Raw genomic sequence first — 57,671 nt, 5'->3', positions numbered from 1 at the left:
AATGACAAATGTGTTTAATGACATTTTTTCTATAGAATGTGATGATGCGTTACGTTTTGATCTGAATACGCTTGAGGTTATTAATATAACTGAATTTAAGGAGTATCATGGTGTGAATGTATCTATTATGGGATATCTGGACAGAACCAAGGTCCCGGTATCAATAGATATTGGTTTTGGTGATGTGGTATATCCCGAAAGAATGAAAATGGAGTTTCCGGTTCTGCTGGACATGGAAGCTCCGGAGATATATGCTTATTCGATTTATTCTGTCATAGCAGAAAAATTTGAAGCATTTGTTTCACTTGGGCTTGCAAATGGCAGATATAAGGATTTCTATGATATTTATGTTTTGGCCGACAGCTATGATCTTGATGGTATGGAATTAATGAAGGCGATTGTAGAGACATTTACTCATCGAGGAACCAGTTTTGACGATATTGTAGCCTTTAATGATGATTTTACCAAGGATGAGATTAGGCAGGGGAGATGGAGAGCCTTTATCAAAAAGAAGAAAGCACTGGTGAAAGTGGAATTTGAAGAAACTATGCAACTATTAAAAGAATTATTATTGCCCATTGTGGATTCAATTCATAACAATAATTCCTTCGAGCAGACATGGAGCAAAGAAACAAAAAGCTGGATGTGAATACATAAAATTAGCAATAGAAATCATGCGAAAAAGTAACCCGTTTTTACATCTTTTGCGGATGATATTATGTGAAAATAAACCAGATTGTGCTAGAAAGCTAAAATTTACAAAGGCTTACAAAGTCTGAAATACCAAGTATGTGGAAGGAATAATGGACGTGCTTACCATGTATCTTCTGGAGATGCTGAAAGAGAAACAATTCTTCAATGACGTGTTTTATAAATAGATATAGTGCCAAAGTATTTTGAATCAATACAATCTGGAAAAGTTAAGGAGGAGAAACCATGGCATACAGCGAATTAATCAAAAATTTTAATAAGATACGTGATTACATGCGGGATTTTTATGTCTATGGTTTCAAGAGCCGGGATGATTATACGAAAAAAAGTGCCAGGTCTTATGATGACGAAAAACGCCGGATAGAGAGCTGGCTTGGTGACTATATGAAATTCCATCAGACTGCTGATGGCAAGAATGTATTTTTGTCAATTGATAGCAGAGTAACCAGACACAATCCACTTTATAAGGCATGGAAGACAAAGAGTTTTACAGATGGAGATATTACCCTTCATTTTATTGTTATGGATATTCTTTCTGAGGGACAAGAACTATCGCTTGGGGATATCGCATATCAGGTGGACGAATATCTGGCTGTTTTTGGACATGCAAGAGTATTTGATGCTTCTACGATTAGAAAAAAACTCAACGAATATGTAAAAGAAGGAGTGCTGCTAACAAGAAAGAACGGTAAGACAATGTTATACCGTCGCGCAGAAGAACTTGAAATACCAAGTAGGGATGTTTTGGATTTCTTTTCAGAAACCGCACCATGTGGTGTGCTTGGATCTTTTTTGGAAGATAAAACAAATGATATCGCTGATCATTTTGTATTCAAACATCATTATATAACCAGTGCAATGGACAGCGAAGTTTTGTGCACGATACTGGAAGCAATTCATGAAAAAAGAAATATAACAGTTGAGATGATTAATCGTAAAAAAGATCGTATTACGGAAACGAATGTTGTTCCTCTTCGAGTGATGATCAGTGTACAGAATGGGAGGCAGTATATGATGGCCTATACTCCATATTTTAAACGAATAACAGCGTATCGTCTTGATAATATTGTTACTGTTAAAAATGGTGAGGTTGCAGATCGGTTTGATGAATTAAGAGATAAACTGAGTAAAATGCAGCAACATATGTGGGGAGTCGCTACAGACAGTCGATCAGGAAATCGAATAGAACATATTGAATTTACAGTTCAATATGATGATGAAGAACAGCATATACCAAGGCGATTGGAGAGGGAGAAACGAATTGGTCAGTTGGAGTATATGGATGAGCATACATGTCGATTTTCTGCTGATGTTTATGATGCAAGCGAATTGATTCCATGGATACGTACGTTTATCTGCCGAATCACAGATATTTCAATTTCTAATAAGGCGTTGGAAACACAGTTTAAAGAAGACTTGCAGGTGATGTATGAAATGTATGGATTGAAAGGAGAGGAATGATTATGCTGTTTCATGAAATTTACAGCACATATTTTCAAACTGTTGCAAAAATTTTGGCAGAAGCGGTAGAGCATTCGCTTACGACTGAAGAAATCAGTGCAATCATTCAGGATTATGCATTTGAAGAAAGTATATTGAATATTCCGAAGTCTTTGGGAATGGCACATTGGCAATTGTTGAAAGAAGATGGAACAACCATTCTCAGAAAGAATCCAACGATGCCACTCACAATTTTGCAGAAACGCTGGATTAATGCAATCGCATTAGATCCGAGAATACGTTTGTTTACGGATCAGCCAGTTGTATTTTCGGATGTTGAACCGTTATTTCTTCCGGAAGATATTTATGTCTTTGATAAGTATTCAGATGGTGATCCGTATGAGAATCCAGAATATATTCAGAACTTTCGGTTGATATTGGATGCGATCAAGCATCAATATCCGATACAAATCAGCATTACAAATCGTCATGGAAAACGAATAACAACCAGAACGATTCCTGAATATCTGGAATATTCCGAGAAAGATGATAAATTCCGGTTAATTGGAACAGGAAGCAAACTGGGAAATACGATCAATCTTGGAAGAATCACTTCTTGTGAAAAGTGTGAGAATCAACAAGGCGGAAAAGTTGGGAAAAGAAATCAGCCGCGACCACGTAAAGTGATATTTGAACTGATTGATGAGCGTAATGCGTTGGAACGTGTTCTGATGCACTTCGCACATTTAGAAAAACAAGTCGAGAAAATAGATGAGCGAAAGTATCAGGTTACGTTGTACTATGACAAAGAGGACGAAACAGAGATTTTAATTCGTGTTCTTTCGTTTGGACCAATGCTTCATGTTGTAAAGCCTGTGGCATTTATTAATTTAATAAAGGGCAGATTGTCAGATCAAAAAAGTTGTGGGCTGTAAAAGTTCGCAACTTTTTTTCCATGATAAAAAGAATCAGAAGAGATAAACTTGGATTATGAGAAAGGATGTGAATGATATGTTTGAAATAAAGGGAAAAGTTACAACAGCGATTTGCTATGCAAAGGTGATTGAAGATGAAGCAATCGAGCAGATTAGAAGAATGTGTGATTATGATCTGACAAGGGGAAGTAAGGTGCGGATTATGCCGGATGTCCATGCCGGAAAAGGTTGTACAATTGGGACGACCATGACAATCACAGATAAGATTTGTCCTAATATTGTAGGAGTCGATATAGGCTGTGGAATGTATACTGTAAAGCTGCAGGATCAGGTAATAGATTTTGAAAAAATAGATGAAGCATGTCATTATATCCCTTCGGGAATGAATGTATGGGAAGGAAGAATGGAGCGTTTTGATTTAACGCAGCTTAAGTGTTATCGATCTTTGAAAGATGCAAAGAGATTGGAAAGATCACTTGGAACACTGGGAGGAGGAAACCACTTTATCGAGGTTGATCGGGCAAAGAATGGTACATATTATCTGGTCATTCATTCAGGAAGCAGGAATTTAGGAAAACAGGTAGCTGAGATTTACCAACAGCTGGCGATTGATTTACATACGGGAAAAGAAGAGTATTTTAAAAAACGAGATGAGATTATTCGTACTTACAAAGAGCAGGGGAGAAGGGCAGAAATCCAGGAGGCATTGAAGCACTTAAAAAAGAATTATGAAATCCAGGAGTTGGATGCTCCAAACGATATCTGCTGGCTTTACGGGTCATTTATGGATGATTATCTGCATGATGTTGAAATTTGCCAACGCTTTGCAAGAAGGAGCAGAGAGCGCATGGCGGAAATTATTATTGAAAGAACCAAAATGACGCGAACAGAAGCTTTTCACACCATTCATAATTATATAGATGTCAATGAGATGATTCTTAGAAAGGGTGCCATTGCCGCACATGCCGGTGAAAAAGTATTGATTCCGATTAATATGAGAGATGGTTCTGTTCTTGCTGTTGGCAAAGGAAATGTGGAATGGAATAATTCAGCACCACATGGAGCTGGTAGAATCATGTCCAGAACAAAAGCAAAACAGTCCATTGATTTGGAGGAATACAAAGCATCCATGCAAGGTATTTATTCTACCTCGGTGAATGCGGATACATTAGATGAGGCACCAATGGCATATAAATCGCTTGCGGATATCATTGATGTGATCAGAGATTCTGTAGAGATTATCGATATTATGAAACCAGTATATAATTTCAAAGCTTCTGATAGTGAGGTGCCTTGGAAAAAGAGAGGTGACACAAATGAGAGAAAAGATACAGGAGCAGCTTCGTAGAATTGAAGAAGCGGAAAATATAAAAATACTTTTAGCTGTTGAATCGGGAAGTCGAGCATGGGGATTTGCCTCTCCGGACAGTGACTATGATGTGCGATTTGTTTATATCAGAAGGCCAGAGGATTATCTGAGACTGGATGCAGTTCGAGATGTGATTGAACTGCCAATCGATGATGTTTTGGATATTAACGGATGGGATTTGCAAAAGACATTAAGATTATTGCATAAGTCAAATCCAACATTATTTGAGTGGTTTTCTTCACCAATTGTTTATCAGACAACAGAATTTGCCGACAAGTTTCGTGAGTTGATGATGCATTATTTTTCATCAAAGAAGACGTTGTATCATTATATTAGTATGGCAGAAGGAAATTATCGGGAATATCTGCAAGGTGAGATCGTCAGAGCAAAAAAATATTTCTATGTCTTACGTCCGGTACTGGCGTGCCGATGGATCTTGGACCGAGGTACGCCTCCGCCTATGTTGTTTTCGGAGTTGATAAAAGAAGAACTGCCGATAGAATTAATCAATCCAGTAAATCAATTGCTGGAATTAAAGATGAACTCATCCGAAGTAAAATTAATTAAAAGAATTACGGAAATAAATGAATATCTTGATACAAGTATTCCGAGTATCAAAAGTGCAGTGAGATTACTGGATGATAGTCATACACCAGATTGGAATGAGTTGAATCAATTGTTTTTGCGAGAACTAATGAAGTAGACGTAGTTTATAAAATGAAAGGAGTAGCATAGTCTCAAAATATCAGCAAAGAAAAAACGATTTTAGTTTTCACAAGATCAATTCTACGGTAAAAACATACAGTCTAGACAGCTGTTTTTAACTCTCTTATCTGAATACATATAAATATATAGGCTTAAATGGTGAATGTGCCCATTTGGGACTATTATTGTAGTGCGCCTTGTGCAACTGTCCATAAGTACATGAATACTGAGCTTCAGTTATTTTCAATTACAAGGAAACGCAAGCCAGACTATGAATATGGCGCTCTTCACAAAGTATTTGAAAATAAGCTCCGTCAGGATTTTAAGGCAGAATCCATAAACCAGAAATGGTGCACTGATTTTACCTATTTATTTTTAACGGATGGTAGCAAGCGTTATGACTGTACAATCATTGATCCGCATGATAGAAGTGTTATTGCCAGCATTACCGATAAACACATAACAGCAGAGAATGTGAAGTGATAACAGATTTTATCTGAGAATTGTAGAAAAATTAAAAATTGAGTAGTGACTTTTATGTAAAAATGCAGATGACCATGGTTTTTTGAAGGTTATCTGCATTTTTTGTGTCTCGACTCATTGCAATCAAGCCAGTTCTCGGTCGATAGGACATTAATTATATGTTTTGTAAGGGAAGGTATTAGTGACATGGATATAACTTTTGGCTACGGCTAATCCAAGTACCCCTCTAGCTACTTCAAAACTGTAGCCAAGTTTGTTTTGGAGAAACTCCATACATTGTGCAGATGTTCTTTGCATGGGTGTGCCGTCTATCTCCATGAAATGGTGTATAAATTCGTTCACACTAAACAACCTCCTTTCTGTAAGATGACTATATCATAAGATGAAACAGAAGTCAACAGAATACTAATAACTAGTTATAATGAATTTTATTGTTTACATTACGGTTAGATTGCTGTATAATGGTTTTAAGATTGAAAACGCATTATAGTATTTAAATTAGTGTGGTTCTTAGAAAAGGATTTTATTTAAACATGGAAAATTATACATTTGTTCTTACACCAGCTAACCGCAAAGTAACTCCTAATTATTGTAAATTAGAAGAAAAGTACCATATTTTTACTATTGCAGCACAAAACTGTAATAACGGTATTACGTTTTCGCGTTCAGGGAAAAAGATAACAATTCAGAAAATAGAGTCAAATCAAATTGAATTAATTCTATCTTCTGATTCCATATTACCTTCTCCTACCAGGAGTTTATCTGCTTTTAGTCGAGAATTAATTAGGCTTAATGAAGAAAGTCATTGCTTATCGGACGCTATTTACAACCATACTTTATTTCAAACTCAGTTAATAAATATGAAAAAAGATATAAATTCTACAAAGGAAATTACCGAAGCGGAATTAATAGTTGCTATTACAAATCTTCTATTTAAACCATCAAACTATAATTCTATTCACAGAAGTAATACTATCAATAAGCTAAAAGAATTGATGCTTCCATTTATTCGACAATAATGAGCTTTACTAAAGCGCATTCGGATGTTAGTTTGCTATAGAATGATTGAGGAGAAGCAGGTTTTATTATTAAAGAAGGAGGTGCGAGTTTATGACACGACCAGAAAAAGAATTTGGAGAACGAAGTAATGATGATATTATTCGTGAGATTTTGAGAGAATATGCAAGTAGAGAAGACCCAATAGGAAAAAAAGAGATTATCAAACATGTAATAGAGATGGGATATGTAGATGAAGAAAATGAACCTAAAATAAAGCGCGACGCAATTGATGGTTTTGCATATAGAATGGGTGCAAGAGTCTATGAAACGGAAGAAGAATGCGACGAAATTATAAGAGAATGTCAAGTGACTGAGCGAGAAATTATATTTATTAAAAAAGGTCAGGAAGGAAGGACAATCGGATACTGGATGATGGAAACACTATCTGAGACTGAATGGATGTTTCTGATGGATTCAGTACTTAATAGCAAAATTTTAACTAAGAAAGAGGCAGATAATCTTGCAAATAGGATTACATTTCTGGTTGGCAAGAGATTTTCTGATTTGACGAATTATCGTCAACGTATGGGAAATCAGCCGTATTTTGTTGGAGATGATGATATAGATGAAAAAGTCGGTTATATAGAAAGTCGCGTCTTACAGCAAGTCCGGTTAATCAGACAGGCGATTAAGCAGGGGAAAAAGATAAAATTTAATCTGTGCGTGTATGATTATGGAAACCAGAAGGTAAGGCTGGTACCATATGGAAGACATGGAAAAGTGCTGCCAGAGACACCGGAGAAGTATAAAGAGGATGTACATAGGATTTGTTCACCATTTGACATTATATTTTCTAATGGACGCTACTATATGTTGGGAGCTGATCTAGAAACGGAAAGACGTACAGACTTGAAATATAAGCTGTATCGAATTGATTTGATGACAGACGTTACAATTAATCGAGCGAAAGCTATTACAAAAGAGGAGGTTGGACTTTTAGAATTAAATGATTTATTTGAATATAGAATGGAAAATCCGTATATGTTCACAGGTAAGGTCGAGAGAGTAAGAATACGTATAGATGCAGATCAATTCACACAGGTTGTGGATTGGTTTTCAGATCGCTTTAAGGTTGTAGGATATGATGCGGACGAACGTAAGTATTATGACATTGAGCTAAAGGTAAACCTTAACAGCTTCACTTTCTGGGTGTTACAGTATTCTGGTTGCGTAGAAGTGCTTGATACAGAAAAGAAGGGTGATAAGTCTTATAGGAATCATATAAAAGAGATGCTAAGGAAGGCATTTGAAAAGTACGAGGAGGATTAGTAAATGAAGATAATGACATGGAATGTGGATTGGTTCAGAAATGGCAAACATTCAGGTAAACATGATGGAGCGTATTTAGAGACAGATATTCAAGACGATGTAAAACAGCAGATAGAAAAAAAAGTACAGGATTTTTTGCAAAAAGATGATTCAATTGTATTTTTGCAAGAGATACCAGATTTCAGGAAATGCTCTATGATTACTGGAGAGGGATTTAAGCCAATATGCAATATGAAAGATGCAAATATGCATACCGTGGCTATTTCAAAAGATAAATGGAAAGATAAAACATCTGATTTTTTTAACAAATCACGTGACTATACAAATCGGATAATAGTCGTAGAAAAAAATGACGTTATACTTGTTGGTGTACATATTCCGGATTTACATAGACAAGAAAAAAATTCAGATAAAGAAGATGTGACAAAACTATGGAATAGACTAATTGATTTTTGTGAAAAACATAATCCAGTTGCTATATGTGGAGATTTTAATACTGACAGTAAATATGACAAAGATGGGAAAGAGATAGAACAGTTTAGGAAACTTCAAGAGCTGATGAAGTTAGGATATTGTGAACCAGACGGAGATGCAAAGTCGAAACCAACTTTTAAGGACTTATCTCATATTGATTATATTTTAGTTAGAAATGATTTAAAAGATAGAGTCAAGAGTTATAAAATATTTGAAGAAGGAAAGGGATTATCAGATCATGAACCATTGATTATTGATATAGATATTTAAAGAGAGCCAGACGGCTCTCTTTTTTTCTGAAAACAGGAAGTTATGCAGGTTTATACACAATCAAATCATGTATAAATATAACATAGCGGACGGAAATCACCTAATTCAAGAGGTTGCTATCAAAGAGGAGAATTTGCCCTCCTTTTTCTCCTCCGCTGAAAGCTTATAAGTAGAATATAATAGAATCAAGATCAAGAAAGAGAGGATAACGAAATGGTAGTTTTTGACAATTGGAAATTCAGAGAGATATTGAAAAGCATAGTCGAGAAAAACGAACTTAATGGAGATAAAGATAGAGGAAGAAAAAACGGAGGATAAGAGAATGGATAAAGTAAGTGAATTTCAGAAACAGCAGATTATGGATATTTATGAAGCGTTAAAAAAATATGTGAGTGAGATGGATATAGAAAATGAAGATGCATACTACAGAATCAGAGCTGTGATAGAAAGAAAGAAACTGGTTCTTCCGGAGACAATATTTAATGCGATATTGCAGTTTATGGACAATGTCGTTGAGGAATATGTGTTTGAAGCGGAATATCCAGCTTTTACCGAAGAAGAAGCAGAATATGAGAATGGTGTGATGAACATAAAAACAGATGCAGCGTTTAATAAGCTGATGAGTCAGTTCTTAGAAAGACTTCAGGAGCTGGATGAAAAAATAGACCATTTTGCTGTAAACGAATTAAAAGCTTATCTTTTAGGATGATTTTTTCGAAAGAATCGATTTGTGCGGATTTAAAAGCTAATCAATATTGTAAAATCTCAACATAAAAGGCAGAAAGAGCTATTGGAGATGCATTCCTGACATCAGATAACGAAGCTTTGATCCGCCAGATATAGGAAAGTAGTAAATCAGAAACAATAAGGAGACAAGATGGGATTTAAACATTACAAATTTCAACCAAATGAGTATGTGCTTGTGATGAAGAATGGGAGAGTTATAAAGCAGGGAGTTGGATTATCATTTTTTTGTAACACGCTTAACACAGGAATGTCAGTGGTTCCTACAGTGTCATTTGACACATTCTTTGCTTTTGATGATGTGCTGACATCTGATTTTCAGGGAATCAATATACAGGGAGATATTTCCTATATTATTCGTGATTACGAAAAAGTGGCCGGAATGATTGATTTTTCGTACACAGGTGAAGCAGGATATGAAGAGAAAAAGTCGAAGCAAAGCAGGTGATGGGAAAGCGAATAACAAATCTGGCAAAGACATCTGCTTCTAAATTTGTAAACGCAAGAGATGTGAAGACGGTAATTCAGGCTCAAGAAGAATTAGCGGCATTTCTATCTGAAGAAATGACATCTAACGAAGCTATTAAAGAGTTAGGATTGGATGTAGTAACAGTATCAATTTTGGCTGTTTCTCCTTCATTGGAAACAAAAAGAGCCTTGGAATCGGCCACAAGAGAACAGATTCTTCAACAACAGGATGATGCGATTTATAAGAGAAGAAATGCAGCAATCGAGCAGGAACGAATTATTAAGGAAAATGAGCTGAATACAGAAATAAAGGTTGCGGAGAAAGAGCATGAAAGTAATATGCTAAAGCAAAAAAATGCATTGGAAGAAGTTGAACTTGAAAGTAAGGTTACAAAGGAGAAAGCGGACATCAGGGCATACGCCAATGAAGTCATGCTTAAAGCGATGGAATCAGTGGATAAGGATGTTCTTCTTTCCATTCTTTTATCCGGTATGGACAGCAAAACACTGATCGCAAAGGCGTTTAACAGTCTTGCAGAAAACACGGATAAAATCGGAAATCTGAATATCTCGCCCGATCTGCTGGAGACGTTGACATCTGTAGGTGTTACGACACGAAATTAAACACATAATCCTTGCGGTTTCAAACAGGAAACCGCAAGGTAATGGAGGAAGGGAAATGGATAGAAATGCAAACAAGATTGTACTTGTGACGCAGAAGAGCCGCCTTCAAGAGCTCTTGTACAAGTATAATACAAAAGCTCAGGCAAAGTTTTATATAGAGCATATGGGAGCAGACTTTTCCGATTATATATTGGAAGATGAGACGTATCAAAAGGCTCTTGCTGATGTGAAACAAATTGCTGATAAGTATGCAAAGCTTACAGTAGTTGACCGGGAATTTCTTCCCAATATGTTATTTGGAAAAGACGATATCGTTATTGCTGTCGGACGAGATGGTCTGGTATGCAATACAATGAAGTATTTGAGTGGACAAAAGTTAATCGGAGTTAATCCGGATCCTGCAAGATGGGATGGGGTGCTTCTTCCATTTGAAGAGGGAGAATTGGAGAAAATTATTCCTCAAACGATAATGGGTGACTGTGATGTGAGAAATGTTACCATGGCAAAAGCTGTAACCAATGATGGACAGGAAATGCTTGCTGTAAATGATTTCTTTATCGGTCCAAAATCTCATACATCGGCACGATATGACTTAACCACACGCCATACTTTGAGAGGAATCGTAACAGAATCCCAGTCTTCATCTGGTATTATAGTCTCTACAGGAATCGGACAGACCGGATGGTACAAGTCGGTGATGGCGCAGGCAAAGGCCGCATGTGGATTGTTTGGTTATGCTGGTAGTGATGATTATGAAAAAATTGGATGGGATGAGAAAAAGCTAAGTTTTGTTGTTAGAGAGCCATTTCCTTCAAATACAACAGAGGCCACTGTTGTATTCGGAACGATTAGTAAAGGAGATCCGTTTCGAGTATTATCTAAAATGTCTGAAAAAGGAGTGATCTTCTCTGATGGAATGGAGGAAGACGCAATTGAGTTTAATTCTGGAGTAGAAGTAAGTATTGGAATGTCGAAAACGGAAGGATGTCTGGTGATGTGATGGCAGACCGATCCTTAATCCAATATATGCAAGATGATGCATATGCATTATTAATTCAGTGTTTTATCAGAAATAGCGAGAGGAGTGGATATATATTGAATTCAGAAGTATATGATGCAACAAGTGATATTTTAGTTAAAGATTTGGTTTTTATAGCCATAAATAAGGAAAATGGGTTAACAATAGAGGTTCCTTTTTGTTGTTTGTATCCCTATGAAGGCGAAGTTGTGGATATTTGTCTGGAAAGGAGTGCATATCGTCGAGACGACAGCAAGAATTTACCTGTGGGGGTTCATGATGATAGATTCGTCTGGAGATTAAAGAGACCGGAAGAAAATTCCCCGGACATAAAACCAATCAAATTCATTTCAGCCTATCATACCAAGGAGTACTGCTTGGTGATAGAAACGACAGCAGACAGGAAAGAGTATGATTTTCATAGAGTACTTGAATATTACCCTGAGTGCAGTTTTGATAGTTTTACGATTAAAGAATATTCTATTATATTTGAACATGGACCAGAGATTAGTTATTTGGATTTTCATAAGTATATCCAGTATAAGTTTATCCAATTGATGGGATGATTGAATATGTTAGAAGGTGTTGAAAAAAACTATAAAGCAAAAAATAGAGGTACAAGATTTTTATAACTTGTTTATGTCTTGAGCGAAGCGAAAGGAATGATAAAAAATATGAATAAAAGAGATTACAAAAGTACTAATGATTATAAGAAGAGTATAGAAATTTTTAAAAATTTTGTGAGAGATATCTTAGATGGAGATATTGAGAAGTTAAGAGATTTTGATTTTACAGATTTAACAACATATGTTGGCGATATTATCGATCCAGATATGTATCTTATCACACAAGCTATATACATTATTCTTTGGGGCGATTTGTATGATTTGACTTTTGAAAAAATGGGTGTGTGGAATTGGAACAACGAACATGCTTTTAGAGGTGATACCATGAATTCTTTCGGTTCTTTATTCGGCAAAGAAGATAGAAAAAAGGATAGGAGTTTCGCCTTTCGAGCAAAGTTTTACCATGCAGAGGAAAATCCGCATCTATGGACAAAGATAAGAAAGTTCTCAAAATCTTATCATTGTATAGGAAATTTTATTCTAATTCCTAATAGAGGAGCTCTGAGAAACGGTATTAACGGAGCAAGAGCCGGATATTACAACAGAGAAGAATGCGAAGGAATGCGGGATTATTTTGATTGGTTCTTAATATCAATTGCAAAATACCAACAGAAAGTAGAGAGAGGAGATATTCACTTAAGTGGATTTGAGATGCAACTTCAGATGAATCCAGAATATAACCCAGCGTTTTTGCCTATTAAAGAATGGGAAGAACAGTTTTTTTTGAAACCGTATTTTAAAAATGGCGAACCAGTGTTACTGTTCAAAACACCATTAGAAGAAAGATTAAAAGTAACAGATCCTAATGGAACGGATCCGGAAATTTCATATTATGAAGCAGATGAATACCTTGAACTTTTAGAAGACTTTCTAGATAAATCAGAGGAGGTTATAAAATATAGAACAAATAAAATTATTGAGGCTTTAAAGAAAAAGTTGTAAAAAGAACCTTTGGAAAGCAAAATTACATTATGAGGGGGGAAATAACCATGATATATGCAGCTTATGCAGGAACAGGAAAGAGCTACTTTTGTCAAGAGCATCCGGAAACAATAGATTTGATCTGTATGCCTTTTAAATACACGAATCTTCCAGAAATATATGGGAGCATGGAATCCGACAGAAAAGGGGAACAGGTAAAAGCCAATCAGGAGCTGATCCTTAGAAGTCACTGGGTGTTGTATTATTATTGGGCGATAAAATATTTACTTTATGATTGTCCGGAAATACCTATTGTAATACCGACTATCGATTTGATATTGAATTTTTTAGAAGCAGATCAAATACCTTATACGCTTATATATCCGGAAAAAATTTAAAGGATGAGTATGAAAAGAGATATAGAAATCGCGGAAATACGGAAGGATTTCTGGACATATTTATTGGTCAATGGGAATTTAGAATAGAGGAATTGGAACAGAAAAACAGTCCTTTGGCAAAGCATATAGTACTTCAGGAAGGGCAGTATCTGTCAGATGTGATAAATTGTGTAAGTGGATGTGATGTGTACAAGGCGAAACAGATTGAGAAATTCAGGCAAAAATTGTACCAGTTGCAAAATAATACATTGAAAGGCATTACAGTTAAAGAGGAAAATTTGGATTCTCTGGATGATGAAGAGATTAGTGCGGTTTTTTGTTTGAAGCCTATCTGTGAGGATGATATTGTTACGGATTTTGTCTGGATTTCTTTGAAAAGACAATTATGTAAATTATTAAAACAATATAAGCATGATGATTTTCATACAATCCCAGAATTGCTATTTTTAAAATTAAGTTATACAGAGTCTGGTATCAGATGTATAGAGACAACAAGATAAGTTCCTGCTTTATTTTGGAGAAAATGACTACAATACAATGATAATATTTCCGAAAGAATCGATTTGTGCGGATTTATAAACTAATTAATATAATACAATCTCAACATAAAAGGAAGAAGGGGAACTGATTATGGAGCGTGAAAGAAAACAGGAAAAAATTTTGGTTGAAAACTTTATAGAACAACACAAGAAAAGAAAAAGTATCAAGATCATGTCAGAAGTCACCTCATATTTAAAACTGCATAACCTATGTTTTGAAACAGAGCAGATAGAAGGTATACCGAGAATAACGATGGTTTTTAAGAATTGTGACAGATGCCCTGATTATATCACAGAGGGGTGTATCTGGTTTTACGAGGATTTTATGGAAGTAAGAGTTTATTACTCGAAATTGGGTGCGGAGATCTGCCAAAAGTCGAAATACCTGCCTGAATTATACAGATTGATGAATTATATAAATGCCAGATTATGGGTAGGTGCTTCAGATGGTATGGATGGAGCATTATATCAATCTCAATATTTAATATCGCCAAGATTCTATATTACCGAAGATGAAATGCAAGATATTACAGCTACAATGCTTATTCCATATACGCATTTTGAGATGGATGTGTTGGAGCTAGAAGATTTTATTACAGCAGCGCTTCCTAGCTTATTGAATAGTTTAAGTGTGCCGGTATTTCTTTTGCTTGAAGGCAGGATAACCGTAGAAGAAGCTATAGATATGGTGGGATTAGAAATTCTAAGAGAAAAGAGGTAGGCGTGAAATATATTAAGAATAAAAATATACAGATAACTTTTACAATTAAGGAAGATTTGTATTTCCGATTCAAGACATTTTGTAAGGGAGAAAAGAAAAATCCTGCAACTGTTTTGAAAGAATTTATAAAAAAATATGTAGAGGAAAGAGAGGAAATGAATGATGGATGAAGTAGTTATGAAAAGAGGAGCTGTATATTACTTAAAAACTGAATACTATCAGAAAATGAAGCACAGACTCTGATACTGGAGATAGATGATCTGCATGCTGAGATTATTGACAGCAGTTCAATTTTAAAAGACGTTTCTGTTTTTAATTTTAGTTGGATTGGTGGCAGAGGAAGGTGAAAAGAATTGGAGCGAAAATTTAGTTCGGATTTAGAAATACCAAAATATCTCAAACGGAAAGAAAATGATATATCTAAAGCTAATAAGAAGTCAAAACACAAGCATCGATATGAAGAAGGTCTAATTAGATATAAATGGAATTGGGAAGAAAACAAAATTCATACATCACTTAACAGATATTGTACTATTTGTGGGAAGATCAATGATAAAATGAAAAATTCTATTGTAATAGATTATATGAAAAAAGTAGATACACCAGTGGGAAAACGTTATATACAGATTTCAGAAGATATATTATATGACACATATCATGGAAGATTACCAGTATTTTTTGTAGAAGACATATGTAAAGAGAAATGTGTAAATTTAGGATAAGTGTGGGATTATTTATGAATACAGGAAGAGAAATTGAAACAAAAAGATTAAAATTATTACCAGGAGTCAATAAACGGGACTCCAAACCATTTTTGAAAATGCTACGAGAAGATGGTAATTTTCAAGAATTTTGCGGAGTAGAATTTTCGGAGAGAAACCTATCTAAGTTTGCAACGTATTTTGAAAGGACTGGGCATGAAGAATGTATCTATTCCATTTTCCCAAAAGATTCTATAGAAGAATTTATCGGTTACGTAGGATTTCATCGTGAGCTGAATGGAGATTACGAAATAGAATTCTATATAGCTAAAAAATATAGGAGAAAAGGATATTGCGAAGAGGCTTGTAAAGCAGTGATAAAACAAGTATTTGAAGAAGGAGTGTCGACAGATCATAATCAGATCACGGTAGATAGATTGTATGCAACGACACTTATAGAGAATATACCTGCAATAGAATTGTTGAATAAGTTAGGTTTTCACAGAGATGATCCAAAAGATGGTCTGATTTTAGTAATGCAGGGATTTGTGGATGAAGATAAGGAAATTTACATATGTCCTGTTATTAAGATGATCTATGAAAAGGAATCAATGTGTACATAACATGAATAGCGTTAAAGGAGATAAAGAAAACATAGGGGTAAAAATGTATGAAATGTGGAAAATGTAAGTTTAAAATCAATATTGGTAACACAGAAGAAACAGGGGCTGCATTTTGCTCAAGAGTATCTTCGTATTTTCCTATTAATTGTAAAGACGACTGCCATTTTTTACCAAGGAAAAAAGAACTGTATTGCAAAGATTGCTCAAGATTGGGGCGTGATACTGCCTGTATGACAGCAAGAGAAAATGATAAGGTATATTACAATGGCCAGCGATGTGGAGGATTTATCGACAAAAAAGAAGATGAATTCACAGAGATTTTACAGTTTTGGGATAATTCGTTGAATCTGATTTAAGCTATATTAAAAATGATGGAGAAATAATTATGGATACAAATGAAGTAGTTGCTATATCAAATAAACCCGGAGAAGTAATGCTGAAAGGCTTTAATTATATAAAAGATAGGTTCCCTAATGATTTTGAGGTCTGCTTGATTGTTGAAAAGGATGGTCATCTTAGTGCTGGTTGCTGGGACGCAGGGTTATGGAGTACTGATCACGGGAAAATACCTGGAAGTTTCAGACAAAGTCGAGGAGGCGTTTTAGAATTTGATAGTGTGTTGGCATGGTTACCGATAGAGAAAACTGAGATAGATATAAAAGAATTATGGTGGAATCCTGAATATCGTCTCATATCTATTATTTATGACAGTATTATGGTATTTGCAAAGGATGCAGATGACTATTTAACAATGGAGTATTATGGTGGAGACAAAGGAAAAATCATTTTTTACATGGATGTACAAACTGGCAATATTTTAGAAAGCGATAAAAATGGAAAAGACGAAATATATTATCTCCAATCAACGTTGAGAGCCTGGTACAGCGATATGAGAGAAAAACTGTTGGAAGGCTATCAAAATGGTAGATTCACAATTTTGCCGGAATGGGATGAGTAGGGATAAAAAAGAAGAAAAGCAAAGTGTAAAAAGGTGGTCGAGATGATAAAAGAGATTATAGAAAGAAATCGTGAAGAGGTTGATGAAATCAAAAAGATATATAATGATTTCTATGAATCTGCAAAAGAAGATGCGGAAGGAAGAAGATTGTTTAAAAGCTTGTATCAAAAGGCAAATGATTACATCGAATGCAAAAGAAGGTGGGAATGTTTATCAGATATTGAGGCATGCAAAATAAATGGTGAAAGAAGCGGATTACATGAAATTCTTATCCAGGCATTTCAAGAGATGCTTGAATATACAGAAAAACAGGGGAAGAAGCATTCGAAAAATACATTTGACTGGAATAGAAATAATATTGCAGCTTTTGCAGATGAGTTGGTTTCCAGAAAGGAAGATCTTGGGGAGCGTATACATATTATTGAAGCACTCCAGTGGGCACAAAATCATTCTGAACAGATCATAGAAGTTATTGAGGGAGCAGAGGATTATTATGATGCGAGAGCGAAAGTAATGGAAACATTTGGTTTTGACCGTATTCAGGCCCAAAGTGTAACAGAGATGAGAGTTAGAACGTTCTGTGAAATAGAAAAAGAGAAACTATCCGGAGAGTTACAGAAATTTAGGGGGAAAATGGAATTGTTTCAAGAATGAAAGAAGGTTGAATTAGATGAAATATTATATCAGTGATTTGCATTTGTTTCATGAAAATGCAATTAAATTTGATCATCGTCCATTTGAATCTGTACAGGAAATGCATGAAGTGGTCCTGAAAAATTGGAATGATCGAGTGACGAATGGTGATTTTGTATATTTATTAGGTGATATGAGTTTGCGAGGAAAAAACGAAGATCTGATTGCTTTTGTGGCGCGTCTAAAAGGAAGAAAGGTGCTGATTAGAGGCAACCATGATGATGTGTCTGATTACAGGTATCAACAGCTATTTACAGAAATTTGTGATTATAAAGAAATTTATGATTCAGTTGGAAAAGAAAAATATGGATTGGTATTATCTCATTATCCGTTTTTTTCTTGGAAAAACATGGGACGTGGAAAAATTTTGCTGTATGGACATACACATGAAAGTGAAGAAGACCGGTTTTATCAAAACTGTCTGAGACAGATGCAGGAGAATGATTGTAGACACGTATATGACAAAAAGTTATGGGCATGTAATGTGGGATGTATGCTTCCCTATATGAATTATACACCGCGAACTTTAGCGGAAATTCTGGCAGGAGTAGAAGCGGAAACTTAGGGCAATGATGTACAATAGTTTTAATACTAAACGTTATATAAGAAACAGAAAAGGTTTTATCTTAAAAGCATAAGTAGAAAGTATTTGGCAGCTAATCGGATTTACTTCTTTGGGAGTTTGTTGTCGTGGGTTCGACTCCCACCAGAACTTTAAAAGTTCTGTAGCTCAGTTGGTAGAGCACAGATTTAATCCGATAATATCGCCAAAAGGATGCCGACAGCTATTGTTACTTACTTCAAATTAGGTGTATTTGAGTGGCAAGATCAGTTGGCGTTGATTAAAGTATAGTAGTAGAAAGAGGTGCGGCATGAAAGAAATATACAAAGACTATTTGTTTGAAAAGCATATTCTTGTCAGTGATGAAGAGACAGAAGAAAAGCATGTTTTTGAAACCTTGTTTGCAATGGCACATTTCTTTGGCGTAAAAATTACAAAGGGCAGGGAGCTTGTGCATTGCGGGATGGTAAAAGAACTTTCAAAGAGATTGGGTGAAAATGTTCCTGAACCATTTTATAGAGGATTTCCGCAGAGTGTCCGAGATCTTTCTACGGAAGAACTATTGTTTGATCAGCTTATACATTATTTTAATACATACGGGCTTGGAAATTTTGATAAGCCGGGGCATTCTATGTTTAAAAAAGATTTTGAACGTGCGGCTTTTCAGGAAGAGACAGAAGTACAGGAATTTGTGATACAAACGGAAGAAGAAGCAGAAGAAACGGTACGAGTGATTGTGAAAGATTTATTGTCAGGTTCGCGACCACTGAGCGAGAGGCAGTACAAGCTTGTGCTTACATTTATTCGTGACCATCTTGAAAATATTCCGGATATTGTATCAAAGAACACCTGTGTAAGACTTTTAATTGACACGAAAAATCTTTCACTGGCAGACAGTTTGAATCTGTCAGATGTTATGAAAATAGTAGATGAATTAAACTATCGGTATTATCACAATGATAATCCGAAAAAACTGAATTTAAAAAATCAGGATAGAAAATTCTTAACGACACTATTGGACAGAATGTTTCGAGGTGATAGGTGCGATATTTGTACATGTTATGAAAAGAAGCAGCTATGGAATGGGTTCTTACATCATATTCATTATCAGCCGAAAAGCGAAAAGGCGGAAATATTTGTGCATGCAATGAGAACGAAAGGTAATGAGTCTGTATACAGTGAGTTTGAACAACTGATGAAGGAGAATAGATATCGGGAAGCGGCAGAGTTGTTACAGAAAAAGAAAGGAACGTCTGCATTGCTTCGCAATATAGATTACATTCTCAGCCGTATGGATCGAGAAGATGAGCAAACATTCCTTTCGGAATTCCCAGAGGATTGCAGTACATTGATTTTGCTGCAATTATTGTTTAGATATGAAGGAGTGCAGAGAAAGGACGGACGTATTTTCAAGTTTACACAGCATAATCTCATGAAGGTTCATTATGAAACACCAGAGGAGAGTAAGAAATGTCAAAGCAGGCTTACGGAAGAGCAGGTAAAAGAAGTTGGGAAAATGATTCGTTCAAAACTTTCTGAGAAACTTAGAAATCGACTTGGAAAGGTATATATTGAACCTTCCATGAAAAATTATACACTTCCATTAGCAGAAAATACTTCGCAAGGAGGATTGGGTGTTCTTTCTAAAGGAAGCAGGATTCCAATAGACGAGGGAAAAAAGCTAAGGGCATTTACCTATTGGGAGAAGGTGAACGATATTGATCTTTCGGTGTTTGCACTTACAGAAGATGGTAATCGGAGGGAATTTTCCTGGAGAACGATGTCGAGACACCAGTCAGGAGCAATTACCTATTCTGGTGATCAAACAAGCGGTTATCTGGGAGGTTCTGAATACTTTGATATCAATCTTCCGGAATTCAAGGCACGGTATTCTGAATATCGATACTTGATTTTTTGTGATAACGTTTATTCTGGGAAAAACTTTAATGAATGCTTTTGTAAGGCGGGGTATATGCTGAGAGATTGGGATGATAGTGGACAAGTATATGAACCTAAGACAGTAAAATCGGCATATCTTGTGAATTGTGAGAGTACCTTTGCGTATCTGTTTGGAATTGATCTTTTCACGAATGAATTTGTCTGGCTTAATGTAGCAAAAAATAGTAAATCAAGGGTGGCTGGAGATACAAATCTCTTATTCTTGACAGATTATTTTCATCTTACAGATGTTATGAATATGTATGATTTCTTTTTTATGATGGCAGAAAAAATTGTTGAAGATCCTATGGAAGCAGATGTGGTGGTAACAGATCACGAAGTTAAATGTACTGAAGAAGCCCAGATAATAAGAGAATATGATTTCGAAAAAATCCGGATGTTAATGGAAGATGTAAAATAATTGCGGAGGACGAGTATGAAATTTGAAGATAGAATACAGTTAAAATTATCAGATTTGACAGAAGAATTATTTGAGAAAATTGTTGCCTATGGGTTTTGTGCGCCATCTGGAATGTGTGGACCAGGGTGCGTGATTATGATCGCTGAAGATGGTAGATCTTATCAATTTTACGGACCTGAGTTAAATAATCTTAACTATTATAGAGAATGGGCTTCTTTATTTCCAGTGTTAAATCAGTGCGATACAAGCCGGTGGAAGTTAGCAGAAAATGTGTCATGTACAAAGTTATTTGTGCGAAATGATATTTATGATTTGTTCATGGAAAATCTTCCAACTCCGGAGAAGACGATTTATTATCGCTGGGAGGACTCTTGCATAAAAGCTACGTTACTTTTACATGCCAGGACAGAGGATGAAATAGAAAAAATCAACCGGAGATATGAAGTGCGCACACCTCTTTTTGAAAAAGATGATTTGGTGGAGTTTTATTTCGATAACGGAAAGAAAAAGACAAAATGCAAAGGAGTTATTGTAGGAACAGATATTTACAGGTTACATGGGAAAATTGAAACAATTGAATATGACATTTTGACGGAGGATTATGAAAACTATAGAAAAAAGTGTTTATATAAGCATATTGATGAGAATTATATAAAAGACACACCGGGAAAATTATTGATTCTTTCTGGATTTTCAGGAGTTGGAAAAGGGACTGTTATACAACAATTATTAACAGAATATCCTGAAAAGTATGTCGTATCTGTATCAGCTACAACAAGAAAGCCAAGGAAAGGTGAAGTGGATGGAAAATCTTATTATTTTAAGAAGCGAGAAGAATTTGAAGATTTGATAAACAAGAATGAATTTCTTGAATTTGCTGAGTATGCCGGAGAATATTATGGAACACTTAAAAAGGATGTTTACAAGAATTATTTTAAGGGGAAAAATGTAATAATTGAGATTGATTCGCAGGGAGCGAGACAGATTAGAGAAAAACAAAATATTCAGTCGGTATTTTTGATTCCACCATCATTTGAAGAATTATTACATCGATTAAAAAATAGAGGTACTGAGAGCAAAGAATCCATTCACAGAAGGTTAAAGCAGGCATTAGATGAAATAGAACATATTGAAGAATATGGAGTTCTCCTTGTAAATGATAGTGTAGAAGGTACGGCTTTTGTGATCGATGCTCTTTTTCATCCGGGTTTAAAAAATGCCAGTGGAATGAATGAACGAGAGCTGAAGATAGCAAGAGAGATTCGGGAAGGGATTATAAAATATTTGTCTGACGAGGAAGGCAAATAATTAAAAGAGGATAGCTTTAGGGAAGTAAAACGTGAAGAATTTGAGAATTGATAAAGAGATATATTTGCGACTTTTCCAGGTTCGGTAGAACAGGAATTGTGTATGGAGGAAGTAAGATGTTTGAGATAGTTCCATCTCAATGGATGAAAAAATGTTTTGAAGAAATTGATTTTGCATTTACAGATTTTCAGAAGGCTACCTTAATCTGGAATGCACCAGGCAGACTCAGGCAGGAAATTTTAGATGCCTTGGAGGAGCTGTCGGAAGACACGAGAGATGAAACTCTAAGAAGACAAATTAACGAACGGCTGAATTATGAAAAAAAGACATTTGAAACATTTATCCATAATCAGTCCGGAAAATATGTCTATGTTGTCGAAGATCTGGAATATGAAAATGGTGGATTTTTCTCTGATTATAATAGAGCTTTAAAATATGCAAAAAAATATATGCAGATATATGAATTGAAATGTCGGATAAGTAAGCAGTTGATTGTAGATACAGATGCAGACGAAATTGTACGCAATCCGTGGCGAGGGAATCCAAATCTGGGTTTTGAGACGGAAGAATACTGCGCATATGACGGTACTGCGGTAGCATCCGTCACTTTAAATATAAGTGGAGAAATAGAACGATTCAGCTCTTACGAGCTTCCTGAAGAAGAAAAAATTGTAGATAGCTATCAAGTGGAACGATTCGAATATCATTTCATAAAAATGCCTTGTCCATTACAAGCTGGTACACCGGTAAAAGATATAAGGGATGGTTCCTATTATGTTCTGGTAGAGGGAGAAGCGGATTGGAATCGATATCTGGAGCGTATAGAAGAAAAAAATTGGTATGTTGATTTTTCAGATATACAGACGATTTGTTATAAACTAACAGAATCAGGAATCTGGTCACATGAGCATATTAATCCGTTGTATCTCGAAGTAGAATTTCCAACATGTATAGAAGATGATCCCAAAAGACGGGTTTTGAGATCCGCAATGGAAGCGTTGGGAGATTATTTGAGTCATAAAAGCAATGGAAAAGAATTTTGCCCAGATCTGGTTCTGAAATATGCCAGAAAATATGCTGAAGTATGTCGGAAAAAAAGCTTATCAGAAAATATGCTGGAAGAAGCTAAAAAGCCAGAAGATATTATGTTGTAGACGTCGGGATAAAAAGAAAATTTATCGAATATGGAGACTGTATATTATGAGTCGAAGCTATAAACATACACCAGTTTATAAAGGGGGTAAAGATCGATTTGCTAAAAAGCTGGCAAATAGAAGAATTCGTCGAAGATCAAAATTGAACCCTAATGATGGTCAGAGTGGAAAATCAAACCATTATCGAAAAGAAAATGAATCATGGGATATATGCGATTACCGTTATTGGGGAGAGCCTATCTGGAGAAAAGAATCTTGTCTTAATCTTAGAGATTATTCGGAACTGTGGCAAAAATGTTATAGGAGAAAATAAGAAAATGCATTATGTCGTTAGTGATATTCATAATGATTATCAAAAGTTTTGTGAATTATTAAAGGTGATTAAATTTTCCAAAGAGGACAAGCTGTTTATCTTAGGAGATTTGTTTGACCGTTCTGATTACAATCCAAATCCAGTAGATTTATATTTTAAAGTAATGGAACTGGGAGACAATTGTTCTATGATCAGAGGTAATCATGACGAATGGCTGGCGGCATACATTTTAAAATTTTATCAAATGCCGGAGTGGAAAAGAAGAAAAACAGAACCATATCAGTACAATACATTTCGATGTCTTACTCGAAGGTTGGTAGAGGTGGATGTTCAGAATCTTGCAAGACAAATTTTAACTTGGCCACTTCAGCTGAGCGTTCAGGTGAATAATGAAAAATATCTGCTTGCGCATGCGATGACATCAAAGCCTGAATGCACAGAGAATAAGTATTATTATTTAATGGGAAATGAGATGAACCCAGAGTATTTCTGTAATGGAGTAGAAGGTTATATTTCAATATGTGGTCATAGAAACACTGTGAATCATAAAATCTGGAAAAATGAAAAAGGGAATCTTATTATGTGTGACTGTGGATGTGGATTTATAGATGGAAAATTAGGATGTCTATGCTTGGAAACAAAAGAAGAGTTTTATGTATGAAGTAAAGGAGAGCAGATGGAAAGAGAAGATTTGATAAAAATATTTGAAAATACAGTATGGATGTGTGAAACTAATCATAAGTTGAAGGACAAGATTAAAAATTCTATGGCATGTAATAAAGTAATTTCGGAGAAAAAGGCAGATGCTATTTTGAAGAATCTTACACATGAACGCGAAACAGGAAAAGAAGCAGAGATTATCGTTTCAAAGAAAAGAAGTTTTGAGGCGGCTTCAGCGTATAGAGGAAAACATATCAGTGTACTAAACTTTGCTTCAGCAACTAATCCAGGCGGCGGAGTGACAAAAGGAGCCAGTGCCCAAGAAGAATGCTTATGTAGAATTAGTACTCTGTACAAATGTATATCAGCAAGTGAGATTACAAAAGCGTTTCATAAAAAACACAGGTATGCATTGAAAACAGGAAAGATGAATTCTTTTTATAATGATGATTGCATACAAACGTGCAACGTGACGGTATTTAAGAGCGATACTGCCAAACCGGTTCTTTTATCGGAGAAAGACTGGTTTGATGTAGATGTAATTAGTTGTGCAGCACCTAATCTGAGATATATGTTACAGTATGATAAAAACTGGAAAAAGACTGTTACGGATAAAAAGTTGTTTGATATATATAAGAAGAGAATAAATCGAGTCTTAGACATAGCAAGTCGTGCGAAATCGGACGTTATTATTTTGGGAGCTTTTGGATGTGGAGCCTTTGCAAATCCGCCGGAGTTGGTTGCGAAAGCAATGCATGCAGCAATTGACGAACATAAATATGATTTTGAAACTATCGAATTAGCCATTTACTGTTCGTCGAGAGATACATCAAATTATGAGGTGTTTGCAAAAGAATTTTCTGCTTGATAGAAAGAATGGCAATCATGAGATGATCTTCGAAAAGTAGTTTTTCAACGGAGGAAAAGAGTGTGAGATATTATGGTTTTGAGTTGAGTGCAAATTCAGAAGAGATTAAGGAAAATGCAAAAATCGAACTCAGACACTATGGTTACGACAATGTACTCGAATCTATCAACTCGTATATGTATCAGAATATGAAAAATAACAGGATGTTTTTAGTGTATCGGGAAGAGGACAATCTGATTTCTGCAATCTTCTCTTTCGATGAACAGAAGCTAAATTTTCAAAATGTATATGAAGGTATTCTTGAAATGTTGCGAGATATATTTGGAATAAAAAGGATTCAGGCAGAACCGTACGAAATTACAATGCATCAGTTCCTGGAATGTATTCGTGAATGTAAAAGAAGAAGATGTTTTGACTATTTTAATCGAATCATGGAATCGTCGAATCTATGGAGCTATTATTATGCCTTTATGAATGATGCTAGTGCATTTCCTTATGATTTTAAGGAACGCATTATCTCTGAGCAGGAGTGTGATACCTGTAGTATCTACCATCAGGATTTTGTGGAGGAACTGATGAATATAAAGACGCATGCAAATCTATCTGAATACAGTGGAAATATGGTTCACTATGTGATATCCAGTCATAGTGTTGAAACAGCAGGTGAAATGACAGAACTACTTGTGCAGAATTTGCGAAAAGCGAATCGAATCAACAGCAGAAGAATGGAAATCGTCAGTGAAATAGAACCGGATCTGTTTAGGAAAAAAAACCATCTTGAAGAAATTATCGAGAACAGTTATGGCGGAGTGATTGTTTTAGATTTATCTGAAAAGTTTGGGTATGATCCGGTTGATTATGTAATGGCAAGTCAATATCTGGAGAAACTTATAAAGAAGTACAGGAACCAATGCCTGTTTGTATTTACATATGATGTGGATCATCCGGGATTTGCCTATTATCTCTTGCCACAGTTAAAAAGATATATGATGACGATTATGTTAAGAGAAGGAACAGGGGATAGAAAAGCAGCGGTCGATTATATGCAGCGGTTGATTGAAAAATCCGAATATTCAAAATATGCAGGACAGGCACAGGAGTTCATGGCATTGTTCCCAGGACATAAGTTTTCGCAGACAGATGTATTGAGGGCTTACGAGCAGTTTGAAGCATGGTGTCTAAATAAAAATATATTGAAAGCATATAACTACAATCTTTCGGAAGATTTTCTGTTAGACAGAGATGAAAATGAAGCATCCGCTTATGAAAAGTTAAATAACATGATTGGTCTGAAAATTGTAAAAGAGCAGATTGATAAGATAATTACGGCGGATGTTGTTGAAAAGGAACGAAAAAAAAGAAAAGGAAATGATTATCATACCAGTTCGATGCATATGATTTTTGGAGGGAATCCTGGAAGTGCCAAAACTACAGTTGCGAAATTATTTGCAGGAATTACAAAAGAAAAAGGCATTTTAAAAAGTGGTGCATTTGTCGAGCGTGGAGGAATGGATCTGGATGGAATAGGATGCGTAAGTGCTATCAGAGAAGCATTTCTGGCAGCGAGAGGAGGCGTTTTATTCATAGATGAAGCGTATGCTATGACGAGCGATACAGCTATTACAGTGCTGCTTCAGGAAATGGAAAATCAAAGAGAAAATGTGATTGTCATTCTTGCAGGATACAATGAAAGAATGAAAGCATTTATGAAGAGAAATGAAGGATTGAAAAGCAGGATACCATATTGGATTGATTTTCCAGATTACACAACAGAGGAACTTACAGATATTTTTAAGCTGATGATCCGTGAGAAGGACTTCTGTGTAACAGATGACGCTATAAAAGAGGCACATTACATCTTTGAAAAAGTAAGAAATGTTGATGATTTTGGGAATGGAAGATATGTCCGTAATCTGATGGAACGTGCGGTCAGACAGCAATCCGTAAGATTACTTTCACAAAGAAGAAATCTGGGTGATATTCAAAAGGATGAACTCTTTCAGATTACGAAAGAGGATATCCAGATGCTTGGAGAGGGAGAAAAGAAGGAGAGAAAACCGGAAACGGCTAGAAAAGTATTAGATGACATGATCGGTTTAGCTTCTGTTAAAACAGTGATTCATAAAGCGATTGCCAAACATAAGATAAACAAGCTTTGTATGGAGAAAGGTCTTCGAATGGAAAAATCTTCTTTACATATGGTCTTTACAGGAAATCCGGGGACAGCTAAAACCACAGTAGCCAGGCTATTTGCAGAAATTATGAAAGATGAAAAGGTATTATCGACAGGCGTGTTTGTAGAAGCAGGACGAGCAGATCTTGTTGGTGTGCATGTAGGAGCTACAGCACCACTGGTTAAGAAAAAGTTTAAAGAAGCACAAGGAGGAGTCCTTTTTATCGATGAGGCCTATTCGCTGTGTGACAGCTATGACAATGGATTCGGGGATGAGGCAATCAATACGATCGTTCAGGAGATGGAAAATCACAGGGACGAAGTGATTGTTATTTTTGCCGGTTATCCGGAACCAATGAAGACGTTCCTTGACAGAAATCCTGGTATGCGTTCCAGAATTGCATTTAGTGTAGAATTTGATGATTATTCTGTTGAGGAACTTTGTGAGATTACGAAATTGATGCTTTCAAGAAAACAAATGATAGTTACAGAGGCAGGGATGAAAAAGTTAAAAAAGAATTTCGAGAGCGTAAAAGAAAGCAGAGATTATGGAAATGGAAGATTTGCAAGAAAAATGTTGGAAGAAGCAGAAATGAATCTGGCAGAAAGAATATGTCAGATGGACGAGACAGAAATTACAACAGAAATGCTGACTACCATTGAAGAAAGCGACATTCCAGATGTTCCATTGGAAGAAAGAAGACAGATAAAGAAGATTGGATTTGCATGTTAAGTGATACCGGAAATGGTAAAATTTGGAGTGTGCTAGGGGCTTCTTAGGAAAGAAAGGAGATGATTGGCATAGCTACTTTTGTTGTTTCGGATATTCATGGAGAGTACGAATTGTTTATCAGATTGCTGGAGGAAATTCAGTTGAAAGAGACAGATACGTTGTATGTTCTTGGAGATATTCTGGACAGAGGTCCGCATCCGATTCAGATTATTCTGAAACTTATGGAAATGTCAAATGTGGTATGTCTGACAGGAAATCATGAGCTTATGGCGTTAGAGTGTCTGGAATTCTTAATGCAGGAAATTACAGAGATTTCTATCGAAAAAGTTGATGAAAAAATGTTAGAGAATCTAGTGACTTGGCAATACAACGGAAGCAAGTCAACCATCGATGAGTTTCGGACATTGAGCCGGGAAATGCAATATGAAGTGATTGATTTTATAAAAGACTTTATGATTTACGAAGAACTGACAGTTAATGGAAAAAACTATTTATTAGTTCACGGAGGATTGGGAAATTATTATCCGGGAAAAGATATGGAAGAATATTCCCTAAAAGAATTGATATGGGATAGGGCTGAGTATGATATCCAATATTTTGAAGATACCTATGTGGTAACGGGACACACACCAACACAGGAGATTGTGGGAAATCCAAAACCGGGTTATGTGTATAAGGCGAACCATCATATTGCAATTGATTGTGGCTGTAATCGAAGAAATGGACGTTTGGCTGCAGTTTGTCTGGATACAGGTCGGGAATATTATGTTGAGAGAAATTGAAAATGAGGTGGAAAAACGAAATGATTGACTTGCAATATTCGAAGAAAGCTTTTGAAAACTATTTAAATGATTATGACCGAAAAAACGAAAAGATAAAGCTGAAGATTGTGCATACTTATGGAGTAATGGAATGCAGTAAAAAAATTGCAGAAGATATGAAACTGTCGGCAGAAGATTGTGAGCTTGCTCAGCTTATAGGATTGTTGCATGATATTGGAAGATTTGAACAATTGAAATGTTACAACAGTTTTGAACCTGGAACGATGAACCACGCAGCATTCGGTGTGAAAATTTTATTTGAGGAGAGACTAATTCGGCGTTTTGTCGAAGAAGATAAGTGGGATGAAATTATTAAAACAGCAATTGGACATCATAGTGATTACTGCTTAAAAGGAATTACGAATGAACGAGAATTGATGCATGCTCAAATCATACGTGATGCAGATAAACTTGACAATTGCAGAGTGAAGCTCGAAACAGCAATTGATATTCTCATGGGAGTTACTGCAGAACAGGTAGGAATGTCAGAAATTACGCCAGAAGTTATGCGACAATTCAAAAATCATAAATCAATTCTATTAGAGACAAGAAAGACAAAGATGGATTATTGGATATCTTATCTTGCATATTTTTATGATATAAATTTTAAAGCGACATATGAAAGTATAAGAGATAACCATTATGTGGATAAAATTATAGGAAGGATTCCGTATACAAATCCAGATACTGGAAAACAGATGGAACAAATAAGAAACGAAATGAATCTATATATTCAAAACGCTATAAATGAGAATGAAAATTACAGATAAGTATAATTGAGATTTTGAAGGCGGTTTACAATTTTAAGCATAGCGAACAGAAGATGAAATAATATATGTAAGGTGGTAGGAAATGGCTTATTACATAACAGGAGATTGTCATGCACATTTTGAAAAGTTAATCTGGTTGGCAAGATTTAATAAAAAACTTGGAAAAGAGGATGTAATCATATTATTGGGAGATGTCGGATTAAACTATTTTGGAGCTGATAAAGATCGAGAGAACAAAAAAATACTTGCAGATTTTCCAAATTATTTCCTGTGTATTCATGGAAATCATGAGGAAAGACCTTATCATATACAATCTTACAGAACACAAATCTGGCGTGGAGGAGAGGTATATTATGAGCCGGAATATCCGAATATATTATTTGCAAAAGATGGAGAAATTTATGATTTTGATGGAAAAAAGGCGATTGCAATCGGTGGGGCATACAGTCAGGATAAAAAATACCGACTTTTAACGGGTCTTCCGTGGTTCCCGGACGAACAACCAAACGACGAAGTAAAAAGTCGAGTAGAAAATAAATTGAATGAAGTAGATTGGAAAGTGGATTATGTGTTTTCTCATACTTGTCCGTTAGTATATAGACCGAATCGGCGGAATGAAGAATGTCAAGAGAAGATAGATCTGTCGACAGAGAAATGGATGGATGAAATTGCAAAGAAACTAGATTATTCGCAATGGTATTTTGGACATTATCATGACAATATTCAATATATGGATGCTCAACTACTGTATGAAGAAATCAAAGAATTAGGCGAACCAGATTCTGTTCAGAAAGTAGGAAGACCAAGGTACAGAGTAGGAGAAACGGTGTATTTTACCTATGGAAAAGAGGACGCAAGGGAAGGCTACGGAACTGTTGAATGGGTTGATGATTATGGAACATTGGGACAAGAGAAAGAAGTTTCTTATGATATTGTGGGAATTCCATGTGAATTACCGGGAGAGAAAACGTTGTTTAAGCATATAAGAGAATCGAAAATACAGAGTATTGATGAGATGGAAATTGTTAGAATTGAGAGGGAGGAAGGATAGGTGCATTTTTATATTACAGGTGATACACATCGTAGCTTTGATCGTATTGAAGATTTTTGCTATGGATATGAAACCACAACAGAGGATGTGATGATTATCCTAGGGGATGCAGGGATTAATTATTGGCTGGATCTGTCTGACAAAGAATTAAAGGGACGGTTATCAGGAATGGATATTACATTTTTCTGTGTTCATGGGAACCACGAAGCACGACCATGGGAGGCGGCAGATTACGAAGAAAAGATATGGAATGAAGGAATTGTATATGTGGAAGAACAGTATCCGAATATTTTGTTCGCAAAAGATGGAGAAATATATAATTTTCATGGAAAAAAAGTGATGCCAATCGGTGGTGCATACAGCGTTGACAAATATTGTAGGATACGAAACAGATTGCCATGGTTTGAATCAGAACAGCCGGATGAAATGATAAAAGAATATGTGGAACAGCAGTTGGATAAAGCTAAGTGGAATGTGGATATCGTGCTCTCACATACAGTACCGATTGAAGCGGAGCCTGTGTGGGCGTTTATTCCAGGGCTTGATCAATCAGCAGTGGACAAGTCAACGGAAAAATGGCTACAGAAGATTTATGACAGGTTAGATTTCACAGAGTGGTATGCGGGACATTACCATGTGGAAAGTGTGGAGTGCGGAGTACGAATTATGTATGAAGATTATGATGAAATTTGTGCTGAAGAGTAAAGGGATGGTTTGCTGATTTGAAAAATATAAGTTTATAGATGAAGGGAGGTTTTTTAATGATATATCTCAGCAGTTTTAAATTAAGTGACAGAAGCATTAAAAATCCTAATATATATCCATATAACGTGTTTCATCGAAAAGACATAGATCCGTTCGTATTTGCACCAATCACCGTGTTATATGGGAATAATGGTTCTGGAAAATCTACTATTTTGAATATCATAGCAAATAAACTCATGCTAACAGGGAAAGAGTATGCGACCAGTAATTCTTTTGGAATTGTGGACTATTGCGGAAAATTTTCATCAGAGTGCCAGTTTAGTTATGGAGAGGATGAATTTGGCAATGTATTTAGGAGATTCCCTGAAAACAGCAGATTTATCAAGAGTGAGGATATCCTGTATGAAATTAAAAAAATACAGCAAAGACAGATTCTTTCTGATGGTATGGAATATGATTATATGAAAAATGGACCTTCAAAAAAAGAAGCAGAAGACTATTTCCAGACACAAGAAGGAAGGAATCAGATTGAGTATATAGAATTTGCACAGGAAAAATATTCCAATGGAGAAACTGCAATGCAGTTTTTTGAAGAGTATTTGCTGCCGGATGCGTTATATCTGTTGGATGAACCGGAAGTATCGTTATCACCTGCCAATCAGGTAGTACTGGCAAAAGAAATTAACAAATTGGCACGATTGCTTTCCTGTCAGTTCATTATTGCTACGCATTCCCCGTTTATGCTTGGAACACTTAATGCAAAAATCTACAATATTGATAAAGATGATTATAGCATTTGCGAATGGTATGAGCTCGAAAACGTAAGATATTTTTATGATTTTTTCAAAAAACATGAGAAGGAATTTGAATGATAACGTTCACAAGTTATTCAGTAAAAGAGCAAGAACTACTGGGGCTTACATTCTAATAAAAGGAGAAGTATATGAGCGAGAAACGAATAGAAAAATGTTATGTTGTAAGTGATTCTTATGGAGGCAAAGTTTCAGAAAAGCGTAATAGAGAAAAGAGAGCTCAGCTTCATTACTGGTATGTTGACAAGATGAGACAGAATAGTAAGGAATATGTATTGGCTCATGGCATTGTATCGGGACATAAAAGATTGACAGATACAATGTTCATCCATACTTCTGAAATCCAATCTATTACAATAAACAAAAATATAGAAGAACTTATTATTGCAACAAGGAATACAGTATATTATTGTCCTTTGGAATATTGCAAATGGGAACAGCAAGACAAGAATGCCGATTTGATTCCGGAATATAACTGGATTAAGAAACATTACAGGAATAAGTTGGATATACCGGAAATTGATGAAGATAAAGTACTTTTAACCTTATCTAATTTTGATAAATACTATTATCATAGCGCATATTGTAAGCTGTCTTCTGAACAGGAGCCAGTAAGTTTTCGTGCTTATCCACATATTGGAATGATTCAAGATAGCTTTACAATATCTGGTGATGGCTGTTTGATAAAGCTCAGTTATCTTCTGCATCCCAATAATATTGAATTTTACTGTGAATTGACTGCTAAAATGCCATTATTTGTAGAAAATATTGGAAACGAGGTTTTATATGTTGATACTCACAGCGGATTAATTAAATTAGTGCCGGGAGAAAGAAAAGAAGTAAAAGTTGAAAATGTAGAACAAGAGGAACAATCATTGCCTTCATGTGATTTATATCCAGCAGAAATCATAGAATAGTGAATTTAAAAACAGATTGACAAATCAATGATTTAAGGATTTTGGCAAATAAAATATGCTAATCGAAAAAAGGTTGAAGTTAAGGTTTTTAGATAAGAATGTGGTGTTTTCTGAAAATGGAAATCCTTTCATGATCATGAACGAAAATAGTATAATTTATTAGGCGATAGAATGGCTTATGTGAATTGAATGACTGATGCCTCAGGTGTCGAAAGTAAAAATGATACAATGACACTATGGATAAATACATTGTCTTCCATAAAATCTATTCTACGATAAAAACATACCGTCTAGACAGCTACTTTTTAAGCTCTTATTCAAAAGACATATAATATATAGGCTCAAATGGTGAAAGTGCCCATTTGAGCCTATTATTGTATGAATTCATGTGTTACAACCAGAGCAAGATCCACCCGTGTATTACAGTATTGTCATTTTGACAATTTTGTATTACTTACGAGTAGCGGACTTGATGGGGATTACGTCCCCATACCCACGTGAAAATGTAATTGCTGACAATTACATTTTAGCAGATATGCAGATATATCTGGATAAGCATCACAGACAACAAAATAAGGAGATTTTGATAAGGCATTCACATGGAATAGGTGAGTGTTTTTTTATTTTTAAGTATTCAATTAACCGAAAAAAATAAAAAAGTTTTCCTCAGGGGGCTGTAAAAATGCCTCTCAGCGTTTTGTATTAATGAAAGGGTATTTTTTGCAGGAAAAATAAAAATTTTTCATCAAGAGGCTGTATTTATGCCTTTCATCTTTTGAATATATGTAAGGACATTTTTTGAGCCGGCATAAAAATGATTTTTACAACAGTTTATGATTTTGTATGACCGGGCACGGATATCGAGAAAGAATAGCTGGATAGACAAGTATGGAAATATTTATCTGATATTTCCAGAGGAATTGTCTGTTCAAATCGGCAAATGCAAATCTTCTGTAAAAACAGCATTGAAGGAATTAGATGATGAGGGATTATTGGTTTGCAGGTCCGGCTGGATTTTCAAAACCAAATCATTTATATGTAAAAATTCCATCTGATGAGATAGGTTTACAGCCGGTTGCCAATAAGGCTGTTGAAAAGATGGCTATGACAGAGTCAGAAAAGCCCCATCATCTTGTCGTAAAAATGGCTGTGCAGGAGTCGGAAATGTGGCACCTAGTAAAGTAACTGAGAAATATAAAAGTAATAAATATCATGAAGTAAATTATTGTTATGGAGAAGGAGAGAGTTTGTGACGAGAGCAGAATGGAAGAGTGGACATTTGAGAACGCATATATGTCGGATGCAGTCATGCATAGAGCAAAAAATTATGTTGATAACTGGGAGAAAATGAAAAGAAATCATATAGGTTATTTATTCTGGGGACCGGTTGGCACCGGGAAAAGTTATATTGCCGGGTGCATTGCCAATGAACTTCTTAAGCAGGAAGTAACGGTAAAGATGACAAATTTCAATACTATTATCGATGATATATTTCCGCTGGCAGACAAAACGGAATATATCAATACATTGGCTTCATATCAGCTTTTGATTATTGATGATCTTGGAGTGGAACGAAATTCGGAACATGCGTTAGGAATTATTTTTAGCGTCATAGACCGCAGGATCCGTTCAGGAAGCCCTTTGATTATCACGACTAATCTTCCGCTGAAAGAAATACAAAGAATGATCGTGCGTATTGCGGATAGAAGTGTATGCTACGCACGTTAAACAATAAGGAAAGGATTTTATGAACAAACAATATGTTGCAATATGTGAAAAAGTGGCTCTTACAATTGAAGAGGCAGCAGAATACAGTAATATCGGACAAAACAGAATAAGTAGTCTTTTGAAAGAACCGAGATGTCCGTTTATGCTTTACGTAGGTACGAAAAAAATTGTAAAGAGAAAAGAATTTGAAAAATTCATTTCGGAAAGCGTGGAAATATAAATGAATGACAGGAGATGAGATAAAAATGAATATTCACAAAGATAAGATGCTATGGTATAATACAAGTTACTGTATTAGGGCTTCTTATGAGAGGAGCTGAAATATGGGAAAAGATTTAAAAGGCAAAGAACTTGGCAAGGGAATATCCCAGGAAAGTACGGGATTATACTACAAACCGGATTGCGAGCAGCCGAATTGGTAGGATTGAAATGGAAAGATGTCGATTTTGAATCCAAAACAATTCAGATTCGCAGAAGTATGGAATATCGTTACAGTGCAAAGGAGTGGCGTATCGGAGAACCAAAGAGTAAATCAGGTTACCGTACGATACCTTTAACAGAAGAAGCGGTTGCTATACTAAAAAACAAAAAGAAAAGAATAAGAGGATTTCAGAAATTTCAACAGAATGGGAAGAATTTGTGTTTCTGTGTCGAAAAGGAACACCAGTCAAGAACAGTACATATGATACAGCACTGTTTAAAATCTGTGATAAAGCAAAAATCCCAAGATTTTCGATGCATATCTTGAGACATACTTTTTCTACCAGATGTATTGAAGCGGGAATGAAACCAAAAACACTTCAGATGTTACTGGGCCATTCAAATATTGGAATTACAATGAACTTATATGTTCATACTACCGAAGAAGAAAAGAAAAAAGAAATGGAATTAATTGGTAGCAGAAGCACTTATGGCAATATAATGGCCCACTAAATGGCCCACTTGCAAAAGTAAGTATGCTGAAATCCCTTGAAATCAAAGGATTTATAGGAGGAAATAGAGAAAATGAAATTAGGAATCGTGGGACTTCCAAATGTAGGAAAAAGTACATTATTCAATTCACTGACAAAGGCTGGAGCTGAGTCAGCCAACTACCCATTCTGTACCATCGACCCGAACGTAGGAGTTGTTACTGTACCGGATGAACGTCTGAATGTACTTGGTGAGATGTATCATACCAAGAAGATCATTCCGGCAGCAATTGAATTTGTAGATATCGCAGGGTTGGTAAAAGGAGCTTCTAAGGGTGAAGGACTTGGCAACCAGTTTCTGGCGAATATTCGTGAAGTGGATGCGATTGTACACGTAGTACGTTGCTTTGAGGACAGCAATATTGTACATGTAGACGGAAGTATCGATCCGATGCGTGACGTAGAGACGATTAATCTGGAACTGATCTTTTCTGATATTGAAGTGTTGGATAGAAGAATTGCCAAGACAGCGAGATCAGCAAGGAATGACAAGGCAGCAGCTAAAGAGCTGAAGCTTCTGGAGAAGATCAAAGCATATCTGGAAGATGGACGTCTTGCTAAGAACTTTGATGATTTTGAAGATGAGGAAGAGGAAGAACTGTTCCAGAGTTTCAATCTGCTGACTGCAAAGCCGGTAATCTTTGCGGCTAATGTGACAGAGGATGATCTGCCGAATGACGGAGAAGACAACGAAGGCGTACAGAAACTTCGCAAATATGCAGAAGAAGAGAAGTGTGAAGTATTTGTGGTATGTGCTCAGATCGAGCAGGAGATCGCTGAGTTAGAGGATGATGAGAAGAAGATGTTCTTAGAGGATCTTGGACTTAAGGAGTCCGGACTGAGAAACTGATCCGTGCAAGCTACAGACTGCTGGGACTGATCAGTTACCTGACAGCAGGTGAGCCGGAGGTTCGTGCGTGGACAATCACCAAGGGAACTAAGGCACCGCAGGCTGCAGGCAAGATTCATACAGACTTTGAACGTGGATTCATCCGTGCAGAAGTTGTTGCATATGATGACCTGATCGCATGTGGATCTCACAATGCAGCTAAAGAGAAAGGGCTGATTCGTCTGGAAGGAAAAGACTATGTCGTACAGGATGGAGATATTATGCTGTTCCGCTTTAATGTGTAGAATGTGATCCGGAAAGAAAGAGAGTGTTGTTAATATGCATAAAACAATTGATTTTCCGAATCTCGGCATTCATTTGAAAAATGTGGGAAAGACGATCAGTGTATTCCATTTTGATATTGCATACTATGGGGTTATTATTGGGCTTGGCATATTGGCGGGTTTGCTGATGGCTATGCATGTGGCAAAGAAGACCGGACAGAATCAGGAAGATTATATAGATCTGGCTATTTGTGGGGTTATCTTTGGCATTATCGGAGCCAGAGTATACTATGTTATATTTTCCTGGGATATGTATAAAAATGATTTGTTAAGTATTTTTAATATCCGGCAAGGTGGACTGGCAATCTATGGTGGGGTGATCGCAGCAGTTATTACGGTGTTTGTATTTGCGAAAAGACGGCATTTGGCAGCGGGAATACTCCTGGATACTGCCTGTCATGGGCTGGTGCTCGGACAGGCGATCGGACGCTGGGGTAATTTTTTTAACAGAGAAGCTTTTGGTAAATATACGAACAGTCTGTTTGCAATGAGACTTCCGTTGGATGCGGTGAGGATCGGTGACGTGACACAGCAGATGCGGGATGAACTGGAAATGATAGATGGCGTAGGTTATATTCAGGTACATCCGACTTTTTTGTATGAATCCGTATGGTGTCTGTTAGTGCTGGCATTCTTGTTCTGGTATCGATGCAGACAGAAGTTTCAGGGCGAGATTTTTTTAGTATATCTGGCAGGATATGGATTGGGCAGATTCTGGATTGAAGGTCTCAGGACAGATCAGCTTCTGATTCCGGGAATAGGAATACCGGTGTCAAGAGTTCTGGCACTGATTCTGTTTGTGGGCGCGACAGCAATCATTATCGTACATCGTAAAAAGATAAAGAAAGAGTCAAAAGAATAATATAGAATGATGCGAGGGACAGATTTCAGAGGAATCTGTCCCTTTAATATACAATGTAGTATGTTGTATTGGAAAAGGAACAATATATTCGGGGGAATAACTGGACTTTTAACAGGTCAGGGGATATAATAATTACATACGTCAAAATGAAATTTTAAGACAAAATTCTAAGGAGGAACATTGAAATGGCAAGAAAAATGAAGACCATGGATGGTAACCATGCAGCGGCTCATGCTTCCTATGCATACACAGACGTTGCAGCAATTTACCCAATCACACCTTCATCTGTTATGGCAGAAGCTACAGACGAGTGGGCAACACAGGGAAGAAAGAACATCTTTGGACAGGAAGTACAGGTTACAGAGATGCAGTCAGAGGCAGGTGCAGCAGGTACAGTTCACGGATCTCTGGCAGCAGGAGCTCTGACAACTACTTATACAGCTTCACAGGGTCTGCTGCTTATGATTCCAAACCTTTACAAAATAGCTGGCGAGCAGCTTCCAGGTGTATTTAACGTATCTGCTCGTGCTATCGCAAGCCATGCATTATCAATCTTTGGAGATCACTCAGATGTTTACGCCTGTCGTCAGACCGGATGTGCTATGCTCTGTGAGTCCAGTGTACAGGAAGTAATGGACCTGACACCGGTTGCACACTGCGCAGCTATCAAAGGACGTATTCCATTTATTAACTTCTTCGATGGATTCCGTACATCACACGAGATTCAGAAGATCGAGACATGGGATTATGAAGATCTGAAAGATATGGTAGATATGGACGCAGTTGATGCTTTCAGAAAGCACGCTCTGAATCCAAATCACCCATGTCAGAGAGGTTCAGCTCAGAACCCGGATATCTTCTTCCAGGCAAGAGAAGCATGTAACCCATATTACGATGCTATGCCGGCTATCGTACAGGAGTACATGGACAAGGTTAATGAGAAGATCGGAACAAACTACAAACTGTTCAACTACTATGGAGCAGAAGATGCAGAGCATGTAATCGTTGCTATGGGTTCTGTCTGTGATACAATCGACGAGACAGTTGATTACCTGGTGGCAGAAGGCAAGAAGGTTGGTATTGTAAAGGTTCGTCTTTACAGACCATTCAGCGCAGAAGCATTGATCAGTGCTATTCCGGACAGTGTTAAGACAATTACAGTATTAGACAGAACAAAAGAGCCGGGAGCACTTGGCGAGCCATTATACCTGGACGTTGTAGCAGCTCTGAAGGGATCTAAGTTCGATGCAGTACCGGTACAGTCAGGACGTTACGGATTAGGTTCTAAAGATACAACACCTGCACAGATCGTTGCAGTATATGAGAACACAACAAAAGCTAAATTCACAATCGGTATCGTGGATGATGTTACAGGACTTTCACTGGAAGTTGGAGCACCGCTGGTTACTACACCGGAAGGAACAATCAACTGTAAGTTCTGGGGTCTGGGAGCAGATGGTACTGTAGGTGCTAACAAGAACTCTATCAAGATCATTGGTGATAATACAGATATGTATGCTCAGGCATACTTCGATTATGACTCTAAGAAGTCAGGTGGTGTTACAATGTCTCACCTTCGTTTCGGTAAGAAGCCGATCAAGTCTACTTACCTGATTCACAAGGCTAACTTTGTAGCATGTCACAATCCGTCCTATGTTAACAAGTATAACATGGTACAGGAACTGGTTGATGGCGGTACATTCCTTCTGAACTGCCCATGGGATATGGAAGGTCTTGAGAAACATCTGCCAGGACAGGTAAAAGCATTCATCGCTAACCACAACATCAAGCTTTACACAATCGACGGTATCAAGATTGGTAAAGAGATCGGACTTGGCGGTCGTATCAACACCGTACTTCAGTCAGCATTCTTCAAACTGGCAGCTATCATTCCAGAGGAAGAAGCTATTGACCTGATGAAGAAAGCAGCTAAGGCTACTTACGGAAGAAAAGGTGATAAGATCGTACAGATGAACTACGATGCAATTGATGCTGGTGCTAAGCAGGTAGTTGCAGTAGAAGTACCGGAGAGCTGGAAGTCATGCGAGGATGAAGGTCTGTTCTCACCAGAAGTTAAGGGTGGAAGAGAAGACGCTGTTAAATTCGTTAAGAATATCCAGGCTAAGGTAAATGCCCAGGAAGGTAATACACTGCCTGTATCTGCATTTACAGATTACGTAGATGGTTCTACACCGTCAGGTACTGCTGCATATGAGAAACGTGGTATTGCAGTAGATATCCCGGTATGGAAATCAGAAAACTGTATCCAGTGTAACCGTTGTGCATATGTATGTCCGCACGCAGTTATCCGTCCGGTAGCATTGACAGAAGAAGATATGGCTAAGGCTCCGGAAGGACTGAAGACAATTGATATGATCGGTATGCCAGGTATGAAGTTCACAATGACTGTATCAGCTTATGACTGTACAGGATGTGGATCATGTGCTAACGTTTGCCCAGGTAAGAAGGGCGAGAAAGCACTTGTTATGGCTAATATGGAAGAGAATGCCGGAGAGCAGACATTCTTCGATTTCGGAACAGAGATTCCGGTTAAGCCAGAAGTTGTTGCTAAGTTCAAAGAGAATACCGTTAAGGGCAGCCAGTTTAAACAGCCTCTGCTTGAGTTCTCAGGTGCTTGTGCAGGTTGTGGTGAGACACCTTACGCTAAACTTATAACACAGTTATTCGGTGACAGAATGTACATTGCTAATGCAACTGGATGTTCATCAATCTGGGGTAACTCTTCACCGTCTACACCTTATACAGTAACACCAGAAGGAAAAGGACCGGCTTGGTCTAACTCATTGTTCGAAGATAACGCTGAGTTTGGATATGGTATGCTGTTAGCTCAGAAGGCTCTGAGAGAAGGACTGAAAGCTAAAGTTGAGACAGTAGCTGCTTCAGAAAAAGCATCAGAAGAAGTTAAGGCTGCTTGTGCTGAATGGCTTGACACATACAGCTGTGGTGCTACTAACGGAACTGCTACAGATAAGCTTGTTGCTGCATTAGAAGGATGCGACTGCGAGACATGCCAGGATATCGTTAAGAATAAAGATTTCCTTGCTAAGAAATCACAGTGGATCTTCGGTGGTGACGGATGGGCTTACGATATCGGATTCGGTGGTGTTGACCACGTACTTGCAAGCGGCAAGGACATCAACGTTATGGTATTCGATACAGAGGTATATTCTAACACAGGTGGACAGTCTTCTAAGTCTACTAAGACAGGTGCTGTTGCTCAGTTCGCAGCAGGTGGTAAAGAGACTAAGAAGAAAGACCTTGCTGGTATTGCAATGAGCTATGGTTACGTATATGTTGCTCAGATCGCTATGGGTGCTGACTTCAATCAGACAGTTAAGGCAATCGCAGAGGCAGAGGCATATCCGGGACCATCACTGATCATCGCATACGCTCCATGTATCAACCATGGTATTAAGAAGGGTATGAGCAAAGCTCAGACAGAGGAACAGCTTGCAGTTGAGTGCGGATACTGGAATAACTTCAGATTCAACCCGGCAGCAGAAGGTGCTAAGTTTACTCTGGACAGCAAAGAGCCTAAGATGGAAGGATACAAAGACTTCCTGAACGGAGAAGTTCGTTACAATTCTCTTGCCAGATTCTATCCAGAGAAAGCAGAAGTTCTGTTTGCTAAGAATGAATCAGAAGCAAAAGACAGATACGAATATCTGAAGAAGCTTGTTACTCTGTACGGAGCAGAATAAATAGTAGCTTATTCGACAGAAAAATAAATCAGAAGTCCGTCGGGTCATTCCGGCGGACTTCTTTTCAAAGAGGAGACCGGATCATGATGGTAAATAAATCCGAGAACAGAAAAAAAGAAATAGAACTGTTACAGACAGCGCAGGATCTGACAGCGATTGTATGTGACAGTACCAGACTGCCGTATGTAGAATGTGATATTGAGACCTGTGACGATCAGGTGTTGGTATATGAGAACAGGGAAATGGCGGAAAAAGAAGCTAAGAAGATTGAGGACGCAGGATACAGAGTGCGTACTGCTCATCTTCCGCAGAAGCAGAGATTTGGATTTTTTGCAAATCTTTATTCATTGGGTGTTAATGCGGTTCTGATCAACAAAGGAGGGGAATCACAGGTACGTCTGGATTTGGATAAGGTAATTAACCGTCCGGATATTCCTCGTTTTACATATGAGATCAGAAAGGCGTTGGATGCAGGAGAAAAGCCAAAGTTTCGTGTGGAGAATCCGGAATTTCATCTGACAGCTATCTACTTCACACAGCTTTCGCGCGGGACAAAGGCGCAGGAACATGAAGAAGAACTAAAAGAGCTTCAAGAAGAGATGATGACTCATTACCGGGAAGGATATTACATTGTGGCAAGAACTAAGGAAGGAACAACACCCCTTCTGAAGACAAAGGATGGTGGCTCTTTGCAGCCGATGTTTAGCGACATGCAGGAATTCCTGAAGTTCCAACATGTGAATCCAACCATGAAAGTGGAGACGGCGGTTATGACAGAAGCAGAATTTCTGAAACATCTGGCAAAAGAGGCCACAGGAGTAGTAATTAATCCGCTTGGAATCAGTCTGCTTCTGCAGGTGAACCGTAAAAAATCGGATTAAAACCAGAGTATTGCTATGTCCGTATGAAGTGTTTGATAAAATAGTAACAGTTGACATTTTGATTCAGACATGATAAAACATATACTATATGAATAAGGTCTTGGATAGAGGCGCAGGTTTCATGAGTATCATATGACGATAGTGTGGCATACTGTTGTATGAGAAAGGGGAGACTGCCGAAGATGGATTTAAGCCAAAGGATTTGTCTGGGCTGCAGGAGAATATCTTGCGGACTGTCACGAAAGTGGAGCGCTATCATGATGAATATAAGTAAGATACATTTTGTAAAGTGTTGATTTAGTAATTAAAGTCATGGATAGTGTGCGTAAGCATTGTCCATGACTTTCTTTGTATAGTAACACTAATGTTATAGAGTATCTAAGAGAGAAGAGAGGTATTATATGAACAACATGAAGAGAAAGATCGCATGGACGATATCTGCCATTGCATTAATGGTAATGTGCTGTCCAGTGATCGCATTTGCAGCAGACGGAGCAGAAGAGTATGTTCCAAATATGTACGCCAGCTTTTGGGCGTTGATTCCGCCGGTAGTGGCAATCGCGCTTGCATTGATTACTAAGGAAGTATACAGTTCGCTGTTTATCGGTATTGTGATTGGTGGCGTATTTTATTCTAACTTTACATTTGAAAAAACGGTTACACATGTTGTACAGGATGGATTCGTCGGAGTGCTGGCTGACAGTTACAATATGGGTATTCTGATTTTCCTGGTAATCTTGGGAACGATCGTGTGTCTGATGAATCGTGCAGGAGGTTCGGCAGCATTTGGACGTTGGGCTGAGGTACACATTAAGACACGTGTAGGTGCACAGATTGCAACGATTATTTTGGGTATCCTGATCTTTATCGATGACTATTTTAACTGTCTGACAGTCGGAAGTGTTATGCGTCCGGTAACTGACCGTCATAATGTATCCAGAGCGAAGTTATCTTATCTGATTGATGCGACAGCGGCTCCGGTATGTATTATTGCACCAATCTCATCCTGGGCAGCAGCTGTTACAGGATTCGTAGAGGGTGAAGATGGACTGTCCATTTTTGTAAGAGCAATTCCGTATAATTTCTATGCATTACTTACCATTGTTATGATGTTTGGTCTGGTACTCCTCAAAGTAGAGTATGGTCCGATGAAAGTCCATGAAGATAATGCAGTTAAGAATGGAGATATTTATACAACTCCTGACAGACCATATGAGAATGCTTCCAAAGAAATCGTGAATCAGAAAGGAAGAGTTATTGATCTGGTCTTTCCGATCGTAGTGCTGATCATCTGCTGTATCATTGGAATGATCTGGTCCGGCGGATTCTTCGAGGGTCACGATTTTATCACTGCATTTTCTAACAGTGATGCATCCGTAGGACTTGCGGTAGGAAGCTTCTTTGCACTGATCATTTCCATTGTGTTCTATCTGGCAAGACGCGTACTGAACTTCGCAGACTGCATGTCATGTCTTCCGGAAGGATTTAAGGCGATGGTTCCGGCTATTCTGATCCTGACAATGGCATGGACATTGAAGGCAATGACAGACAGCCTTGGCGCGGCAGCATTTGTGGCTAACGCAATGCAGAATGCAGCAGGCGGATTGATGAGCCTGCTTCCGGCGATCATTTTCCTGGTAGGATGCTTCCTTGCATTTGCAACCGGTACATCATGGGGAACCTTTGGTATCCTGATCCCGATCGTAGTAGCTGTGTTCCAGGGAACAAATGAGACAATGATGATCATTTCTATTTCAGCGTGTATGGCAGGTGCAGTATGTGGAGATCACTGTTCACCGATTTCCGATACTACGATCATGGCATCTGCGGGAGCACAGTGTAATCATGTGAATCATGTATCTACACAGCTTCCATATGCTATCACTGTAGCGGCAATTTCATTTGTGACATATGTGGTCGCAGGTTTCGTGAGAACAGCATTTATCGCACTTCCGGTCGGAATCGTATTGACAATCGGAACCTTGCTGGTACTCCGTAAGATATATGGAAAAGAAGAATAATTGATATGATATGAAATGGGAATCCGAGAGGGTTCCCATTTTTCAGTATCGTGTCATTGGGGTTTGACAGACCTGCGACTCCGTGTTACATTAATTAGGTAAATGAGTGATGCAATTAAATACAGATGTGTGAGGTGTCGGTTGGATTACAAGTATGGTCTGACCGGTGAAAAGGGAAACAGGTGTGAATCCTGTACGAACTCGTCACCGTATTTCACGAGCAGAAGAGGTAACCACTGGGAGACCGGGAAGGATCGGATGCGTCAGAGTGATAAGCCGGGAGACCTGCCTTTCGCAGTACAGGAATGAGAATTCATGCCACGAGCAACTGGCAGTACGAAAGATAGATAAAAGACTATTTTGCTGATAGTTTTTTCTTTGTTTTTAGAATCTTCGTTCTTGTACGGAACGGAGTATTTTTGTGTCCAAAATTCAAGGAGGAACGGAACATGAAGAAGAAACTGGTAGCAGCGTTACTTACAGCAGCAATGGCAATGTCTCTGCTTGCAGGATGCGGAAGCAGTGACAGCAAGAGCAGTGATGCAGATAGCAAGGAGACAGCAGAAAGTACGGAGGATAGTGATCAGGAGGCAGCAGACAAGGTGGCAGACCTGATTGATGCAATCTATGTACAGGAGAGAACAGAGGACACTGACAAGCAGTGTGAAGAAGCAAAAGCAGCATGGGATAAGCTGACAGATGCGCAGAAGGAACTGGTATCCGGAGAGAATGCTGATCCGGACTATTTTGGAAGAGATACAGGAGATGCATCAAAAGATGATCCGTTAAATGAAGATGAGATTGGGGAAAATGAACTTCTGATCGTAAGCTTTGGTACATCATTTAATGATAGTCGTGCAACAGATATCGGTGGCATTGAGAAAGCACTTCAGGAAGCTAATCCAGACTGGTCTGTAAGAAGAGCATTTACCGCTCAGATCATTATCAACCATGTACAGGCCCGTGATGGTGAAAAGATTGATAATATGGATCAGGCACTGGAGCGTGCGGTCAATAATGGCGTAAAGAATCTGGTTGTACAGCCGACACATCTGATGCACGGAGCAGAATATGATGAACTGAGTGAAACAGTTGAGAAGTATAAGGACAAATTTGAGTCTGTAAAGATTGCAGAGCCTCTTCTTGGAGAAGTGGGATCTGATGCAACTGTGATCAATGCAGATAAAGAAGCTGTTGCAAAAGCAATCACCGACGAAGCAGTAAAGGCAGCAGAGTATGACAGCGTGGAAGCAGCAGAAGCAGACGGAACAGCATTTGTATTCATGGGACATGGTACTTCTCATGTGGCAAATGTAAGCTATGACCAGATGCAGACACAGATGGAACAGCTTGGATACAAGAATGTATTCATCGGTACTGTAGAAGGTGAACCAGAGGATACAGCCTGCGAAGCTGTTATCGACAAGATCAAGGAAGCAGGATACAAGAAAGTAATCCTTCGTCCTCTGATGGTAGTTGCAGGAGACCATGCAAATAATGATATGGCTGGTGATGATGACGATTCATGGAAGAGCCAGTTTGAAGCATCAGGAGCATTTGACAGTATTGAGACACAGATAGAAGGTCTGGGAAGAATCCCGGCTGTTCAGCAGATCTATGTAGAGCATACAAAGGCAGCTATTGAACAGTAGATTGTAGATTGTAGAGGCGGTAAAGTAAATATGTTAAGAAAGAAGATTGCGGTATTACTGCTGTCAGCAGCGATGGCAATGACCATGCTCAGCGGATGTGGTGATAACACTGCAAAAGAAGACAAAAAAGCAGCTACAGAAGATCAGAATAAGGATGATGCTTCAGAAGCTAAGGAAGAAGAGGCAGATGAAGCGGAAAAGGCACCGGTAGAAGATGGTGAATACTGGGTGGATTTTAATACTGACAGTGGTATGTTTCATGAAAATCCAGATTTCGATGGTGGTAAGGCAACATTGGTCGTTGAGGATGGAAAGATGACGGTGCATATTACTCTGAATTCCAAGAATATCGTGCAGTTATTCTTAGGAACGGCAAAGGATGCACAGAAAGATGGCGCAGATCTGATCGATCCTTCTGGTACAGAAACGATTGAATATACAGACGGTTCAGAACCGAATGAAGTATATACATTTGATGTGCCGGTAAAGAAACTGGATGAAGAGTTTGATCTGGCACTGATCGGAACCAAGGGCAAGTGGTATGACCATAAAGTCAGCGTAAGCAATCCTGTGGCAAAATAATAGAATAACTCAAAATATAAAACTCCGGCAGAGAACAAGAAAATGTTTTCTGCCGGAGTTTTTATATGTTTTTAGGATGATCAGGAGCCCAGATATTCAATGATCGTTCTGGAAATAATCATAAGCGGGATCCGCGAGTACACGGTCTGTCCTTTCGTATTTGTAATCAGTTCGGAATGACCGATCAATGCAATATCGGAATACTGTTCGAGATCCGTTGGTGTTTTGCAACAACAGGTGATTACCTTTGCTCCGATTTTCTTTGCGATGCGGGCAGAACGGGCAAGTTCCTTTGTGGAATTACGGATAGAGAGTATGACAACTGTATCATCGGCAGTGACAATTTTATCAGTGTGAATCATCCACATCACATCTTTTACAATGACTGCATCATAGCCAAGCAGTTGTAAATACATTTGAAATTCTTCTGCAATCAGTGCAGTAAACCCTCTTGCGTAGATAAAAATACGTTTTGAATGCTTAATATAATCAATTGCCTGCAAAATAGAAGTAATGTTGAGATTATCAATGGTTTTGGTGCATTCCCGGAAAGATTTGTCGAGAATTTCATTGACAGCATAAGGGGAGCGGAGAGTTTGCTCATCTTTCGTATCCTGAGACAGTTTGTATCTGAGTTCGGTAATTCCCTGAAAACCGCATTTCTGGATCGCGCGGGTGACAGTTGCAGGGGAAGTAAAGGTTTTGTCTGCAATACTGGTGATAGAAAGCAAAGGGATTTTGGCTTCATTCTGGTTAATAAAATCGATTACACAGCGTTCTGATTCAGATAAAGACTGATATACTGTTTTGTTGATTTGAATGATCATGACTGTATTCCTTCTTTCATTTTCAAAAGTATATTTATTTTAACATGAATCTGAAAAAACGCTATATTAAAATACAAAATGCTGAAAATATATTTTCAAAAGCAAGCTGACTTGTGCGTTTTTTTGAAAAGGTTTTCGCTGAAATCATATTTTCAACAGAATGGATTTGAGATATGATTTTATCAACAAAAAAACGTACGTACATTTTAATGTTATAATATTCGTACATATTCAACGGCCGGAATCATGTACAGACGAGAGAAGGAGTTAAGCAATGTATAGTACTTTAAAAGAAGTGTTGAAAGAAGCAAATGACCTGAATATGGCGGTTGGCGCATTCAACACCCATAACCTGGAAATGTTACCGGCGATCATTAAAGCTGCTGTAAAAGAGAAAACACCGGTTATCGTTCAGACAAGCTGCGGTACAGCGAATTATATCGGACACAAGAATCTGGTAAGTATCTGCAAGTCCATGGCTGATGAATACGGTGCAGAGGTTGTGCTTCATCTGGATCACGCCAAGGACTATGATGAGATCCGCAAGGCAATTGATGCCGGATACAGTTCAGTTATGTTTGATGGTTCTTCATTACCGTTAAAGGAAAATATCCTCGGCACCAAGCGTGTTGTTGCATATGCGAAGAAGTACGGAGTAAGCGTAGAGGCAGAGCTTGGAACAGTCGGCGGTACAGAGGACGGCATCGCTGTTGCACAGGATGAAGTAAGATATACAGATCCGGCAGATGCAGTTGAGTTTGTAAAGCAGACAGGAATTGATGCATTGGCTGTTGCAATAGGAACCAATCATGGTCAGTACAAATCCAAGACCAATATCAATTTTGAACGGTTGAAAGAGATTAAAGATGTGGTAGACATTCCACTGGTTATCCACGGAGGAACAGGAGTTAAGGAAGAAGATGTGAAGAAAGTCATCGACCTTGGAATCCGTAAGTTTAACGTAGGTACAGAGCTTCTGGTAGGCTGGAACAGAGAATCAAAAGCCTGCTATGATGAACATAAGGAAAATATTTCCAACCGTGAAAATGTAGTTCCGTGTCTGAATGTAATTGAAGAAATTGTAAGCAGAAAGATCAAACTGTTCAAAAATATAGACTAGAGGTAATGCTTATGAAAGCGGGATATTATGTAGGAGATTATACATACGAGGTAAGAGACATACCCGACCGTGAACCGGAAAAAGATGAAGTGAAGATCAAAGTTGCATGGTGCGGCTTATGCGGAACGGATGTACACAAGTTCCAGGGCAAGAATGGAGCGAGCGTCGTAATCCCTCCGATCATTCTGGGACATGAGTGTTCCGGAATTGTGACAGCAGTCGGTGATGAATGTGAACATTTCAAACCAGGGGATCGGGTGGCGTGTGATCCGAGTTGGGGCTGTGGCAAATGTGAATGGTGTAAACAGGGATTTCCGAATTTCTGTGAGAAACGTCATGGAGTTGCCAAAGGTTTCGCTGAGTATGTGTACCCACCGGAGTCGAATGTGTATCATATAGCAGATTCACTGGATCTGGAGAAGGCGGCATTTACGGAACCGTTATCCTGCGCACTCCACGGTATGGATCTGATTCATATGGAAAGCGGCAAGAGAGTGGCAATGTATGGAATGGGAGCGATCGGTTCGCTGATGTTGCAACTGATCAGGCTTACCGGACCAAGAGAATTGATCGTGATCGAACGGGAAGAGGAGAAGCGTAAGCTTGCACTGGAACTGGGGGCGACGATGGCAGTCACAGATCAGGAGATTGAAGAAATCGCAGCCAGAGAGAATATTGACTACGTGATAGAATGTATCGGACTGAAGAGCACGATGGAGCAGGCAATCGAAATTGCCGGTAAGAATGCGAGGTGCTGTTGTTTGGTCTGGGGGATCCGGAACAGAAAGTTGAATTTAATCAGTTCAAAGCATATACAAAAGAACTTAGCATTTATACATCTTACCTGAATCCGCATACAACGAGACGGGCAATATCGTTATTAGAGAGTGGAGCAATCGATACAGATAAAATTATAAGCGCAGAGCTTAATCTGGAAGAAATGGGAGAAGAATTAAAAACACTGAAGAATTCCAGAAAAGGAAAAGTTATGGTGCGTTTAAGTGGTGAACTTTAAGAGGAGGAAAAGGATATGTTTATTTCAGCAATATTAGTTGCGTTGCTGGCTACATGTGGCCAGTGGTGGTTCTTCGGACCGATTACCAAGTGTCTGGTATATCCATTGACAACAGGTACTCTGGTCGGAGTATTTATGGGTGACCCGATGACCGGTATGCTGGCAGGTGCCAATATCCAGCTTATCTATCTGGGATGGATATCTGCCGGAGGAACAATGCCGAGTAATACAATTGTAGCAGGTATCTTTGGTACAGCAATGACCATCCTGTCAGGTGCAGACCCGACAATGGCAGTAACATTTGCAATTCCATTCAGTATGTTAGGTCTGTTACAGAATCAGGTATACATGACAACCAATGCTGCATGGATCCATCAGGCAGATAAGATGCTTGAGAAAGGCAATTTGAGAGGAGTTCGTTTGATGAACTTCCTGCCGTCATTCTGTATGGCATTTCTGTTATATGGTGTTCCGGCATTTGCAATGGTTATGTTCGGAAGCGGATGGGCAGAGAGCCTGATCAACGCAGTTCCGGAAAATGTGATCAGCGCATTACAGGTAGTTGGAGGCATCATGCCTGCACTTGGTATTGCAATGCTCCTGAATTACCTTGGAAAGAAGACTTTGATTCCATGGTTCTTCGGAGGATTCTTCCTGACAGTATACTCAGGACTGGGACTGACAGCAGTATCTATCTTCTCAGCAATCATCGCACTGATCCTGTATCTGAACCAGGGTAAGAGCGCAGAGCAGACAGAGAAGAAGAAAGTAAAGAGACTGTCTCTGAACAAGACGGTAGAAGTAAAAGAAGCTGGAGTACCGGCAGAGGCTCCGGAAGAAGAGAAGAAAGAAATCGTATACAACAAGAAGCTGTCTAAGAAGACACTTATCAAGACATGGCTTTGGACAACAAGTACAGAAGCATGTTACAACTATGAAAGACTTCAGGCTCTGGGAGCTGCCAACCTGATGCTGACACCGATCAGAGAGTTATACGACACCAATGAGAGACGAGTAGAAGAGCTGAAGAAATACATGGTATTCTACAACTCAGAAGTATTTACGATTGGACCTATCATCAATGGTATTGCATGCTCTATGGAAGAAGCAAGAGCAAATGGTGAAAATGTAACAGCAAAAGATATTAACTCAGTACGTACAGGTCTGATGGGACCGGTTGCAGGTATCGGTGATACCGTAATGCAGGGAATCTTATTCCCGATCCTGTTTGGTATCGGATGCTCTATGGCACTGGAAGGAAGCTATCTTGGACCAATCCTTTCATTCGTGATCTTTGAAGCACTGATCTTTGGATGTGGATACTTCATGTTCATGACAGGTTACAAACATGGTAAAACTTCGCTGCTTCAGATTTTGAAAAATGGAACGATCGACAAGATCATTAACGCATTCAGTATCGTAGGCCTGATGGTTGTAGGTTCTATGGCAGCAACCCGAGTTGCAGTTAATACACCGCTTGCGATCCATGTGGGCGAAGGAACAACAGAATTCCAGTCTGTACTGGATTCACTGGCACCAGGACTCATTCCGCTTGGAATTACCATGCTGGTATGGTGGATGCTGAAGAAGAAAGTAAATACCCTTTGGATTATTTTGGTAATCTTTGTAGTTGGTATTCTTGGATACTTTACCGGTATTCTTGGATATGTAGGATAATAAAGGAGAAGAAAGGCAATGGTTAACATTATTCTTATCAGTCACGGAGTATTTTGTGAAGGATTACTCAGTTCATTGAAAATGATAGCAGGAGATGAATTTGGCGTTCGTGCGGTGCCGTTATTTCCGGGAGAGACGGTAGATGCGTATCGGGAAAAGCTTGGAAATGCATTGGATGAGACAGCCGGAGAAGATGGAACGCTGGTTCTTGCAGATATCATGAGCGGTACGCCGTATCAGAGTGCTGCATACCTGTCGAAAACATACAAAATAGGTCTTGTGTCAGGTATGAATATGCCAATGCTTTTGTCCCTTGCTCTGGAACTTACAGAGGAAGTTACTCTTGAGGAAGCTGTGAAAAAGGCAGCTTCCCAGGAGTCCTGGGGAATTAATGGAACTACATTTGAGAAGGGAGAGAAAAAAAGACGTGCAAAACTTAGTATTAACAAGAATTGATGACAGATTGATCCATGGACAGGTGATGACAGCCTGGATTAAAAATCGCAAAGCAAATCAGGTGGTAATTGTAGACGATGATGTAGCAAATGATGAATACATGATCGATGTATTGGAGATGGCAATCCCGGAAGAAATCGCAATTGGAATTTTCACTAAAGAAGACGGCGTATTATTCTTTTCACAGGGATTAGATGAGCCGACAATCCTTCTGGTAAAAGGACCGGAAGCATTGAATTATCTGGTAGATCACGGTATCGTTATCGATGAAGTAGACGTAGGCGGTATGGGTGCACGAAACGACAGAAGCGTATTATATAAGAATATTTCTACCAGCCCAAGTGAAAATGAAGAATTCAAACAGCTGCTGGAGAAGAATGTAAATGTGTTTATTCAGGTAATGCCACAGGATAAACCGGTAAGCATTGCTGAATATCTGAAGAAATAGAATGTGAGGCAAGACTATGAATACAGAAAAAATGACAGGAAAGACAATTGTGATTACAGGTTCAGGAAGCGGTATGGGAGCTGCTATGGCAAAAGAATTTGCATCCCGTGAGGCAAAGGTTGCACTGCTGGATTTGAACGAAGAAGGACTGAAAAAAACTGCAAAGGCAATCGAAGATAACGGTGGTCAGTGCGTTTATTATAAGACAGATGTCACAGATAAAAAGGCTGTTGAAGCAGTAGCGGATGCAGTGGAGGAGAAATTTGGACCTATCACATCATGGGTAAATTCAGCAGGTGTATCCAGAATGCAGCCATTCCTGGATTGCAGCGAAGAACTGTGGGATCTGACCATTGATGTCAATCTGAAAGCGACATTCTTATGTTGTCAGGTGGCAATCACTAAGATGCTGGAGCATGGCGGTGGAACAATCCTGAATATGTCTTCACTGTCCGGTAAGAAACCAAGCTCATGGCAGACGATTTACTGTGCAAGTAAATTTGGTGTACAGGGATTGACACAGTCAATTGCTAAAGAATTTGCAGACAAGAATATTCGTGTAAACTCTATCTGTCCAGGTATAGTACATACCGAGATGTGGGATCGACTGAAATACGAATACGCAAAGAAGCGTGATCTTGATCCGGAAGAAGTATTACCATATTTTGAAAAGAACATCCCGATGCATCGTCTTGTGGATCTGAAAGATGTAACACAGGCAGCAGTATTTCTGCTTACCGACTGTTCTTCTTATCTGACCGGACAGTCTATTAATCTGGTCGGCGGAGAATGGATGGATTAATACAGATCAATATTTTGAACTGAAACTGAAGGAGACCAGTTATGCAGGAACTCTCTCTTAATGGAAAAGAACAGCTATATTATCAGGTATACAATATTCTGTTTCAGGATATCATGAGTGGAAAATATCAGATCGGGGATAAGATACCAGCGGAAAGTGAGCTGATGGAGACCTTTCATGTCAGTCGTGCGACCGCCAGAAGAGCCATGGAAATGCTGGCTAATGAAGGATTGGTGGTTAAAAAACAAGGTCAGGGAACGACGGTAATTTCCAATCAGACAAGGAATTCACTGAAACGAGTTGTCAGGTATACAAAGAAGCAGGATCTGGATCATGCAGTGACCGTGAAAAAAATGGTCGAGCAGACTACAGTGCCGGCAGATGAGAAGATCGCAAAGAAACTTGCGCTTCCTACGGGCAGAGAACTGATCAAACTGAAGAGAGTCAGATATGCAGATGAAGAGCCGTTCTACTGTGAAGTGAATTACTTTGAAAAAGAGTATGTACCGGAAGTACTGGAGAGAGATTTTTCCGTAGAGTCGCTGAGGGTGTTTCTGGTAGAGACATATCATATCCGCTGGTCTTGTGCCAATCAGAATGTCTATGCGATCCTGGCAGATCAGGAAATGGCAGAACTGCTTCAGGTAGCGGAAAGAAGTCCGCTGATCGCGATTGAGCGAGTATCATATGATGATAAATCCGTGCCGAGAGAGTATGTAGTAACTTATTACCGGGGTGATAAATATCATCTGGAAATTGATCTGGCTATGTAAAGGAGAAAGAGATGAAACAGATGTTAATTCTGCTGGCGGGATATCCGGGAACCGGCAAATCCTATCTGGCTAATATGCTGATCGAACGTTTTCCAGAGCTTCAGATCCTGTCTCCGGATGATGTCAAGGAAGAGTACTGGGATCGTTATGGATTCCATGATCTGGAGGAAAAAGAAGAACTGATCAAACTCAGCTGGCAGGAATATTATAAGCGGATGGAAGATGCATTTGCAGAGCATAAGTCACTGATATCGGACTATCCGTTCAGCCATAAGCAAAGAGATCAGCTGGAAAGCATCAGCAGCAGACATCATTGTCAGGTGGTTACCATCCGACTGGTCGGAGATATCGGCGTGTTGTATGAGAGACAGCGTAAACGGGATCTGGATAATTCCAGACACTTGGGACACATCGTATGCTGTTATCAGAAGGGAATGCCGATTGCGCATGAGGATGCCGACAATCTGCTGACGTATGAAGAATTCTACCGCAGATGTACAGAACGCGGTTACGGAGAATTTGCACTTGGTGAGACCATTGAGCTCGATGTAACAGATTTTAGTAAAGTAGATTATGAAGCTGTATTTCAGAGAATAAGAGAAATAGGAAAATGATAGAATCCCGGCAGGTGGAACGTAGAGATATGTTCTGCCTGCTGTTTCTTTATGTGTTACATGTTCTCGATAAACATATCTTCCGGATGAAAAAAGAAATAGATTGTGTTACAATGGGAGATAATGATGAATGATTGAATAGAATTGGAGACTAGAGTATGAGTATAAGAGATTTGAATCAATACGAGATTATAAAGGATGAAGATCTGCAGGATGTCAAGTGCCACGGTTATCTGCTGAAGCATAAGAAAAGCGGTGCCAAACTGGTGCTAATGGAGGCAGATGATGACAATAAGGTGTTTTCAGTAGGGTTCCGTACACCGCCGGAGGACAGCACAGGACTTCCGCATATTCTGGAGCATTCGGTACTGTGCGGATCTGATCATTTCCCAGTCAAGGATCCGTTTGTAGAGCTGGTCAAAGGATCACTGAATACATTTTTGAATGCGATGACTTATCCGGACAAGACGATGTATCCGGTGGCAAGCTGCAATGATAAGGATTTTCAGAATCTGATGCATGTATATATGGATGCAGTATTCTATCCGAATATCTATAAGCATGAGGAGATTTTCCGTCAGGAGGGATGGAGTTATAAGCTGGATTCAGAGGATGCGGATCTGGAATACAACGGCGTTGTATATAATGAGATGAAAGGAGCATTTTCTTCACCGGAGGGCGTGCTTGACCGGGTGGTATTGAATGAACTGTTCCCGGATACAGCTTATGCTAATGAATCAGGCGGAGATCCGGATGTGATCCCGAATCTCAGCTATGAGCAGTTTCTTGCATTTCACAAGAAATATTATCATCCGTCCAACAGCTATATCTATCTGTATGGTGATATGGATATGGAAGAGAAGCTTGTATGGTTGGATCAGAAATATCTGAGTAAATTTGATGTGGCAGAGATTGATTCGCGGATTGCTTATCAGGAGCCATTTACGAAGATGAAAGAAGTGGAGATGCCATATTCGGTTACCAGTGAGGAACCATTGGAGGATAATACATTCCTTTCTTATAATAAGGTAATCGGAACCAGTCTGGATAAAGAATTGTATGTGGCGTTTGAGATTCTGGATTATGCGTTGTTATCAGCACCGGGAGCACCGCTTAAGAAGGCACTGTTAGAGGCTGGAATTGGTAAGGATATTCTGGGCTCTTATGACAATGGCATATATCAGCCAATTTTTTCTGTAGTTGCTAAGAATGCGAATCCGGAGCAGAAGGAAGAATTTGTGACACTGATCGAGAAGCTTCTTACAGATATGACAGAGCATGGCATTGACAGAAAAGCACTGGAGGCAGGTATTAATTATCATGAGTTCCAGTACCGAGAAGCGGATTACGGACGTTACCCGAAGGGTCTGATGTACGGTCTGCAGATCATGGACAGCTGGCTCTATGATGAAAATGAACCGTTTATTCATATCCAGGCATTGGACACATTCGCATTTCTTAAGAAACAGATGAATACCGGATATTTTGAGAATCTGATCCGTGAGTATCTGCTGGACAATGAGCACGGTGTGATCGTAACGCTGAAACCGGAGCGCGGACGTACAGCGCGTATGGACAAGGAACTTCACGATAAGCTGCAGGCATATAAGGCAGGTCTCAGCAAAGAAGAGATTGCAGAATTAGTAGAGCGTACGAAGGCGTTGGAAATATATCAGTCAGAGCCATCCGATGCGGAAGCGCTGGCTACGATCCTGTATTGAAGCGTGAGGATATCAGCAGAGAGATTGCACCGATCTATAATGAAGAAATGAAACTCGCAGGTATTCCGATGGTATTCCACGAGATTGATACCAATGGTATAGGCTATATAGATATTATGTTCGATATGTCAGAGGTTCCGGAGGAACTGCTTCCGTATGCGGGAATCCTGCAGGGTGTGCTGGGAATCATTGATACAGAGAATTATGAATATGGTGAACTCTTTAATGAGATCAATGTGCATACCGGCGGTATCGGTACATCGTTGGAACTTTACACAGATGTGACCAAGGCAAAAGAAAAAGAATTCCGGGCAACATTCGAGATCAAGGCCAAAGCATTATATGACAAGCTTCCAATTGCATTTAACATGATGCAGGAGATTCTGGTAAGATCGAAGCTGGATGATGAGAAACGTCTGAAAGAGATCATTGCCATGACAGCATCCAGATTGCTGATGCGGTTCCAGTCATCCGGACATACGACAGCAGCGCTCCGGGCAATGTCTTATGCGTCACCGTCAGCCAAGCTAAAAGATATGACTAGCGGTATTGAGTACTACCAGAATGTGGCAAGAATTGAGAAAGCATTTGATACAGAAAAGGATGAGCTGATCACCAATCTCATCAAGCTTACCAGAATGCTGTTCCGTGCTGACAATATGATGATCAGCTATACGGCAGAACGTGTGGGACTGGAAGGAATGAAGCAGCAGATCAGCGCATTTGCGGAAGGCTTATATCTGCAGGAGAAAGCGAACGGAGAGCATTGCAAGCTTCATTGTGAGAAGAAGAATGAAGGATTCAAGACAGCATCCAAAGTACAATATGTGGCACGTTGTGGTAATTTCATTGATCAGGGTGCAGAATATACCGGAGCACTGCAGGTACTGAAAGTAATCATGGGTTATGAATATCTGTGGCAGAATATCCGTGTAAAAGGTGGAGCATATGGATGTATGAGTAACTTTAACCGGATTGGAGAAGGGTATTTTGTATCTTATCGTGATCCGAATCTGGAACGCACGATGGAGATTTATGAAGGCGTGGCAGATTATCTGCGGACATTTACCGTCAGTGATTTTGATATGAATAAATATATCATCGGTACGATCAGTAATCTGGATCAGCCGATGACACCGGCATTGAAAGGTGACCGTTCCATGAACCTGTATATGAATCATGTGACAGAAGATATGATCAAAGAAGAACGTGCACAGGTACTGGAGGCAACACAGGAAGATATCAGAGGACTTGCAGGAATCGTGGAAGCGATGATGAAAGCAGAGCAGATCTGTGTCATCGGAAGTGAGGACAAGATCGAAGAAGCGAAGGATATGTTTGATACCGTGACCGGATTTTAGCCGGATTATGAGTATCTGAAAGATAAGGAGAACCAGATGAAAAAAGATTATAAATCAGGATTTGTAACACTGATCGGCCGTCCGAATGTGGGCAAATCTACATTGATGAATTACCTGATCGGACAGAAGATTGCAATTACATCGAATAAGCCACAGACGACTAGAAACCGGATTCAGACGGTGCTGACAACGGAGGAAGGGCAGATTATTTTTGTGGACACACCGGGTATCCACAAGGCAAAGAACAAGCTGGGCGAGTACATGGTTAATGTGGCTGAACGCACATTGAACGAAGTAGATGCGGTGCTGT

General features: G+C 38.5%; 58 protein-coding genes, 5 pseudogenes and 2 riboswitches (2 of these 65 cut by a window edge). Of the genes and pseudogenes, 61 read left to right on the top strand and 2 right to left on the bottom strand.

Annotation, left to right across the window (positions count from 1 at the left end; translation table 11 throughout):
• The 6 genes and pseudogenes from DXA18_RS04105 to DXA18_RS04080 all read left to right on the top strand — a co-directional run.
• Nucleotides 1-649, top strand: the 3' portion of a protein-coding gene (locus tag DXA18_RS04105) for a nucleotidyl transferase AbiEii/AbiGii toxin family protein (protein ID WP_118382799.1). It extends 248 nt beyond the left edge of the window; 649 of the gene's 897 nt are visible here — the last part of the coding sequence; the start codon falls outside the window, past its left edge; the stop codon is at nt 647-649.
• 287 nt (nt 650-936) lie between these two features.
• A complete protein-coding gene (locus DXA18_RS04100) occupies nt 937-2,172 on the top strand; it encodes a WYL domain-containing protein (protein ID WP_118382798.1) in 1,236 nt (411 codons plus the stop codon).
• Nucleotides 2,173-2,174: 2 nt separating this feature from the next.
• Entirely contained in the window at nt 2,175-3,086 is a 912-nt protein-coding gene (locus tag DXA18_RS04095) for a WYL domain-containing protein (protein ID WP_243007021.1), read from the top strand.
• A 76-nt stretch (nt 3,087-3,162) separates the two neighbouring features.
• Nucleotides 3,163-4,434, top strand: coding sequence for an RtcB family protein (locus DXA18_RS04090; protein ID WP_118382837.1), 1,272 nt, complete (start codon nt 3,163-3,165; stop codon nt 4,432-4,434).
• Nucleotides 4,403-5,158, top strand: a complete 756-nt coding sequence (locus DXA18_RS04085) for a nucleotidyltransferase domain-containing protein (protein ID WP_118382796.1) — start codon at nt 4,403-4,405, stop codon at nt 5,156-5,158. The genes DXA18_RS04090 and DXA18_RS04085 overlap by 32 nt, the downstream gene beginning before the upstream one ends.
• A gap of 206 nt (nt 5,159-5,364) precedes the next feature.
• Nucleotides 5,365-5,640, top strand: a pseudogene (locus tag DXA18_RS04080) (IS3-like element ISRgn1 family transposase); the annotation flags it as partial.
• A gap of 153 nt (nt 5,641-5,793) precedes the next feature.
• Here the strand turns inward: DXA18_RS04080 and DXA18_RS04075 are convergent.
• On the bottom strand, nt 5,794-5,985 hold the full coding sequence (locus DXA18_RS04075) for a hypothetical protein (protein WP_118382795.1): 192 nt from the start codon (nt 5,983-5,985) through the stop codon (nt 5,794-5,796).
• 191 nt (nt 5,986-6,176) lie between these two features.
• Here DXA18_RS04075 and DXA18_RS04070 point away from each other — a divergent pair, with 191 nt between their 5' ends.
• The 44 genes and pseudogenes from DXA18_RS04070 (at nt 6,177) to DXA18_RS03865 (ending at nt 46,547) form a co-directional block, all read left to right on the top strand.
• The gene (locus DXA18_RS04070) at nt 6,177-6,662 is read left to right on the top strand and encodes a hypothetical protein (protein ID WP_118382794.1); all 486 of its coding nucleotides are present in this window, start codon (nt 6,177-6,179) and stop codon (nt 6,660-6,662) included.
• Between the two features lie 91 nt (nt 6,663-6,753).
• Nucleotides 6,754-7,971 (top strand): helix-turn-helix transcriptional regulator, encoded by a 1,218-nt coding sequence (locus DXA18_RS04065; RefSeq protein WP_118382793.1) that lies wholly within the window; start codon nt 6,754-6,756, stop codon nt 7,969-7,971.
• A 3-nt stretch (nt 7,972-7,974) separates the two neighbouring features.
• The gene (locus DXA18_RS04060; protein WP_118382792.1) at nt 7,975-8,715 is read left to right on the top strand and encodes an endonuclease/exonuclease/phosphatase family protein; all 741 of its coding nucleotides are present in this window, start codon (nt 7,975-7,977) and stop codon (nt 8,713-8,715) included.
• Between the two features lie 322 nt (nt 8,716-9,037).
• Entirely contained in the window at nt 9,038-9,424 is a 387-nt protein-coding gene (locus tag DXA18_RS04055; protein WP_147345569.1) for a hypothetical protein, read from the top strand.
• Between the two features lie 168 nt (nt 9,425-9,592).
• Nucleotides 9,593-9,907: a hypothetical protein gene (locus DXA18_RS04050; protein WP_118382790.1), complete on the top strand. Its 315-nt coding sequence runs from the start codon at nt 9,593-9,595 to the stop codon at nt 9,905-9,907.
• Complete coding sequence (locus tag DXA18_RS04045; RefSeq protein ID WP_118382789.1) at nt 9,907-10,551, top strand: hypothetical protein; 645 nt, start codon at nt 9,907-9,909, stop codon at nt 10,549-10,551. The genes DXA18_RS04050 and DXA18_RS04045 overlap by 1 nt, the downstream gene beginning before the upstream one ends.
• Nucleotides 10,552-10,606: 55 nt before the next feature.
• On the top strand, nt 10,607-11,551 hold the full coding sequence (locus DXA18_RS04040) for a sugar kinase (RefSeq protein WP_118382788.1): 945 nt from the start codon (nt 10,607-10,609) through the stop codon (nt 11,549-11,551).
• On the top strand, nt 11,548-12,135 hold the full coding sequence (locus tag DXA18_RS04035; protein ID WP_147345568.1) for a hypothetical protein: 588 nt from the start codon (nt 11,548-11,550) through the stop codon (nt 12,133-12,135). The genes DXA18_RS04040 and DXA18_RS04035 overlap by 4 nt, the downstream gene beginning before the upstream one ends.
• Before the next feature lie 108 nt (nt 12,136-12,243).
• Nucleotides 12,244-13,137 carry a hypothetical protein gene (locus tag DXA18_RS04030; protein ID WP_118382786.1) on the top strand — a complete coding sequence of 298 codons (894 nt, stop codon included), beginning with the start codon at nt 12,244-12,246 and terminating at the stop codon, nt 13,135-13,137.
• Nucleotides 13,138-13,184: 47 nt separating this feature from the next.
• On the top strand, nt 13,185-13,514 hold the full coding sequence (locus tag DXA18_RS04025) for a hypothetical protein (RefSeq protein ID WP_118382785.1): 330 nt from the start codon (nt 13,185-13,187) through the stop codon (nt 13,512-13,514).
• A 113-nt stretch (nt 13,515-13,627) separates the two neighbouring features.
• Nucleotides 13,628-14,014 (top strand): hypothetical protein, encoded by a 387-nt coding sequence (locus tag DXA18_RS04020; RefSeq protein ID WP_147345567.1) that lies wholly within the window; start codon nt 13,628-13,630, stop codon nt 14,012-14,014.
• A 130-nt stretch (nt 14,015-14,144) separates the two neighbouring features.
• Nucleotides 14,145-14,774, top strand: a complete 630-nt coding sequence (locus DXA18_RS04015; RefSeq protein ID WP_118382783.1) for a hypothetical protein — start codon at nt 14,145-14,147, stop codon at nt 14,772-14,774.
• Between the two features lie 2 nt (nt 14,775-14,776).
• Complete coding sequence (locus DXA18_RS15610) at nt 14,777-14,944, top strand: hypothetical protein (protein ID WP_158567087.1); 168 nt, start codon at nt 14,777-14,779, stop codon at nt 14,942-14,944.
• Between the two features lie 183 nt (nt 14,945-15,127).
• Nucleotides 15,128-15,496 (top strand): hypothetical protein, encoded by a 369-nt coding sequence (locus DXA18_RS04010; RefSeq protein WP_118382782.1) that lies wholly within the window; start codon nt 15,128-15,130, stop codon nt 15,494-15,496.
• 14 nt (nt 15,497-15,510) lie between these two features.
• On the top strand, nt 15,511-16,098 hold the full coding sequence (locus DXA18_RS04005; RefSeq protein ID WP_158567086.1) for a GNAT family N-acetyltransferase: 588 nt from the start codon (nt 15,511-15,513) through the stop codon (nt 16,096-16,098).
• A 47-nt stretch (nt 16,099-16,145) separates the two neighbouring features.
• A complete protein-coding gene (locus tag DXA18_RS04000) occupies nt 16,146-16,454 on the top strand; it encodes a hypothetical protein (RefSeq protein WP_118382780.1) in 309 nt (102 codons plus the stop codon).
• Nucleotides 16,455-16,483: 29 nt separating this feature from the next.
• Nucleotides 16,484-17,056 carry a hypothetical protein gene (locus DXA18_RS03995; RefSeq protein ID WP_118382779.1) on the top strand — a complete coding sequence of 191 codons (573 nt, stop codon included), beginning with the start codon at nt 16,484-16,486 and terminating at the stop codon, nt 17,054-17,056.
• Between the two features lie 42 nt (nt 17,057-17,098).
• Entirely contained in the window at nt 17,099-17,710 is a 612-nt protein-coding gene (locus DXA18_RS03990; RefSeq protein WP_118382778.1) for a DNA gyrase subunit A, read from the top strand.
• A gap of 16 nt (nt 17,711-17,726) precedes the next feature.
• Complete coding sequence (locus tag DXA18_RS03985; RefSeq protein ID WP_118382777.1) at nt 17,727-18,314, top strand: metallophosphoesterase; 588 nt, start codon at nt 17,727-17,729, stop codon at nt 18,312-18,314.
• Nucleotides 18,315-18,621: 307 nt separating this feature from the next.
• The gene (locus DXA18_RS03980) at nt 18,622-20,670 is read left to right on the top strand and encodes a TerD family protein (protein ID WP_118382776.1); all 2,049 of its coding nucleotides are present in this window, start codon (nt 18,622-18,624) and stop codon (nt 20,668-20,670) included.
• Nucleotides 20,671-20,685: 15 nt separating this feature from the next.
• Nucleotides 20,686-21,978 carry a guanylate kinase gene (gene gmk / locus DXA18_RS03975; RefSeq protein WP_199665537.1) on the top strand — a complete coding sequence of 431 codons (1,293 nt, stop codon included), beginning with the start codon at nt 20,686-20,688 and terminating at the stop codon, nt 21,976-21,978.
• A gap of 116 nt (nt 21,979-22,094) precedes the next feature.
• A complete protein-coding gene (locus DXA18_RS03970) occupies nt 22,095-23,132 on the top strand; it encodes a hypothetical protein (RefSeq protein ID WP_118382775.1) in 1,038 nt (345 codons plus the stop codon).
• A 46-nt stretch (nt 23,133-23,178) separates the two neighbouring features.
• Entirely contained in the window at nt 23,179-23,445 is a 267-nt protein-coding gene (locus tag DXA18_RS15605; RefSeq protein WP_158567085.1) for a hypothetical protein, read from the top strand.
• 4 nt (nt 23,446-23,449) lie between these two features.
• Nucleotides 23,450-24,106 carry a metallophosphoesterase gene (locus tag DXA18_RS03965; protein WP_158567084.1) on the top strand — a complete coding sequence of 219 codons (657 nt, stop codon included), beginning with the start codon at nt 23,450-23,452 and terminating at the stop codon, nt 24,104-24,106.
• 15 nt (nt 24,107-24,121) lie between these two features.
• Nucleotides 24,122-24,973 carry a TIGR02452 family protein gene (locus DXA18_RS03960; RefSeq protein ID WP_118382773.1) on the top strand — a complete coding sequence of 284 codons (852 nt, stop codon included), beginning with the start codon at nt 24,122-24,124 and terminating at the stop codon, nt 24,971-24,973.
• Between the two features lie 62 nt (nt 24,974-25,035).
• Entirely contained in the window at nt 25,036-27,879 is a 2,844-nt protein-coding gene (locus DXA18_RS03955; protein WP_118382772.1) for an AAA family ATPase, read from the top strand.
• A 59-nt stretch (nt 27,880-27,938) separates the two neighbouring features.
• Entirely contained in the window at nt 27,939-28,661 is a 723-nt protein-coding gene (locus tag DXA18_RS03950) for a metallophosphoesterase family protein (RefSeq protein WP_330424396.1), read from the top strand.
• A 20-nt stretch (nt 28,662-28,681) separates the two neighbouring features.
• The gene (locus tag DXA18_RS03945) at nt 28,682-29,470 is read left to right on the top strand and encodes an HD domain-containing protein (RefSeq protein ID WP_199665536.1); all 789 of its coding nucleotides are present in this window, start codon (nt 28,682-28,684) and stop codon (nt 29,468-29,470) included.
• Nucleotides 29,471-29,552: 82 nt separating this feature from the next.
• A complete protein-coding gene (locus tag DXA18_RS03940) occupies nt 29,553-30,521 on the top strand; it encodes a metallophosphoesterase (protein WP_118382771.1) in 969 nt (322 codons plus the stop codon).
• Entirely contained in the window at nt 30,522-31,226 is a 705-nt protein-coding gene (locus DXA18_RS03935) for a metallophosphoesterase (RefSeq protein WP_118382770.1), read from the top strand.
• 56 nt (nt 31,227-31,282) lie between these two features.
• Nucleotides 31,283-32,098, top strand: a complete 816-nt coding sequence (locus tag DXA18_RS03930) for an AAA family ATPase (RefSeq protein WP_118382769.1) — start codon at nt 31,283-31,285, stop codon at nt 32,096-32,098.
• 71 nt (nt 32,099-32,169) lie between these two features.
• Entirely contained in the window at nt 32,170-32,955 is a 786-nt protein-coding gene (locus DXA18_RS03925; protein ID WP_118382768.1) for a hypothetical protein, read from the top strand.
• Between the two features lie 833 nt (nt 32,956-33,788).
• Nucleotides 33,789-34,010, top strand: a complete 222-nt coding sequence (locus DXA18_RS17295) for a replication initiator protein A (protein WP_243007020.1) — start codon at nt 33,789-33,791, stop codon at nt 34,008-34,010.
• Nucleotides 33,934-34,140: a hypothetical protein gene (locus DXA18_RS16025; protein ID WP_243007028.1), complete on the top strand. Its 207-nt coding sequence runs from the start codon at nt 33,934-33,936 to the stop codon at nt 34,138-34,140. Before DXA18_RS17295 ends, DXA18_RS16025 begins: the two co-directional genes overlap by 77 nt.
• Before the next feature lie 63 nt (nt 34,141-34,203).
• Nucleotides 34,204-34,662 (top strand): annotated as a pseudogene (locus tag DXA18_RS03910) (ATP-binding protein); the annotation flags it as partial.
• Between the two features lie 40 nt (nt 34,663-34,702).
• Entirely contained in the window at nt 34,703-34,903 is a 201-nt protein-coding gene (locus DXA18_RS03905; protein ID WP_118382767.1) for an excisionase, read from the top strand.
• 180 nt (nt 34,904-35,083) lie between these two features.
• Nucleotides 35,084-35,616: pseudogene (locus tag DXA18_RS17590) on the top strand (site-specific integrase).
• 72 nt (nt 35,617-35,688) lie between these two features.
• Nucleotides 35,689-36,788: pseudogene (ychF, locus tag DXA18_RS03895) on the top strand (redox-regulated ATPase YchF).
• 34 nt (nt 36,789-36,822) lie between these two features.
• Entirely contained in the window at nt 36,823-37,689 is an 867-nt protein-coding gene (gene lgt / locus DXA18_RS03890; RefSeq protein ID WP_118382766.1) for a prolipoprotein diacylglyceryl transferase, read from the top strand.
• 185 nt (nt 37,690-37,874) lie between these two features.
• The gene (gene nifJ, locus DXA18_RS03885) at nt 37,875-41,411 is read left to right on the top strand and encodes a pyruvate:ferredoxin (flavodoxin) oxidoreductase (RefSeq protein ID WP_118382765.1); all 3,537 of its coding nucleotides are present in this window, start codon (nt 37,875-37,877) and stop codon (nt 41,409-41,411) included.
• An 83-nt stretch (nt 41,412-41,494) separates the two neighbouring features.
• Nucleotides 41,495-42,292 carry an SseB family protein gene (locus DXA18_RS03880; RefSeq protein ID WP_118382764.1) on the top strand — a complete coding sequence of 266 codons (798 nt, stop codon included), beginning with the start codon at nt 41,495-41,497 and terminating at the stop codon, nt 42,290-42,292.
• A gap of 97 nt (nt 42,293-42,389) precedes the next feature.
• Nucleotides 42,390-42,555: riboswitch (Lysine riboswitch) on the top strand.
• A 147-nt stretch (nt 42,556-42,702) separates the two neighbouring features.
• Nucleotides 42,703-44,313: a Na+/H+ antiporter NhaC family protein gene (locus DXA18_RS03875; protein ID WP_442873204.1), complete on the top strand. Its 1,611-nt coding sequence runs from the start codon at nt 42,703-42,705 to the stop codon at nt 44,311-44,313.
• Nucleotides 44,314-44,428: 115 nt separating this feature from the next.
• Nucleotides 44,429-44,620: riboswitch (cobalamin riboswitch) on the top strand.
• Between the two features lie 142 nt (nt 44,621-44,762).
• Nucleotides 44,763-45,965, top strand: a complete 1,203-nt coding sequence (locus tag DXA18_RS03870) for a sirohydrochlorin cobaltochelatase (protein WP_118382762.1) — start codon at nt 44,763-44,765, stop codon at nt 45,963-45,965.
• Between the two features lie 30 nt (nt 45,966-45,995).
• Nucleotides 45,996-46,547, top strand: a complete 552-nt coding sequence (locus DXA18_RS03865) for a hypothetical protein (protein ID WP_118382761.1) — start codon at nt 45,996-45,998, stop codon at nt 46,545-46,547.
• A gap of 80 nt (nt 46,548-46,627) precedes the next feature.
• Here DXA18_RS03865 and DXA18_RS03860 read toward each other — a convergent pair whose 3' ends face one another.
• On the bottom strand, nt 46,628-47,374 hold the full coding sequence (locus DXA18_RS03860) for a MurR/RpiR family transcriptional regulator (RefSeq protein ID WP_118382760.1): 747 nt from the start codon (nt 47,372-47,374) through the stop codon (nt 46,628-46,630).
• A gap of 274 nt (nt 47,375-47,648) precedes the next feature.
• Between DXA18_RS03860 and DXA18_RS03855 the strand changes: the two genes are divergently transcribed.
• The 11 genes and pseudogenes from DXA18_RS03855 to era all read left to right on the top strand — a co-directional run.
• A complete protein-coding gene (locus DXA18_RS03855) occupies nt 47,649-48,494 on the top strand; it encodes a class II fructose-bisphosphate aldolase (protein WP_118382759.1) in 846 nt (281 codons plus the stop codon).
• An 11-nt stretch (nt 48,495-48,505) separates the two neighbouring features.
• The gene (locus DXA18_RS03850) at nt 48,506-49,342 is read left to right on the top strand and encodes an alcohol dehydrogenase catalytic domain-containing protein (RefSeq protein ID WP_243007018.1); all 837 of its coding nucleotides are present in this window, start codon (nt 48,506-48,508) and stop codon (nt 49,340-49,342) included.
• Nucleotides 49,252-49,509, top strand: a complete 258-nt coding sequence (locus tag DXA18_RS16015; RefSeq protein WP_243007027.1) for a hypothetical protein — start codon at nt 49,252-49,254, stop codon at nt 49,507-49,509. The genes DXA18_RS03850 and DXA18_RS16015 overlap by 91 nt, the downstream gene beginning before the upstream one ends.
• A 15-nt stretch (nt 49,510-49,524) precedes the next feature.
• Nucleotides 49,525-51,186: a PTS system mannose/fructose/sorbose family transporter subunit IID gene (locus tag DXA18_RS03845; RefSeq protein WP_118382758.1), complete on the top strand. Its 1,662-nt coding sequence runs from the start codon at nt 49,525-49,527 to the stop codon at nt 51,184-51,186.
• Between the two features lie 18 nt (nt 51,187-51,204).
• Entirely contained in the window at nt 51,205-51,642 is a 438-nt protein-coding gene (locus DXA18_RS03840; RefSeq protein WP_118382757.1) for a PTS sugar transporter subunit IIA, read from the top strand.
• Nucleotides 51,614-52,090 carry a PTS system mannose/fructose/N-acetylgalactosamine-transporter subunit IIB gene (locus DXA18_RS03835; protein ID WP_118382756.1) on the top strand — a complete coding sequence of 159 codons (477 nt, stop codon included), beginning with the start codon at nt 51,614-51,616 and terminating at the stop codon, nt 52,088-52,090. The genes DXA18_RS03840 and DXA18_RS03835 overlap by 29 nt, the downstream gene beginning before the upstream one ends.
• 16 nt (nt 52,091-52,106) lie before the next feature.
• Complete coding sequence (locus tag DXA18_RS03830; protein ID WP_118382755.1) at nt 52,107-52,892, top strand: SDR family NAD(P)-dependent oxidoreductase; 786 nt, start codon at nt 52,107-52,109, stop codon at nt 52,890-52,892.
• A gap of 41 nt (nt 52,893-52,933) precedes the next feature.
• Nucleotides 52,934-53,665 (top strand): GntR family transcriptional regulator, encoded by a 732-nt coding sequence (locus DXA18_RS03825; RefSeq protein ID WP_118382754.1) that lies wholly within the window; start codon nt 52,934-52,936, stop codon nt 53,663-53,665.
• 11 nt (nt 53,666-53,676) lie between these two features.
• Nucleotides 53,677-54,279 (top strand): AAA family ATPase, encoded by a 603-nt coding sequence (locus DXA18_RS03820; RefSeq protein ID WP_118382753.1) that lies wholly within the window; start codon nt 53,677-53,679, stop codon nt 54,277-54,279.
• Between the two features lie 158 nt (nt 54,280-54,437).
• Nucleotides 54,438-57,361 (top strand): annotated as a pseudogene (locus DXA18_RS03815) (insulinase family protein).
• A 36-nt stretch (nt 57,362-57,397) separates the two neighbouring features.
• Nucleotides 57,398-57,671 carry the 5' end (the start) of a GTPase Era gene (gene era / locus DXA18_RS03810; RefSeq protein WP_118382752.1) on the top strand. 623 nt of this gene lie beyond the right edge of the window, so 274 of the gene's 897 nt are visible here — the first part of the coding sequence; it begins with the start codon at nt 57,398-57,400; the stop codon falls past the right edge of the window.

The organism is Dorea sp. AM58-8 (genome assembly GCF_003464045.1).
Lineage (GTDB): Bacteria > Bacillota > Clostridia > Lachnospirales > Lachnospiraceae > Claveliimonas > Claveliimonas ammoniilytica.
Note: the sequence above shows the minus strand (reverse complement) of the source record. Positions and strands in the feature narration are given on the sequence as shown.

Excerpts from the sequence above, each read along its gene's own strand:
- DXA18_RS04100 (WP_118382798.1), top strand. The coding sequence starts at position 937 with ATGGCATACAGCGAATTAATCAAAAATTTTAATAAGATACGTGATTAC.
- DXA18_RS04095 (WP_243007021.1), top strand. The coding sequence starts at position 2,175 with ATGCTGTTTCATGAAATTTACAGCACATATTTTCAAACTGTTGCAAAA.
- DXA18_RS04090 (WP_118382837.1), top strand. The coding sequence starts at position 3,163 with ATGTTTGAAATAAAGGGAAAAGTTACAACAGCGATTTGCTATGCAAAG.
- DXA18_RS04085 (WP_118382796.1), top strand. The coding sequence starts at position 4,403 with ATGAGAGAAAAGATACAGGAGCAGCTTCGTAGAATTGAAGAAGCGGAA.
- DXA18_RS04070 (WP_118382794.1), top strand. The coding sequence starts at position 6,177 with ATGGAAAATTATACATTTGTTCTTACACCAGCTAACCGCAAAGTAACT.
- DXA18_RS04065 (WP_118382793.1), top strand. The coding sequence starts at position 6,754 with ATGACACGACCAGAAAAAGAATTTGGAGAACGAAGTAATGATGATATT.
- DXA18_RS04060 (WP_118382792.1), top strand. The coding sequence starts at position 7,975 with ATGAAGATAATGACATGGAATGTGGATTGGTTCAGAAATGGCAAACAT.
- DXA18_RS04055 (WP_147345569.1), top strand. The coding sequence starts at position 9,038 with ATGGATAAAGTAAGTGAATTTCAGAAACAGCAGATTATGGATATTTAT.
- DXA18_RS04050 (WP_118382790.1), top strand. The coding sequence starts at position 9,593 with ATGGGATTTAAACATTACAAATTTCAACCAAATGAGTATGTGCTTGTG.
- DXA18_RS04045 (WP_118382789.1), top strand. The coding sequence starts at position 9,907 with ATGGGAAAGCGAATAACAAATCTGGCAAAGACATCTGCTTCTAAATTT.
- DXA18_RS04040 (WP_118382788.1), top strand. The coding sequence starts at position 10,607 with ATGGATAGAAATGCAAACAAGATTGTACTTGTGACGCAGAAGAGCCGC.
- DXA18_RS04030 (WP_118382786.1), top strand. The coding sequence starts at position 12,244 with ATGAATAAAAGAGATTACAAAAGTACTAATGATTATAAGAAGAGTATA.
- DXA18_RS04025 (WP_118382785.1), top strand. The coding sequence starts at position 13,185 with ATGATATATGCAGCTTATGCAGGAACAGGAAAGAGCTACTTTTGTCAA.
- DXA18_RS04015 (WP_118382783.1), top strand. The coding sequence starts at position 14,145 with ATGGAGCGTGAAAGAAAACAGGAAAAAATTTTGGTTGAAAACTTTATA.
- DXA18_RS04005 (WP_158567086.1), top strand. The coding sequence starts at position 15,511 with ATGAATACAGGAAGAGAAATTGAAACAAAAAGATTAAAATTATTACCA.
- DXA18_RS04000 (WP_118382780.1), top strand. The coding sequence starts at position 16,146 with ATGAAATGTGGAAAATGTAAGTTTAAAATCAATATTGGTAACACAGAA.
- DXA18_RS03995 (WP_118382779.1), top strand. The coding sequence starts at position 16,484 with ATGGATACAAATGAAGTAGTTGCTATATCAAATAAACCCGGAGAAGTA.
- DXA18_RS03990 (WP_118382778.1), top strand. The coding sequence starts at position 17,099 with ATGATAAAAGAGATTATAGAAAGAAATCGTGAAGAGGTTGATGAAATC.
- DXA18_RS03985 (WP_118382777.1), top strand. The coding sequence starts at position 17,727 with ATGAAATATTATATCAGTGATTTGCATTTGTTTCATGAAAATGCAATT.
- DXA18_RS03980 (WP_118382776.1), top strand. The coding sequence starts at position 18,622 with ATGAAAGAAATATACAAAGACTATTTGTTTGAAAAGCATATTCTTGTC.
- gmk (WP_199665537.1), top strand. The coding sequence starts at position 20,686 with ATGAAATTTGAAGATAGAATACAGTTAAAATTATCAGATTTGACAGAA.
- DXA18_RS03970 (WP_118382775.1), top strand. The coding sequence starts at position 22,095 with ATGTTTGAGATAGTTCCATCTCAATGGATGAAAAAATGTTTTGAAGAA.
- DXA18_RS15605 (WP_158567085.1), top strand. The coding sequence starts at position 23,179 with ATGAGTCGAAGCTATAAACATACACCAGTTTATAAAGGGGGTAAAGAT.
- DXA18_RS03965 (WP_158567084.1), top strand. The coding sequence starts at position 23,450 with ATGCATTATGTCGTTAGTGATATTCATAATGATTATCAAAAGTTTTGT.
- DXA18_RS03960 (WP_118382773.1), top strand. The coding sequence starts at position 24,122 with ATGGAAAGAGAAGATTTGATAAAAATATTTGAAAATACAGTATGGATG.
- DXA18_RS03950 (WP_330424396.1), top strand. The coding sequence starts at position 27,939 with ATGATTGGCATAGCTACTTTTGTTGTTTCGGATATTCATGGAGAGTAC.
- DXA18_RS03945 (WP_199665536.1), top strand. The coding sequence starts at position 28,682 with ATGATTGACTTGCAATATTCGAAGAAAGCTTTTGAAAACTATTTAAAT.
- DXA18_RS03940 (WP_118382771.1), top strand. The coding sequence starts at position 29,553 with ATGGCTTATTACATAACAGGAGATTGTCATGCACATTTTGAAAAGTTA.
- DXA18_RS03930 (WP_118382769.1), top strand. The coding sequence starts at position 31,283 with ATGATATATCTCAGCAGTTTTAAATTAAGTGACAGAAGCATTAAAAAT.
- DXA18_RS03925 (WP_118382768.1), top strand. The coding sequence starts at position 32,170 with ATGAGCGAGAAACGAATAGAAAAATGTTATGTTGTAAGTGATTCTTAT.
- DXA18_RS17295 (WP_243007020.1), top strand. The coding sequence starts at position 33,789 with ATGATTTTGTATGACCGGGCACGGATATCGAGAAAGAATAGCTGGATA.
- DXA18_RS16025 (WP_243007028.1), top strand. The coding sequence starts at position 33,934 with ATGATGAGGGATTATTGGTTTGCAGGTCCGGCTGGATTTTCAAAACCA.
- DXA18_RS03905 (WP_118382767.1), top strand. The coding sequence starts at position 34,703 with ATGAACAAACAATATGTTGCAATATGTGAAAAAGTGGCTCTTACAATT.
- lgt (WP_118382766.1), top strand. The coding sequence starts at position 36,823 with ATGCATAAAACAATTGATTTTCCGAATCTCGGCATTCATTTGAAAAAT.
- nifJ (WP_118382765.1), top strand. The coding sequence starts at position 37,875 with ATGGCAAGAAAAATGAAGACCATGGATGGTAACCATGCAGCGGCTCAT.
- DXA18_RS03880 (WP_118382764.1), top strand. The coding sequence starts at position 41,495 with ATGATGGTAAATAAATCCGAGAACAGAAAAAAAGAAATAGAACTGTTA.
- DXA18_RS03875 (WP_442873204.1), top strand. The coding sequence starts at position 42,703 with ATGAAGAGAAAGATCGCATGGACGATATCTGCCATTGCATTAATGGTA.
- DXA18_RS03870 (WP_118382762.1), top strand. The coding sequence starts at position 44,763 with ATGAAGAAGAAACTGGTAGCAGCGTTACTTACAGCAGCAATGGCAATG.
- DXA18_RS03865 (WP_118382761.1), top strand. The coding sequence starts at position 45,996 with ATGTTAAGAAAGAAGATTGCGGTATTACTGCTGTCAGCAGCGATGGCA.
- DXA18_RS03860 (WP_118382760.1), bottom strand. The coding sequence starts at position 47,374 with ATGATCATTCAAATCAACAAAACAGTATATCAGTCTTTATCTGAATCA.
- DXA18_RS03855 (WP_118382759.1), top strand. The coding sequence starts at position 47,649 with ATGTATAGTACTTTAAAAGAAGTGTTGAAAGAAGCAAATGACCTGAAT.
- DXA18_RS03850 (WP_243007018.1), top strand. The coding sequence starts at position 48,506 with ATGAAAGCGGGATATTATGTAGGAGATTATACATACGAGGTAAGAGAC.
- DXA18_RS03845 (WP_118382758.1), top strand. The coding sequence starts at position 49,525 with ATGTTTATTTCAGCAATATTAGTTGCGTTGCTGGCTACATGTGGCCAG.
- DXA18_RS03840 (WP_118382757.1), top strand. The coding sequence starts at position 51,205 with ATGGTTAACATTATTCTTATCAGTCACGGAGTATTTTGTGAAGGATTA.
- DXA18_RS03830 (WP_118382755.1), top strand. The coding sequence starts at position 52,107 with ATGAATACAGAAAAAATGACAGGAAAGACAATTGTGATTACAGGTTCA.
- DXA18_RS03825 (WP_118382754.1), top strand. The coding sequence starts at position 52,934 with ATGCAGGAACTCTCTCTTAATGGAAAAGAACAGCTATATTATCAGGTA.
- DXA18_RS03820 (WP_118382753.1), top strand. The coding sequence starts at position 53,677 with ATGAAACAGATGTTAATTCTGCTGGCGGGATATCCGGGAACCGGCAAA.